At 44.2% G+C, this 57,671-nt stretch carries 51 protein-coding genes (1 of these 51 running past the window's edge); 23 read left to right on the forward strand and 28 right to left on the reverse strand.

The genetic code is table 11. The annotated features are described in order from the left end of the window. The first annotated feature begins 161 nt into the window (after positions 1-161). Positions 162-1,781, forward strand: coding sequence for an ABC-F family ATP-binding cassette domain-containing protein (locus DWW23_RS13780; protein ID WP_122353863.1), 1,620 nt, complete (start codon positions 162-164; stop codon positions 1,779-1,781). After that, positions 1,778-3,619 (forward strand): LTA synthase family protein, encoded by a 1,842-nt coding sequence (locus DWW23_RS13785; RefSeq protein WP_122353864.1) that lies wholly within the window; start codon positions 1,778-1,780, stop codon positions 3,617-3,619. The genes DWW23_RS13780 and DWW23_RS13785 overlap by 4 nt, the downstream gene beginning before the upstream one ends. Before the next feature lie 79 nt (positions 3,620-3,698). Here DWW23_RS13785 and DWW23_RS13790 read toward each other — a convergent pair whose 3' ends face one another. The 13 genes from DWW23_RS13790 to DWW23_RS13850 form a co-directional block, all read right to left on the reverse strand. Next, positions 3,699-4,247, reverse strand: coding sequence for a DUF1097 domain-containing protein (locus tag DWW23_RS13790; RefSeq protein ID WP_122353865.1), 549 nt, complete (start codon positions 4,245-4,247; stop codon positions 3,699-3,701). A gap of 260 nt (positions 4,248-4,507) precedes the next feature. Next, a complete protein-coding gene (gene rny / locus DWW23_RS13795) occupies positions 4,508-6,046 on the reverse strand; it encodes a ribonuclease Y (RefSeq protein ID WP_122353866.1) in 1,539 nt (512 codons plus the stop codon). A 107-nt stretch (positions 6,047-6,153) separates the two neighbouring features. Then, positions 6,154-6,450, reverse strand: a complete 297-nt coding sequence (locus DWW23_RS13800) for a cell division protein ZapA (RefSeq protein WP_122353867.1) — start codon at positions 6,448-6,450, stop codon at positions 6,154-6,156. A gap of 5 nt (positions 6,451-6,455) precedes the next feature. Further along, positions 6,456-6,749: a hypothetical protein gene (locus tag DWW23_RS13805; protein ID WP_122353868.1), complete on the reverse strand. Its 294-nt coding sequence runs from the start codon at positions 6,747-6,749 to the stop codon at positions 6,456-6,458. 148 nt (positions 6,750-6,897) lie between these two features. After that, on the reverse strand, positions 6,898-7,098 hold the full coding sequence (locus tag DWW23_RS13810) for a winged helix-turn-helix domain-containing protein (protein WP_007659033.1): 201 nt from the start codon (positions 7,096-7,098) through the stop codon (positions 6,898-6,900). A gap of 129 nt (positions 7,099-7,227) precedes the next feature. Then, positions 7,228-7,917, reverse strand: coding sequence for a B3/4 domain-containing protein (locus DWW23_RS13815; protein WP_122353869.1), 690 nt, complete (start codon positions 7,915-7,917; stop codon positions 7,228-7,230). Between the two features lie 6 nt (positions 7,918-7,923). Next, positions 7,924-8,775: a peptidoglycan editing factor PgeF gene (gene pgeF, locus DWW23_RS13820; RefSeq protein ID WP_122353870.1), complete on the reverse strand. Its 852-nt coding sequence runs from the start codon at positions 8,773-8,775 to the stop codon at positions 7,924-7,926. Then, positions 8,720-9,877: a GTPase ObgE gene (gene obgE / locus DWW23_RS13825; RefSeq protein ID WP_122353871.1), complete on the reverse strand. Its 1,158-nt coding sequence runs from the start codon at positions 9,875-9,877 to the stop codon at positions 8,720-8,722. Before obgE ends, pgeF begins: the two co-directional genes overlap by 56 nt. 15 nt (positions 9,878-9,892) lie before the next feature. Beyond that, positions 9,893-10,465 carry an adenylate kinase gene (locus DWW23_RS13830; protein ID WP_122353872.1) on the reverse strand — a complete coding sequence of 191 codons (573 nt, stop codon included), beginning with the start codon at positions 10,463-10,465 and terminating at the stop codon, positions 9,893-9,895. Positions 10,466-10,593: 128 nt separating this feature from the next. Beyond that, positions 10,594-11,136 carry a hypoxanthine phosphoribosyltransferase gene (hpt, locus tag DWW23_RS13835; RefSeq protein WP_122353873.1) on the reverse strand — a complete coding sequence of 181 codons (543 nt, stop codon included), beginning with the start codon at positions 11,134-11,136 and terminating at the stop codon, positions 10,594-10,596. Positions 11,137-11,224: 88 nt separating this feature from the next. Then, positions 11,225-11,899 carry an ABC transporter ATP-binding protein gene (locus DWW23_RS13840; RefSeq protein ID WP_122353874.1) on the reverse strand — a complete coding sequence of 225 codons (675 nt, stop codon included), beginning with the start codon at positions 11,897-11,899 and terminating at the stop codon, positions 11,225-11,227. Between the two features lie 27 nt (positions 11,900-11,926). Beyond that, positions 11,927-14,335, reverse strand: a complete 2,409-nt coding sequence (locus DWW23_RS13845; RefSeq protein WP_122353875.1) for an FtsX-like permease family protein — start codon at positions 14,333-14,335, stop codon at positions 11,927-11,929. Positions 14,336-14,358: 23 nt separating this feature from the next. Beyond that, positions 14,359-16,746 (reverse strand): ABC transporter permease, encoded by a 2,388-nt coding sequence (locus tag DWW23_RS13850; RefSeq protein WP_122353876.1) that lies wholly within the window; start codon positions 16,744-16,746, stop codon positions 14,359-14,361. Between the two features lie 351 nt (positions 16,747-17,097). Here DWW23_RS13850 and DWW23_RS13855 point away from each other — a divergent pair, with 351 nt between their 5' ends. The 14 genes from DWW23_RS13855 to bioD all read left to right on the forward strand — a co-directional run bounded on the left by DWW23_RS13855 (position 17,098) and on the right by bioD (position 33,556). Continuing rightward, positions 17,098-18,465: a sigma-54 dependent transcriptional regulator gene (locus DWW23_RS13855; RefSeq protein ID WP_122353877.1), complete on the forward strand. Its 1,368-nt coding sequence runs from the start codon at positions 17,098-17,100 to the stop codon at positions 18,463-18,465. Further along, on the forward strand, positions 18,462-19,784 hold the full coding sequence (locus DWW23_RS13860) for a PAS domain-containing sensor histidine kinase (protein ID WP_122353878.1): 1,323 nt from the start codon (positions 18,462-18,464) through the stop codon (positions 19,782-19,784). Before DWW23_RS13855 ends, DWW23_RS13860 begins: the two co-directional genes overlap by 4 nt. Positions 19,785-20,676: 892 nt before the next feature. After that, entirely contained in the window at positions 20,677-22,188 is a 1,512-nt protein-coding gene (locus tag DWW23_RS13865; protein WP_122353879.1) for an NAD(P)H-hydrate dehydratase, read from the forward strand. A 195-nt stretch (positions 22,189-22,383) separates the two neighbouring features. After that, the gene (locus DWW23_RS13870) at positions 22,384-24,102 is read left to right on the forward strand and encodes a tetratricopeptide repeat protein (protein ID WP_122353880.1); all 1,719 of its coding nucleotides are present in this window, start codon (positions 22,384-22,386) and stop codon (positions 24,100-24,102) included. A 115-nt stretch (positions 24,103-24,217) separates the two neighbouring features. Then, the gene (locus tag DWW23_RS13875) at positions 24,218-24,577 is read left to right on the forward strand and encodes a DUF3244 domain-containing protein (protein ID WP_122353881.1); all 360 of its coding nucleotides are present in this window, start codon (positions 24,218-24,220) and stop codon (positions 24,575-24,577) included. Positions 24,578-24,842: 265 nt separating this feature from the next. Further along, positions 24,843-25,910 (forward strand): DUF4831 family protein, encoded by a 1,068-nt coding sequence (locus DWW23_RS13885; protein ID WP_122353883.1) that lies wholly within the window; start codon positions 24,843-24,845, stop codon positions 25,908-25,910. A 19-nt stretch (positions 25,911-25,929) separates the two neighbouring features. After that, the gene (locus DWW23_RS13890) at positions 25,930-27,591 is read left to right on the forward strand and encodes a peptide MFS transporter (RefSeq protein WP_122353884.1); all 1,662 of its coding nucleotides are present in this window, start codon (positions 25,930-25,932) and stop codon (positions 27,589-27,591) included. 14 nt (positions 27,592-27,605) lie between these two features. Then, on the forward strand, positions 27,606-27,989 hold the full coding sequence (locus DWW23_RS13895) for a hypothetical protein (RefSeq protein ID WP_122373990.1): 384 nt from the start codon (positions 27,606-27,608) through the stop codon (positions 27,987-27,989). Positions 27,990-28,027: 38 nt separating this feature from the next. Beyond that, complete coding sequence (gene bioB, locus DWW23_RS13900; RefSeq protein ID WP_122353885.1) at positions 28,028-29,008, forward strand: biotin synthase BioB; 981 nt, start codon at positions 28,028-28,030, stop codon at positions 29,006-29,008. Positions 29,009-29,021: 13 nt separating this feature from the next. Next, complete coding sequence (bioA, locus tag DWW23_RS13905; protein ID WP_122353886.1) at positions 29,022-30,308, forward strand: adenosylmethionine--8-amino-7-oxononanoate transaminase; 1,287 nt, start codon at positions 29,022-29,024, stop codon at positions 30,306-30,308. Next, positions 30,305-31,444, forward strand: a complete 1,140-nt coding sequence (locus DWW23_RS13910) for an 8-amino-7-oxononanoate synthase (protein WP_122353887.1) — start codon at positions 30,305-30,307, stop codon at positions 31,442-31,444. The genes bioA and DWW23_RS13910 overlap by 4 nt, the downstream gene beginning before the upstream one ends. A 31-nt stretch (positions 31,445-31,475) precedes the next feature. Further along, positions 31,476-32,138, forward strand: coding sequence for a DUF452 family protein (locus DWW23_RS13915; protein ID WP_122353888.1), 663 nt, complete (start codon positions 31,476-31,478; stop codon positions 32,136-32,138). After that, positions 32,114-32,872: a malonyl-ACP O-methyltransferase BioC gene (bioC, locus tag DWW23_RS13920; RefSeq protein ID WP_122353889.1), complete on the forward strand. Its 759-nt coding sequence runs from the start codon at positions 32,114-32,116 to the stop codon at positions 32,870-32,872. Before DWW23_RS13915 ends, bioC begins: the two co-directional genes overlap by 25 nt. A 6-nt stretch (positions 32,873-32,878) precedes the next feature. Then, a complete protein-coding gene (bioD, locus tag DWW23_RS13925) occupies positions 32,879-33,556 on the forward strand; it encodes a dethiobiotin synthase (protein WP_122353890.1) in 678 nt (225 codons plus the stop codon). 89 nt (positions 33,557-33,645) lie between these two features. Here bioD and DWW23_RS13930 read toward each other — a convergent pair whose 3' ends face one another. From DWW23_RS13930 to DWW23_RS13955, 6 genes are all read right to left on the reverse strand, one after another. Beyond that, positions 33,646-34,041 carry a YkvA family protein gene (locus tag DWW23_RS13930; protein ID WP_122354009.1) on the reverse strand — a complete coding sequence of 132 codons (396 nt, stop codon included), beginning with the start codon at positions 34,039-34,041 and terminating at the stop codon, positions 33,646-33,648. A 63-nt stretch (positions 34,042-34,104) separates the two neighbouring features. Beyond that, the gene (gene araJ / locus DWW23_RS13935) at positions 34,105-35,280 is read right to left on the reverse strand and encodes an MFS transporter AraJ (protein WP_122353891.1); all 1,176 of its coding nucleotides are present in this window, start codon (positions 35,278-35,280) and stop codon (positions 34,105-34,107) included. Between the two features lie 66 nt (positions 35,281-35,346). Next, positions 35,347-36,234 (reverse strand): outer membrane beta-barrel protein, encoded by an 888-nt coding sequence (locus DWW23_RS13940; protein WP_122353892.1) that lies wholly within the window; start codon positions 36,232-36,234, stop codon positions 35,347-35,349. 20 nt (positions 36,235-36,254) lie between these two features. Next, the gene (locus DWW23_RS13945; RefSeq protein ID WP_122353893.1) at positions 36,255-36,728 is read right to left on the reverse strand and encodes a hypothetical protein; all 474 of its coding nucleotides are present in this window, start codon (positions 36,726-36,728) and stop codon (positions 36,255-36,257) included. 12 nt (positions 36,729-36,740) lie between these two features. Then, the gene (locus DWW23_RS13950; RefSeq protein ID WP_122353894.1) at positions 36,741-37,268 is read right to left on the reverse strand and encodes a hypothetical protein; all 528 of its coding nucleotides are present in this window, start codon (positions 37,266-37,268) and stop codon (positions 36,741-36,743) included. Then, complete coding sequence (locus tag DWW23_RS13955) at positions 37,265-37,774, reverse strand: RNA polymerase sigma factor (protein WP_122354010.1); 510 nt, start codon at positions 37,772-37,774, stop codon at positions 37,265-37,267. Before DWW23_RS13955 ends, DWW23_RS13950 begins: the two co-directional genes overlap by 4 nt. Before the next feature lie 97 nt (positions 37,775-37,871). Between DWW23_RS13955 and DWW23_RS13960 the strand changes: the two genes are divergently transcribed. From DWW23_RS13960 to DWW23_RS13980, 5 genes are all read left to right on the forward strand, one after another. After that, entirely contained in the window at positions 37,872-38,552 is a 681-nt protein-coding gene (locus tag DWW23_RS13960; protein WP_122353895.1) for a response regulator transcription factor, read from the forward strand. A 4-nt stretch (positions 38,553-38,556) separates the two neighbouring features. Beyond that, a complete protein-coding gene (locus DWW23_RS13965) occupies positions 38,557-39,825 on the forward strand; it encodes a HAMP domain-containing sensor histidine kinase (protein ID WP_122353896.1) in 1,269 nt (422 codons plus the stop codon). A gap of 67 nt (positions 39,826-39,892) precedes the next feature. After that, positions 39,893-40,333 (forward strand): PepSY-like domain-containing protein, encoded by a 441-nt coding sequence (locus tag DWW23_RS13970; RefSeq protein ID WP_122353897.1) that lies wholly within the window; start codon positions 39,893-39,895, stop codon positions 40,331-40,333. 23 nt (positions 40,334-40,356) lie between these two features. After that, complete coding sequence (locus tag DWW23_RS13975) at positions 40,357-41,205, forward strand: PepSY-like domain-containing protein (RefSeq protein WP_122353898.1); 849 nt, start codon at positions 40,357-40,359, stop codon at positions 41,203-41,205. A gap of 122 nt (positions 41,206-41,327) precedes the next feature. Beyond that, the gene (locus DWW23_RS13980; protein WP_122353899.1) at positions 41,328-41,777 is read left to right on the forward strand and encodes a PepSY-like domain-containing protein; all 450 of its coding nucleotides are present in this window, start codon (positions 41,328-41,330) and stop codon (positions 41,775-41,777) included. Between the two features lie 42 nt (positions 41,778-41,819). Here the strand turns inward: DWW23_RS13980 and DWW23_RS13985 are convergent, their stop codons facing one another. The 9 genes from DWW23_RS13985 to truA form a co-directional block, all read right to left on the reverse strand. After that, a complete protein-coding gene (locus DWW23_RS13985) occupies positions 41,820-42,362 on the reverse strand; it encodes a hypothetical protein (protein ID WP_122353900.1) in 543 nt (180 codons plus the stop codon). An 11-nt stretch (positions 42,363-42,373) separates the two neighbouring features. Beyond that, positions 42,374-44,494, reverse strand: a complete 2,121-nt coding sequence (locus DWW23_RS13990) for a glycoside hydrolase family 172 protein (protein ID WP_122353901.1) — start codon at positions 44,492-44,494, stop codon at positions 42,374-42,376. A 110-nt stretch (positions 44,495-44,604) separates the two neighbouring features. Beyond that, positions 44,605-46,305: a RagB/SusD family nutrient uptake outer membrane protein gene (locus DWW23_RS13995; protein WP_122353902.1), complete on the reverse strand. Its 1,701-nt coding sequence runs from the start codon at positions 46,303-46,305 to the stop codon at positions 44,605-44,607. 14 nt (positions 46,306-46,319) lie between these two features. Next, on the reverse strand, positions 46,320-49,745 hold the full coding sequence (locus tag DWW23_RS14000; RefSeq protein ID WP_158583189.1) for a TonB-dependent receptor: 3,426 nt from the start codon (positions 49,743-49,745) through the stop codon (positions 46,320-46,322). 232 nt (positions 49,746-49,977) lie between these two features. Further along, complete coding sequence (locus DWW23_RS14005) at positions 49,978-50,955, reverse strand: FecR family protein (RefSeq protein WP_122353904.1); 978 nt, start codon at positions 50,953-50,955, stop codon at positions 49,978-49,980. A 141-nt stretch (positions 50,956-51,096) separates the two neighbouring features. Beyond that, entirely contained in the window at positions 51,097-51,639 is a 543-nt protein-coding gene (locus DWW23_RS14010; protein WP_122353905.1) for an RNA polymerase sigma-70 factor, read from the reverse strand. Positions 51,640-51,771: 132 nt separating this feature from the next. After that, entirely contained in the window at positions 51,772-52,404 is a 633-nt protein-coding gene (locus tag DWW23_RS14015; protein WP_122353906.1) for a DUF3256 family protein, read from the reverse strand. A gap of 10 nt (positions 52,405-52,414) precedes the next feature. Beyond that, a complete protein-coding gene (locus tag DWW23_RS14020) occupies positions 52,415-53,311 on the reverse strand; it encodes a DMT family transporter (protein WP_122353907.1) in 897 nt (298 codons plus the stop codon). 3 nt (positions 53,312-53,314) lie between these two features. Next, complete coding sequence (gene truA / locus DWW23_RS14025; protein ID WP_122353908.1) at positions 53,315-54,067, reverse strand: tRNA pseudouridine(38-40) synthase TruA; 753 nt, start codon at positions 54,065-54,067, stop codon at positions 53,315-53,317. 124 nt (positions 54,068-54,191) lie between these two features. Here truA and DWW23_RS14030 point away from each other — a divergent pair, with 124 nt between their 5' ends. Beyond that, the gene (locus tag DWW23_RS14030) at positions 54,192-55,790 is read left to right on the forward strand and encodes an aspartate:alanine exchanger family transporter (protein ID WP_122353909.1); all 1,599 of its coding nucleotides are present in this window, start codon (positions 54,192-54,194) and stop codon (positions 55,788-55,790) included. 114 nt (positions 55,791-55,904) lie between these two features. After that, a protein-coding gene (locus DWW23_RS14035; RefSeq protein ID WP_187576721.1) for an HRDC domain-containing protein crosses the window boundary here: on the forward strand, positions 55,905-57,671 show its 5' portion. Its footprint extends 354 nt past the window's final position; 1,767 of the gene's 2,121 nt are visible here — the first part of the coding sequence; the start codon lies at positions 55,905-55,907; its stop codon lies off the right edge, out of view.

A 57,671-nucleotide genomic window follows, 5' to 3' on the forward strand; every position in this document is an offset into this window, starting at 1 on the left:
GTTTACACATTTTCTTTTTGTGATTGTGTAAACTTTTTTCAGTACAAGTCATATACAATATTTTAATACGGTAACTCCGATTAAAACGATTCCGATTGGCACAGAACGTCCGTTTTTAGTATCTTTGCACACTCATTCGAAATTTAATAGATATTCAAAATATGATAACAGTAAACAATCTGGACGTACAGTTCGGCAAGCGCATCCTTTTTCAGGATGTAAATATGAAGTTTACACCGGGCAACTGCTACGGTATTATCGGTGCCAACGGTGCCGGAAAATCAACATTCCTTCGTGTAATCAGCAAACAACTCGACCCGACTCGCGGTTCAGTGAGCTTAGGTCCGGGAGAACGTCTTTCGGTTTTGAGCCAGGACCACTTTGCTTTTGACGAATATACGGTAATGGATACTGTATTGATGGGGCATACCACTTTATGGGATGTGATGAGCGAAAAGAATGCGCTTTACGAAAAACCTGATTTTAGCGATGCCGACGGTATCCGCGTATCGGAACTGGAAGAAAAGTTCGCAGAGATGGAGGGATGGAACGCAGAAAGTGATGCTGCCAGCCTGTTGAGTGGCCTGGGTATCAGCGAAGAATATCACTACAGCATGATGAAAGACCTGAGCGGTAAGCAAAAGGTACGTATTCTACTTGCCCGCGCCTTGTTCGGCCAGCCGGATAACCTGCTGCTGGATGAGCCGACTAACGACCTCGACCTGGAAACGGTCAGCTGGCTGGAAAACTACCTGTCCAACTCGGAACACACCATCCTGGTAGTAAGTCACGACCGTCACTTCCTGGATTCCGTTTGTACACATACGGTAGATATCGACTTCGGTAAACTGCAGATGTTTGCCGGTAACTATAGTTTCTGGTACGAATCAAGCCAGTTGGCACTCCGCCAGCAACAGAACCAGAACAAGAAGGCTGAAGAAAAGAAAAAGGAGCTGGAAGAATTCATCCGTCGTTTCAGTGCCAACGTGGCTAAGTCTAAGCAGACTACCAGCCGCAAGAAGATGTTGGAGAAACTGAATATTGAAGAGATCAAGCCGTCTTCACGCCGTTATCCGGGTATCATCTTCACCCCGAACCGTGAACCGGGCAACCAGATACTGGAAGTGAAGGGACTGACCAAGAGGATCGAAGGAAAAGTGTTATTCAAAGATCTGAACTTCAATGTCGAGAAAGAAGATAAAGTGGTATTCATCAGCCGCGACCCGCGTGCCATGACAGCCCTGTTCCAGATCATCAACGGAGAAGAGAAAGCGGACGAAGGTACTTATCAGTGGGGACAAACCATTACGACAAGTTATCTTCCGCTGGATAATGCCAAATATTTCGCATCCGATTATAATCTGATCGACTGGTTAAGCCAGTTCTCACCGGACACGAACGATGTGTTCCTGAAAGGTTTCCTGGGTCGTATGTTGTTCTCAGGTGAAGAACTGCTGAAGAAAGTGAGTGTATTGTCCGGAGGTGAAAAGATGCGTTGCATGATCTCCCGCATGATGCTTACGGATGCCAACTGCCTGATCCTGGATACACCGACCAACCATCTCGACCTGGAATCGATCCAGGCTTTCAATAATACGTTGCAGCAATTCAGAGGAAACATCATTTTCTCCAGCCATGACCACGAGTTCATCCAGACTGTAGCAAACCGTATTATTGAACTGACTCCGAACGGCATCATCGACAGGATGATGGATTATGATGATTATATCACTGATCCTGTTGTTGCCGAACTGCGCGAAAAGTTATATACCGCTTCATGAAAAAACGGTTATTATTTCTTCTGACAGTATTTTTCTGCTGGCTTCCGATCCTTGCGATTCAGAAGCCAGTCTTTATGTTATATCACCATGCCTTAGCGAACGAATGTTCGCTAATCGATTACCTTAAGGTAATTACCCATGGTTTATTGCTTGACTGTACAGTTTCAGGATATCTGACTGTAATTCCTTTACTCTGTATATTGGTTTCCGTCTGGTTACCAGGCACATTCTATCAGAAGTTCATCAAAGGATACTTCCTGGCTACAGGGCTTCTGGTCGCTGCAATCTTTGCTGTCGATGTGGCACTTTACGGATATTGGGGATTCCGGCTGGATGCTACCCTGTTCTTTTACCTGCAATCGCCGACAGATGCGATGGCAAGCGTTCCTATCGGAACTTTTTTTCTGCAGTTCCTGCTATTTCTTATCTATGCTTATGGTATATACTGGGTGTTCAAACGGTTTGTCGTGCCTTTATTCCCCACTACTCCTACCCATAACAGGTTAGGCGGAACGATCGTCATTCTTTTGTTGGGCGGTATACTGTTCATTCCTATCCGGGGAGGCGTAACGACTTCCACAGCCAATGTCGGGATGGTTTATTTCAGTAAGAACCAATTTCTGAATCATTCGGCTATCAATCCGGCCTTCAGCTTGCTTGCGTCGTTAAGCAAGCAACAGGACTTCGCCGCCCAGTTCGATTTTTTCCCTGAAGAAGAAAGAAAGGAACGTTATGCAGCGCTGACCGCCCATAACAACCTTCCGATGAACGATGTCGATACGGAAAAGCTGCTGACAACAGACCGCCCCAACATTCTGATCATCCTGATGGAAAGTTTTACGGCAAATGTAATCGAAGCTGTAGGCGGAGAGGTCGGCATCACCCCTAACCTGAACAGACTGAGCCGGGAAGGGGTCACATTTACGAATATGTATGCCAACTCTTTCCGCACCGACCGGGGAATAGTGGCCGTGCTGAACGGTTATCTGGCACAGCCGACAACATCTATTATGAAGTATCCGGCCAAAAGTCAGACACTCCCTTCCATCGCCAAAAGTCTGGGTGAACAAGGATATACGGCTGATATGCTTTATGGCGGAGATATCAACTTCACGAATATGCAAAGTTATTTCTTCAGTTCCGGATATAGCCAAATAACAGCCGACCGGGATTTTCCGCTCTCCAGCCGTTTAAGTAAATGGGGGGCAAACGACGATATAACCTTTACCCACCTATACGAATCGATCAAGGATCGGGATGAAAAAGCACCCTGGCTCAGTACTTTCCTGACATTAAGCAGCCATGAGCCTTTCGAAGTGCCCTACCATCACCTGGAGGATCCGTATCTCAACTCCGTAGCTTTCACGGATAGCTGTATCGGTAGTTTCGTCGACAAACTGAAAGAATTGCCTGTCTGGAAAAATACATTGATCGTATTGGTATCCGACCACGGCTACCGCTATCCTTCCTCGTTAACAGACTATGAACCCCGTCGTTTCCATATCCCGATGATCTGGCTGGGCGGTGCCGTCAAAGAGCCGACTGTCATCGAAACGTATGCCAATCAGACAGACCTGGCGGCTACCTTACTTAGCCAGCTGGGCCTACCGCACGACCAATTCATATTCAGCCGTGACATACTGGCTCCCGGGTATCCGGAATATTCTTTCTATACATTCACGAACGGATTCGGATTCATCGACAGCACAGGCGTTTCTGTATATGACAACGAAAGCAACAAACCGCTGATCGAAAATCCGGCAGCTGGCAGTGAAGAACGCCTGAATAGAGGAAAGGTGTTGTTACAAACATTATACGACGATTTGGGTAACCGGTAATAACTGAAAGACTACTTTGAAACAGCTGTTCCTTATATCCGGTACAGTCGCTTCAAAGCAGTCTTTTTATATCATTCCGTTATTCCTTATTTTTTTCTTCCTTCGAATTATCTTCCACCACTTTCTTTTCATAAGCACTACGCAGACAGATCGTGACATAACCGAAGATCAGACCAATCGTACAATAGATCATCTCCGTCAAAGCAGCCGTACAGAAGGTTGCATTCGGCACATAATTCATAAAAGCAAAGAAGGCGCCTGCCCCGATAAACAACGCCGGAACCAGAGACAACCATTCGTTACGTTCGCAGAAAATAGCACAGAAAGCGATCACCCCAACCGCAACAGGAACAGCAAAGAACCCTAAGGCCGGAGTCATCGCACCACCGAGAAGCATAATAACGATAGAAGCCGCAATACCGATCGCATACGCAATAAAGGCTTTTATCCCTCCCCTCACCGTACAACCGGCCAGGAAGTAAACAGCCCATGACTGAAAGGATATCCAGCTAAATCCTACATTTCCTTCAGGAGGTACCGAGGTATACAATAACTGATCTAACGCCTGGATCAGGCATGCAAGAACTCCGATAATCACCGGGATCAAAACAAACTTTTTTAGTGTCATGTGGTAAAAGATTTAAATGAGTAATTAGATATAGAATATAAGTGATTTTGTACCTCTCGCGGTAAATATATTAATTAAACAAATAGAATACAAGACCGGACACGAAGATAACTCCCTGTTATTGTGCAAAATATAATAATACTATCAACCCACTTCTCCTACCTCAAAGTCTAAGAATTAACAGTTGCACAAAATAGAAATGGCCGATCTGAATAGACCGGCCACCTTAAATATTTGTTCTAAATATTTCCTAAAAGACTTTATTTCGCATAACTTACGGCACGTGTTTCGCGGATAACCGTGATTTTCACCTGTCCCGGATAAGTCATTTCGTCCTGGATCTTCTTAGCAATTTCGTTTGACAGATTTTCTGTATCCTTGTCGTCGATCTTATCTGCTCCAACAATTACGCGAAGCTCACGACCAGCCTGGATAGCATAAGTCTTCACAACGCCCGGATAAGACAAAGCCAATTGTTCGAGATCATTCAATCGTTTGATATAAGCCTCGACGATCTCACGACGGGCACCCGGACGGGCACCTGAGATAGCATCACAAACCTGAACGATCGGAGCCAGCAGGGTCTGCATCTCGATCTCATCGTGGTGAGCACCTACCGCATTACAAATATCCGGTTTTTCCTTATATTTCTCGCAAAGCTTCATACCCAGAATTGCGTGCGGCAATTCCGGTTCATCATCAGGCACTTTACCAATATCATGCAGTAAGCCGGCACGTTTTGCTTTCTTCGGGTTCAGTCCCAGCTCGGAAGCCATCACAGCACAAAGATTGGCTGTTTCACGGGCATGCTGCAACAGGTTCTGACCATAAGAAGAACGATATTTCATCTTACCGATCATACGGATCAGCTCAGGATGCAATCCATGAACCCCCAGGTCGATCACGGTACGTTTACCGGTTTCAACCACCTCGTCTTCCACCTGCTTTTTCACCTTAGTTACCACCTCTTCGATACGGGCCGGGTGGATACGTCCGTCCTGTACCAATTGGTGCAATGCCAGACGGGCTATTTCACGGCGAACCGGATCAAATCCGGAAAGTACGATTGCTTCAGGAGTATCGTCCACAACGATCTCGATACCGGTAGCAGCTTCCAGAGCTCGGATATTACGACCCTCACGACCGATGATACGACCTTTGATCTCATCCGATTCGATATGGAACACAGTGATAGAGTTTTCAATCGCCGTTTCAGTTGCTACACGCTGGATAGACTGGATAACGATCTTCTTTGCTTCCTTATTAGCTGTCATCTTCGCTTCTTCCATGATCTCATTGATATAAGAAGTAGCTTCCGATTTGGCTTCGTCTTTCAACGATTCGATCAGGCGTTCTTTTGCTTCATCGGCAGAAAGACCGGAAAGAGCTTCCAACTGCTCGATCTCTCTCTGGTGAAGTTTTTCCAGATCCTGTTTTTTACGATCTACCAGTTCCAGTTGGTTAGCCAGATTTTCCTTTACAGCATCTATTTCACAGTTTTTACGCTGCAAATCTTCCTGACGCTGATTCAGGGTCAGTTCACGTTGTTTCAGTTTACCTTCGGCCGACTGGATCTTTGCGTTCCTTGCCGATACTTGTTTTTCCAGATCCGCTTTCAGATGAAGGAATTTTTCCTTTACTTCCAGCAATTTATTCTTCTTGATCACTTCCGCTTCCTTCTCCGCTTCCCTCAGTACGGAATCGTACCTCGATTTCAGAAGAAAACGCATGCTCAACCACGTCAACAGCCCCCCTATCAGGAGAGCCACAATTGATGATATGATTATATACACAGCCATTTTACTTATAGTTTAAATTCATTTATATATAAAAACAAAAAAAGCACTACAATACACGATTCACCGTGCAGAGCAGTGCGGAAACTCTTCTTACAATTATTATATAATTACTTATCCTTCAAATACTTCTCCAACTCACCCGTGAGTTCTTGTATCTTATCTGTAATAGGACTTGTATCGTTTTTATCTTCCAATTGCAAATTACTCATAGACAATTGAAAAGCAACCATGGCTAACAAATCTTTTACATCCACATCGGATTTAGCAAAATATTGCCGATACTGGTTGATCTTATTACGTATTTGCTTGGCGGCATCCCGCGCAAGCTGTTCTTCACCCCGATCAATCCAGAGGCCGTAACTCTTTTCGGCTATTTCTAAATGTATAAGAAATTTATCGTCCATCGCTTCTATTCGTTTAATAGTGCAATGCACTTGTCTACTTCCCGCACTAACTTCGATAAGCGCATCCTTGCACTTTTCATTTCCCCTTCATTTACAGAAACTACTCTTGCTGTCAACAGCTTATCGCATTTGGTATTCAACTCTTCAATCATTTTTATTGCCTGCTTCAATTCTGTTTCCTTATGGTTCAAAACAGTTGTGAGCTCGTTGATCTTATGGTTTTGCTTATTACATAATTCCATTAAATCACGAACCCTTACCTCAAATACAGCCAACAGTCTCTTTTGATCTTCGGTCATTTCACACCAAATTCTATACAAAAGTAAAATTTAGAATTGAATTAAGCAACAGTCCGTCCGTTTTTTTAAACCGAAAACGTATAGACACACAAAAGGCCGTCCAAATACTATCCGAACAGCCCTCCTTTACCTAGTATCGGTTACGTGATTAAATCAGCGCAACAAATAATTCACCTTCAATCTCTTCGAAAGACAACTTTCCTTCTTTTGCTAACCAACCAAACGCAGCATACATGTCTTTTTCTGCTTTGATCTTAGTTGCTTTCTTTACTGCCTTTACACTCATTTTTCCGCCTTCGTTCAATACTGTCCAAACGAGGCCGGCGTTTGTTCCAATCAATTCGATCATTTTCTTTTTCGTTTTGTTAATTCGTTAACGGGGGCAAATTTAGAGATTAATCGATTAAAACAAAAGGAAATAGATGTTTTTTAGCATAAAACCGGGTGTTTTTGAGGTTTATAAACATAATTAACACGTTTATAACAATATTTTCACTCTACTTTCAGGCGTAATTTCCTCTATTTCGAAGTTTGTTGCTGAAACATATCGGCTTAAAAGATCGACGCCATAGGAGACGGCCTCCCGTAAACCATTCTCTCCCGAGTATCCGTTTATAATCATTAACAGCTTTCCCGTGTGTATGTCGATCTTGGTCCGCTCCTCATCGCTGGTCGGAGTTCCAACGCCTCCCTGGTTATCGCGATATACCGGAAGACCGGCTATATTTAATTCGCCACGACCTATTCCATGATAAAGTTCTCCTTCCTGGCCGACTCCCAGCACGAGGTTAGCATCTATTTTACCGGCATCGAACCCACCGATGGAATAACCGCTCCGGATGGATAAAAGATTAATTATATCGACTAACGTATCTATTTTATACAAGGGCAATTCACGAAGGATACGTCTGCGAAGCGCTTCCGCTGAAGGACGGTACCGATTCGGGTCTTTTCCCAGGCGTTTATAAGCCTGCCGGGTTGCCCGGATAGGAGGGAATTTATTTATCTCTTCCAGTTTACAGGAACAACGGACAAGGGTTTCCACTTCCGTGATCTCTTTCCACAACTGTTCGTCTGATGCTGTATTTACCACGTCGCATTGCACAACAGCAATATGCAGCTCCGGACACGCCTTCGCTATTTCTTCCGAGATAGAAACATGTATCATATAGTATTACTCTTTAATTAGTATACCGGACAGGATGCGTCCGCTTTTAATACCCAACCGACGGGCTGAGAAAAAATCGTTATCATGCAGATAAGTACAGATGCCGGAAACCTCGATACGATCCTCCGGTAATCCGGATTGAAGCAGTTGGATACGGTTCGCTTCCCAAAGGTCGATATGAGCTTTGCCGGTCAGTGAGTTTCGCGTCATTATACGATTCATATCCACCCCGGTTGCCCGAAAGGCATCGACAACTTCCTCTCCCACCTCAAAAGCCTCCCAGCCGATCGACGGTGCAATACCGGCCATCATCTGCAAAGGATCGCAGGCATACCGATCCACCATACAACCGATTGTTTTAGCAACGATCTGCTTTACCGTTCCCCGCCATCCGGCATGGATAGCGGCCACCACCTTTTTATCCGGTGCATAAACCAGGACAGGGACACAATCTGCTGTAGAAACAGCCACACAAATTCCCGGAATATCGGTTACCAAGGCATCTTTACCGTTCATCTCATCCTTCTGCCCTGTCTCCGTAAGAGAGAGAAAATCAGTATCGATACACCCTATTTCCGCCTCATGCACCTGGAAAGGGGCAAAAATCTTTTCGGGAGAAATCCCAACCGCATCCGCAAGAAGCCGACGATTCATCCGGACAGCAACCGGATCATCTCCGCTATACTCTCCCGGATTCAGTGCTGCATAATCCCCTTTGCTCACACCGCCGTGACGGGTCGTTATAAAATGAGAAATGTTGCATTCCCCACTTAATCCGGAGAATTGCAACATTTCGACTGTATTACTTTTCAGTTTCTTCATCTTCGTCGTCCCACTCGTATTCTTCATACTCTTCATCCGGATCATCCTCATCCACAGGAAAGACGAAATCATCGTCGTCGTCATCCAGCGGAATAGAATTTACGTCGATATTCTGATGAACGATATTCTCGACCTGGTGGAAGGTTTCCTTATTCAACTCCTTCCATAGCAAGTCTTTCAATTCTGTAATGCCTTGCTGGGTGATAGAGGAGATAAACACATGCGGAACACCTTCCGGTAGTTCCTCCGACAACGCTTCGATCAGTTCGTCGTCCAGCATATCGCTCTTGGTGATAGCCAGTACACGGCTCTTACCAAGCAGTTCCGGATTATATTTTACCAATTCGTTATGAAGGATCTCATATTCTTTCTTTATATCGTCGGAATCTGCCGGGATCATAAAGAGAAGCAGGGAATTTCGTTCGATATGACGAAGGAAACGAAGTCCGAGGCCTTTGCCTTCACTCGCCCCTTCGATAATACCGGGAATATCCGCCATGACGAACGAACGGTGATCGCGATAGCTCACAATACCCAGATTCGGTTCGAGGGTAGTAAACGGATAATTGGCGATCTTCGGTTTAGCAGCCGATACGACAGAGAGTAACGTTGACTTTCCTGCATTCGGAAAACCTACCAGACCAACGTCGGCAAGTAACTTCAACTGCAGAATCACCTTGCGCTCCTGAGCCGGTTCGCCCGGTTGAGCATAACGGGGAGCCTGGTTGGTAGACGTTTTGAAATGCCAGTTACCTTGTCCGCCGCGTCCGCCTTTCAGCAACATGACTTCCTGTCCGTCTTCGGTAACGTCGCAGATATATTCGCCGGTTTCGGCATCATATACCACGGTTCCGCAAGGCACTTCGATCACCCGGTCTTCACCGTCTTTTCCGAAGCTACGTTTAGCACTTCCGCCTTCGCCGTTCGTCGCCATGATATGACGTTCGAACTTCAGGTGCAGGAGTGTCCAGTAATTCCGGTTACCACGAAGATATACATGGCCTCCTCTCCCCCCGTCGCCTCCGTCGGGACCTCCTTTCGGAATATATTTCTCACGACGAAAGTGAGAAGACCCTCTTCCGCCCTTTCCCGAGCGGCAATAGATCTTTACGTAATCTACAAAGTTTGATTCAGCCATTTTCTTATTTCTTTCTTATTTTACTTTATTTACTGCTTCTTTGATACGGCCGAAGATTTCTTCTACTGTACCCATACCGTGAATACCAACATGTTTGCCTTCGCCAACATAATAGTCTGCCAATGGAGCCGTCTGGTTGTGGTAAACTTCCAGTCTCGATTTGATCGTTTCCAGGTTATCGTCAGAGCGTCCTGATACTTTGCCGCGTTCCAGCAGACGATTGATCAGTTCTTCTTCTTCCACCTGCAGGTTCAACATAACAGATACATCCGTACCCCGTTTGTTCAACATCTCTTTCAGTGCCTTTGCCTGCGGAATAGTACGAGGGAAACCATCGAAGATAACACCCTTAGAACCAGCCTTGCTATCCAATACCTTTGCCAGCATATCGACAATCAGTTCATCCGGTACAAGCTGACCTTTTTCAATATAATCTTTTGCGATCTTACCAAGTTCTGTTTCACCTTTCATTTCAGCACGCAACACATCACCTGTTGAAATGTGATCCAAACCATACTCTTTAATGATCAACTCGCTCTGTGTTCCCTTTCCAGATCCGGGAGCACCAAAAATAACAACGTTCAACATAATATTGTTTCTTAGTTTTATATAAATATACTTTTCAGTTGACAGTTGACAGTTGACAAGTGACAGTTGACAATTATTTCGGTCTTCGACCGATTGATTACTAGCAACCATCTGTCAACTGTCAACTGTCACTTGTCAACTATTACCTTATATATATCCCGGTAGGCACGTCCCATCTCGTCATAGTCAAGTCCGTAGCCTACAATAAAATCGCTGGGGATCCGGATGCCCACATAGTCTGGCTCCAAATCGCATTTCAGAGAATCCGGTTTGAATAACATGGTTGCCAGCCTGACATCGGCTGCACCGTCATTCCTTAACTTATCCATCACGAACTGCATGGTGTAGCCGGTATCGATAATATCTTCCAGCAGGATCAGGGTGCGTCCCTTCACATCGGCCTGCACCGGCATGATCTCACGAACAACTCCGGTGGTATTAAGACCCCGGTAGGATGAATAACGGGCAAATGTAATTTCATAGTGCGTATCCATCTGCCTCATCAGTTCGGCAGTAAACATAAACGCACCGTTCAATACCCCTACGAACAGGGGATTGCTGTCTCCTACATCCGCCTTGATCTGTTCAGCCATCTTCGCAATGGCCTCCTTGATCTCCTTCTCCGGGATAAACAGTTCAAATTCTTTGTCTTTTAATCGGATCTTATCCATATACCGTTTATTTTTCGAGGGAGCAAAGGTACAACATTTTCATCGAAGCACAAACAGGTAGGAATGAATACAGAAGCAATATTATGTGTTATTTATAGCTTTCCGTCAGGATATTTCCATCCATCATGCGGATCAGCCGTCCCGCCATCCGGGCATTTTCTTCCGAGTGAGTTACCATGACAACGGTCGAACCTTCCTTGTTTAATTCGAGAAGCAGGTTCATCACCTCGCTGCCGTTCACGGAATCCAGGTTTCCGGTCGGTTCATCCGCGAGGATTATCTGGGGATTCGTAACAATGGCACGGGCAATAGCCACACGTTGCTGCTGGCCACCGGATAATTGTTGTGGATAATGTTCCGTACGATGGGCAATCTGCATCCGGTCGAGCGCAGCGTTTACCCTCGTCATCCGTTCTTTTGCCGGAACCCCGGCATACAATAAGGGAAGCTCCACATTCTCAAACACAGTCAGTTCATCTATCAGGTTGAAACTCTGAAAGACAAACCCCAGATTACCATTCCGCAAGTCGGTACGGTTGTTCTCCGTATAGCGGGAAACTTCCTGGTCCATAAACCATAACTCGCCGGAAGTCGGGTTATCCAATAACCCCAACAGATTCAGCAAGGTAGATTTGCCACAGCCGGAAGGTCCCATGATTGCCAGGAACTCACCTTTGTTTATTTCCAGATTGATGCCATTAAGGGCTGTCGTCTCAACACTCTCCGTACGAAACACTTTCGTTAAATTTACTGCTTTTATCATGATCTTTCTATTATTATTCTTATTGTTTTATTCATATCGTAACGATTCCACCGGGTTCCGGGAAGCGGCACGCCAGGTTTGCACGACTACTGTCAAGACAGTAATCAACAAAATGATCAACCCCGATACAGGGAAGAGCCACCAGCTGATCGTCGTCTGATAAGCGAAGTTACTCAGCCAGCGAACCATCAGGAGATAACCGAGCGGACAGGCTACCAGAAAGGCAACTCCTACCCAAAGTATATACTCCCGGCAAAACATCCGTACGATCCGGTCGGAATGTGCCCCGTTCACTTTACGGACCCCGATCTCTTTCGTCCGTTGCGCAGTGGCAAGGGCAACCAACCCTAACACGCCCATCATAGCAACAACGATAGCCAGTACCGTAAACACCAGGAACATTTCCCCCAGTTGTTGTTCATGGGCATAGTTCCGGTTGAGGGCATCCGAGAAGAAACGGTAAGAGAAAACATTGTCCGGACGCATCTCTTCATATTTTTCTTTCAGGAACTTCAAAGTCTCCATCCTATTCTCCGGAGCTATCTTGATGTACAACGTATTCAATAATTGGCGGGAATAATACAGGTAAGCAGGCTTCACCTTCTCTCGCAGCGGCTGGAAATGAAAATCTTTTACCACGCCGACAATCCGCGAAGTCTCTCCGAACCATCCGTTATTCTGAACGACCATGCCGATCGGATCTTTCACATTCATCATCTTCCAGGCCGTTTCATTGATCACGACAGGCGATTCCTTACTATATGTTCCGTCCATATAAGCATTCTTATCGGCACCGAACACCTCGCCTTTGAGCAATGTCAGTCCCAAAGTCTCCATAAAGTTACCGTCACCCACTACGCCGACCAGCTTCAACGAATCCACCTGTCCGTTGTCATGCTGCCAGCTGAAGACTGTTTCTTCCGTTTTATGTCCGCGGAGATAATTCGAGAGTTCCACACCGCCTGCCACATGCTTGACATTCGGGTTCTTCATGACTTCCTGCCGGTAATCGTCTATGCCCAGACCGCCGAAGTAAGACATCAGCTCGAACTCTCCGCTATTGACGACTATCATCTCTTCCCTATCGAATCCCAAATCCGCATTTTGCAGGTAAGAAAGTTGTTTAAATACAACCGAAGTGGAGAAAAGCATCGTTATGGCTATAATAAACTGTACGCAAACAAGTCCTTTGATCAGCATCCCTTTCTTACCGGTAGCCTTTCCACCTTTGAAAGCGAGCAACGGATTAAACGACGACATATAAAAGGCAGGGAAAGCCCCCGACAGGCAACCGATCCCTATGATCCCGAACAGGATAAACAACAAAGTCTGCCAGTTGAACTGCAAAACAATATCCTTCGCGACAAACACATTGAAGAAAGGCAACAGCAACTCCGTCAGTGCCAGCGCCAGGACCAGCGAAAGAAAAGCCTGCACCAGACTTTCCGACAGGAACTGCACGATCAGCATTTTACGTTTCGCCCCTGTCACTTTCCGGACACCGATCTCTTTATAACGCAGGGATGCACGTGCCGTCGACAAAGTGGTAAAGTTGAATGCCCCCATAAATATGATCAGCAATGCCAGGGCAGTGAACAACCAGATCTGTGACATACTTCCATAGTTGCTGACTTCCGGGTCTTTAAACCAGGTATGCAGGTGAATATCATTTAGCGGCTGGAACTCCAGCGACAACCCGCCTTCCTGTCTGTCCTGCCAGGCACGGCTCATCGCTTGCCGGTCGGCATCCGAAAGAACAGTACCTTTCTTCAACTGGACATATACATTTGTCCCTTCCACATAATCCCAGCTCATCGGCTCAAAATAAGCCTGCTCACTCAGTAACACTTCAAACTGAATATGGCTTTTACGAGGTACATCCAACACGGCAGCCACCTTATAGCGGTTGAGCTGTCCCAGGAATTGGCAAGTTACTTCTCTCCCGACAGCCGTCGACTGTCCGAACAGCTTTTGTGCAGCCGACTTAGCCAGCACGATTTGCTGCGGGTCTTTCTTTATCAGATTCGGATCACCGGCAAGGACCGGAAAACTGAATACATCAAAGAAAGTAGTATCCACATACGTATATTTTGCTTCGATCAGGTCAGCTCCCGAATGGAGGTTCAGCGTACCGAAATTAAGCATAAAGGTCGCGTTCTCCACCTGTGGGAAATCCTCCCGGAAGGTTTTACTTAACGGAGCCACCGTATAGACAGATTCTTTTACTTGTCCGCCTTCATCCCGGTTCACGGCAATCACACGGTAGACAGAGTCGCCGTTTTTATGGAAATCCTCGAATGTCAGTTCATCCACAATCCAAAGGTAAATCAGGAAAGCAGCCGTCATCCCCAATACAAAGCCCAGCATATTGATGGATGAGAACAGAAAACTTCTCTTTATCAACCGAAAGGCCACTTTTACATAATGTTTCAACATATCGTTATCGTTTGTTTGTTCTTTTATTCATATCGTAAAGATTCTACCGGATTCCGGGAAGCGGCACGCCAGGTCTGGGCCATGACGGTCAACAAGGTTATCAGGAGTATAATACCGCCTGCCAATGGGAAAAGCCACCAGCTGATCGTGGTCTGGTAAGCAAAGTTGCTCAACCATTTCAGCATGAAGAGGTAACCAAGCGGACAGGAGACCACAAAAGCAACACCCACCCAAATCAGGTATTCACGGCAGAACATCTTCACGATCCGGTCGGAATGTGCCCCATTCACCTTGCGGACACCTATTTCTTTTGTCCGCTGCACCGTAGAAAGAGCCACCAGTCCGAATACTCCCATCATGGCAACGATAATCGCCAGTACGGTAAAGATCAGGAACATCTGGCTTTGTTGCTGCTCGCGGGCATAATTCTCATTTAATACATCTGTCAGGAAACGGTAATTGAAAAGCATATCCGGACGTGCTTCTTCATATTCCTTTTTCAGGAACTCCAACGTCTCGGTCTGGTTCTCTGCCGAGATCCGGATATACATATAATTAAACAACTGAACCGTATAATAGAAGAATGCCGGTTTTATCTTTTCCCGTAGCGGCTGGAAGTTAAAGTCTTTCACAACACCTACGACCCTGGAATTACGGATACCGATCCCGCCGCCCGTCAGCAACATACCGACCGGGTTCTCGACCTTCAGCATCTTCCAGGCCGTTTCATTGATAACGATCGGCGATTCCTTTGCATAGGAACCATCCCAGTAATGGTCGGGATTCGCTCCGAAAGTTTCCCCTTTCAGCAAGGTCAGCCCCAAAGCTGGAATAAAGTCGCTGTCTCCGACCATTCCGACCATCTTTACCGAGTCTGTTTTTCCATTCTCGTCTTCCCAGCTGAACATACTTTGTTCAAAGCCATATCCCTGCAGGTAATTTGTGATCTCCACCCCCAACGCAACGCTCTTGACATACGGATTTTTAAGTATCTCTTGTTTAAATCCGTCCGCTCCCCGGCGCCAGTCTACAACATCCACCTCGATCAGATACTCTTTGTTCAACCCCAGATCGGCGTTCTTCAGATAATGGAGTTGCTTGAATATGACAGTCGTACAAATAATCATGGTTATTGCGATCACGAACTGTACACAAACCAGTCCCTTGATCAATGTACCCTTCTTACCGGTCACCTGCCCTCCTTTGAAAGCCAGCAACGGACTGAACGACGACATATAGAAAGCGGGGAAAGCCCCGGCCAGACAACCTACGCCGACGATACCGAACAACACAAACAAGAAAGTCTGCCAATTGAGCTGCAAAGTAATATCCTTTCCGACAAATAGATTGAAAAATGGTAATAGCAATTCCGTCAGTGCCAATGCCAGCAGCAACGAGATAAAAGCCTGCACCAGACTTTCCGACAGGAACTGCATGATCAGCTTTTTCTTTTTTGCCCCGGTCACCTTCCGGACACCGATTTCTTTTGAACGCAGGGAAGCGCGAGCCGTCGACAACGTCATAAAGTTAAACGCCCCCATAAAGACAATCAGGATAGCCAACACCGCAAAGAGGTAAATCTGTTGAATATTTCCGTGGTTGAACACATCGTTGGGTTCTTTGAAAGGTGTATGCAGATGAATATCTTTCAACGGCTGGAACGCCAGGGGTTTCCCCCATTGCGAATGTTTCATCCAGAGATCACGCATGGCCAACCGGTCTGCATCCGTCAATGCATTTCCTTTCCTCAGTTGGATAAAGACGTGCATTCTTTCTGAAAAGCCCCAGACTTCATCTTCTATTCCCGCCCATTTATAAGCATCCCAGCTGCCCAGCACCTCAAACTGAATATGGCTTTTGCGCGGAACTTTCAGGACGGCTGCCACCTTATAATATTTTTTACTGTTTTTACACTCGACTTCTTTTCCTATAGCCGATGTCTTACCGAACAGTTTCCCGGCTATCGCTTCCGACAGCACGATCTGTTGCGGATCTTTCTTCAGCAGGGACGGGTCGCCTGCCACAACAGGGAAAGTGAATACATCAAAGAAGGTCGTATCGACAAATGCATAGTTAACATCGATAGCCACCTCTTTTGTACGAATGTCATATTTCCCGCCGTACTTTATAAAGGTCGCATTCTCCACCTTCGGAAATTCTTTCCGGAATGTTTCACTAAGCGGAGTGACGGTAGAAGGCACCTGACCGTTTGCGGTTTGCTCTTCCCGGATCACCCGGTAGATAGATTCGCCGTTCTTATTAAAATCCTCAAATGTCAGTTCATCCACGATCCATAAGTAAATAAGGAAAGCGGCAGTCATCCCCAACACAAAACCGAATATGTTGATGGAGGAAAACAGAAAACTCCGTTTAACCTGGCGGATAGCTACTTTGATGTAATGTTTAAACATGGTTATTTCTTTTATGATAGTCAATGTTATACCGTTCTGTCTGTCGATACCTGGCTAACTATATCCAATATCTATGCCATTTTCATAACGTATTAAAAATTAAATATATAAATATAGCAGAGAATATAACAACCGTACGATATCGTACACTTTCCATACGATTCCGAACGGTTCATCACCAACAACGAATCCCAAACGCAGGGACTTTCAATTCTTTTCTAAGAAAGAACTAACAGGATAGTTGCCATAATTGGCACATTGGCATATTAACAAATTGGCAAATTATTAATCGTCTATCCGGAAATTTTACCTAAGTTTGGGGCACTCTATAACACACGAAGAACAAATATCATGGCAGTACGACAAGGCAAAATATTAGTGATCGATGATAACGAAGACATTCTCTTTACATTGAAAATGTTACTTCGTCCTTTGGCTGAAAGCGTTACGACCAGTACTAATCCGAAGGAGATCAACCGGCTCGTGTCGACCACCAAATACAATGTGATCCTGCTCGATATGAACTTCACGGCCGATGCCGTCAGCGGGAAAGAAGGCTTTTACTGGCTGGAACGCATCCGCGAAATATCACCCGAGACCGTCGTTATCCTGATTACCGCCTATTCGGATACGGAAAAGGCTGTCCGTGCCATCAAAGCAGGCGCCACCGACTTTATCCCGAAACCCTGGCAGAATGAAAAGATGCTGGCAACTATCTCGTCCGCCCTTGAACTCAGCCTGCGCCGCGGTGAGGTACAAACCCTGAAAGAGCAAAAATCGGTGCTCACCACTGCAGAGCCTAAAGTTGAGGTGATCGGCGAATCTCCCGTGATGGAGCAGATATTCAGGACACTGGATAAACTGAAACATGCCGATGCCAATATCCTGCTTCAGGGCGAGAACGGGACGGGGAAAGACCTGATCGCCTACACGCTCCACCAGCAATCGCCACGTAACCAGGAGGCATTCGTACCTATCGACCTGGGAAGCATCCCACACAACCTGTTTGAAAGCGAACTGTTCGGATATGAAAAAGGGGCCTTTACCGATGCAGGTAAAAGCAAATCGGGACGTTTTGAGATCGCATCCGGCGGCACGCTTTTCCTGAATGAGATCGGAAACCTGCCGCTTATGCTTCAATCGAAGCTGCTCACGGTGATCGAACAACAGAAGATAAACCGCCTGGGATCGACCAAAGAGACGCCTATCGACGTCCGGCTGATCTGCGCGACCAATACCGACCTGCATGCGGCAGTACGCGACGGCAATTTCCGTCAGGACCTGCTTTACCGGATCAATACGATCGAGCTGTTCATCCCTCCTCTGCGCGAAAGGGGAAACGATGTCTCCCTCCTCGCCGATCATTTCCTGAAACGCTACAGCCTGAAATACAAGAAAGAGATCGACGGCTTCTCACGGGAAGCACGCCAGCTCCTCAAGCAATACCACTGGCCGGGCAACGTCCGCGAACTACAGCATGTCATCGAACGGGCGGTTATCCTTTCCGACCAGAAGAAACTGCAATACGATGACTTCATGCTCCGCACCCCTGTTGCCAGCTACCGGGAGAAAGAGGAGAAATTCAATCTGGAAGAACTGGAGAAGAATACGATACAAGAGGCGTTGCTACATTGCTCGGGGAACCTGACACAGGCCGCCGACCTGTTGGGTATTACGCGTACATCTTTGTATAGGCGACTGGAAAAATACGGATTATGAAACAGTACTCAAAAAAGGCCATCGCTTCGATCCTGCTAGTGCTGCTCACCAGTCTGGTTTGCGCATTTCTGGTGGCGGGGAAGTTCTACATCTCTGCGGGGATCGCCGGGATCGCTCTTCTGATCGAAGCCTGGTATCTGCTCCGGCAGATGGAACGGAGCGACCGACTGTTCCGCCAGTTTGTCTGGTCGGTACGTTATTCCGACTTTCTGGCTTCCGGGAAAACACCCAGAGAGAACTCGGAAGCTCTTCCCCATGAGTTGACCGAAGCGATGGAGGATGCCTTACTTTATTATAAAAAACATCTGCAACAGAAAGAAAGCCAACTGCAATACTTCCAGGCATTGGCCAACCATATCGACCTTTCCGTCTTCGTCTATTCTTCCGAAACGGCACAGATCGAATGGATGAACCAGGCTGCCAAGATACAAACCGGATTGAATTTTGCCGAAACGATCGACGATCTGGCAGCTTATCACCCGGAACTTCCTGCCCGGTTGCGTATTTTGCATCCCGGCGAACTCTCCATCCTGCAAGTCCGCCGACAGGAGGATTATTCGCAACTGATACTCTCTTCCATGTCATTCGTGGTATTGAACAAGCCGCTTACAGTCGTCAGCATGAAGAATATCCGTTCCGTACTGGAAAACAAAGAGACCGAAGCCTGGCAGAAACTGATCCGGGTACTGACACACGAGATCATGAATTCGATGACTCCTATCGTCTCCCTCTCCGAACTGCTGAAAAACAAGCAGGCTTCGGAGGAGATCAGCGAAGAGGACCGGGAGGAGATGAACCAGGCGATCAATACTATTTTCCGGAGAAGCAGCGGCCTGGTCCGTTTTGTAGAGAATTACCGGAAGGTGACGGGCATCCCTACTCCGGTTCCCGAAATCATTCCGGTAGACAGCCTGCTTAACAGCGTCGTCCTCTTGTTCAGGGAAGAAACAGATACGATAAGGATACTTCCTTCCTCATCGCATTTACAGGTCATTGCAGACAAGACGCTGATCGAGCAGATACTTATCAACCTGATAAAAAATGCGCTGGACGCAACAATAGATTGCCCGGACCCGTTGATAGAGTTGTCGGCAGGGATCAATGCAGAGGGGAAAACCTTTATCCAGGTCAAAGATAACGGGACAGGCATTCCGGCAGATGTCCAGGAGCGCATCTTCATCCCATTTTTTACCACCAAACCTGTCGGCTCCGGCATCGGACTGAGTGTTTCCAGGCAAATCATGTATATGCACAAAGGGAGCCTGACCGTTATTTCGGAAGCGGGAAAAGGCAGCCGTTTTCTGCTGACTTTCGCCTGAAAAACAGGAACAGTTTCATTGTTAGAAAGATGAACTATTCAGCTATAAACCATCAGTCATCAATAGGGCTGGTATAGTTACAGGTCCATTTGCCGTCGGTTTTAACCGACGGATAAGTAAATGCTCTATCTCTTTGGACTTTAGTCCCATTTAAAGAGTCTCTCTATGTAAAGAGAAATGTGGCTGAAGCCAATAAAGAGAAGCAACTTGTAAACCGTCAGTTAAAACTGACGGCAAATAAACCTGTAATGGCTAAGTCACTTTGATTAAGGGATAGCTCATTATTGATAATTTCTGAATCAAAATTTTCGGAACTCCGACCAGGCATAATCAGATTGTAGGACCAAGTATTTTGATGCTAGTTCTATATCGTACAATTAAAGAAATTAAGTTATACGCTGAGTTATACGCTTCTTATACGCCGTATCTTTTGAATTTCAATCGCCTAAAATAAGTTACAAAACACACCTTATACACACGGACCGGTCTCTCTTTAAATATAGATAGAAGTATCTTTAATATAGAATTTATAATAGGGCATTTTTTCAATTTTTTTCAGTAGAGGTCAAACCGTTCTCTAACGCTCCATTACAAAATAAATCATTTTCCCAAACATATATGTTTCGTTTGCAAATCATATATGTTTTGTCGTTAAAACACCTATGTTTCGACAGCGGTTGTCAGCGCTTTTTCCAATAAAGATTAACTGTCTTTATCCAGCACTAACCATCCCTATCTGCTCCTATCCGGTAGTCACTTTTCAGTTGTACTTACTTTTGTGAGGTTATCGATAATCTGATAATAACTGAATAAATTATTTTAGCGTAGTTAGCCTGTTTACAAAGTTTGTTATACATTTGTATGCAGAATAAATATTAGAGATCCTACAATCATGATAAAGATATTTCCAACCGATAAGGTTAAAGAACTCGATCAATACACGATCCAAAACGAGCCGATTAGCTCTATCGACCTGGTAGAACGTGCCTCAACGGTTTTTGTGCAGGAGTTCTGCCGCCGTTTTTCGAAGCAAACCCGCATCATCGTATTCGCCGGACAGGGTAACAACGGTGCCGATGCACTTGCCATCGCACGTCTGCTGAAAGATGAGTGCTACAAAGTTGAGACTTATTTATTCAATCCGACCGAACATCTTTCTTTTGATTGTGAGATGAATAAGCAACGGATACTCGGCCTGGAAAAGGTAGAGTTTACCGAAGTAGTAGCCGACTTCGTTCCTCCGGTACTGACCGAGCGTGATGTCGTGATCGACGGTCTGTTCGGTTCCGGCCTGAATCGTCCGCTGACAGGCGGGTTCGCTGCTATGGTACATTATATCAATCAATCGGATGCGACGATCGTATCTATAGATATTCCTTCCGGACTGTTCGGCGAAAACAACCAGACCAATGATCCGGACTCTATCATCCGGGCCAACCTGACACTGACGTTCGGTTTCCCGAAACTGGCGTTCTTCTTCCCAGAGAATGCCGAATATGTCGGTGAATGGAAAGTGCTGGATATCGGTATTCATCCGGATATTGTCGATAATACTCCCACTCCCTATATGATGGTGACGGAAGAAGATATGGCGGAAGTATTCCAGCCACGCGACAAATTCTCTCATAAAGGGACTTTCGGCCACGCATTGCTTATTGCCGGAAGCAAAGGCAAAATGGGAGCTGCCCTGCTTGCCGCCCGTTCATGCCTGAGAAGCGGGGCCGGACTGCTGACGGTTCACATTCCGCAACGCGGTGAAGTAATCCTGCAGGCCGCTTTCCCGGAAGCGATGGTCAGCTTCGATCCGCATCCCGACTATTTCACGACCGTTCCCGAAATATCCGCTTACTCCGCCATCGGTGTAGGACCCGGATTAGGCCAGCATCTCGAATCGGCTGCCGCTTTGGAACGTCTGCTTCAAACAACGGAAAAGCCGGTCGTACTGGATGCCGATGCACTCAACCTGATCGCTTCCAATAAAGATCTTCTGAACCGCATCCCTCCGCACAGCATCCTGACACCGCACCCGAAAGAGTTCGACCGCATTGCCGGAGAAAGCAACAGCATGTTCGAACGTTTACGGAAAGCACAGTCATTCGCTGTCGATCATAAACTTTGCATTGTCCTGAAAGGTACCTATACGGCAACCTGTACTCCCGGAGGTAACATTTATTTTAATAGTTGCGGAAATCCGGGCATGGCAACTGCCGGTAGCGGTGATGTCCTGACCGGCATTATCCTGGGATTGCTGGCACAAGAGGCTGAACCTGAAACTGCTGCTGTATCGGGAGTTTTCCTTCATGGTACGGCTGGCGACCTGGCTGCCGTTTACCGCTCGGAAGAAAGTATGATCGCCGGTGATATCACCGACATGCTCGGAAAAGCGTTCAAGCAAATCAAATAACAACCGGAATGCATTCTGATTTATATTACCAGCCAGGTCCCCGAAAGGATCTGGCCGTACTTTTTTTATAAGTTGTGTACCTTTTAATATTCAGCGTTTTTCGCAAGTCATACCTAATAATCAGCCAAATATAACATTCTATAAGAGCTTATGTTTCAAAAAAAAGAGATATATTCGACCACCAAAAGTAGGCAAATGACAAATAAATCCATACATATTATATCCTATTTATTACTGATCTGTGTGCTGTGTTTCCCCTCTTGCTCAAACAGCAACTCAATCTCTCCGGAATTACATCAGGCAGAGACGTTGATGGAAACAGCCCCCGACAGCGCATTGACCATCCTCAATAATATACAATCCCCCGAAAAACTGTCGAGCAAAGAATATGCAGCATATTCCTTGCTGTTCACACAGGCTCTGGATAAGAATTACATCATGATAACCTCCGACTCCCTGATAAAAAAGGCAGTCGCTTATTATGAAAACCAGAATGATATTCCGGCACTGGCATTGTCATATTATTATATGGGCAGGGCCTATTCGGATATGCAGGATGCACTGCAGGCACAACAATCCTACCTCAAAGCACGCGAACTGGGAGAAAGTTTACATGCTACCGACCTGCTTATCAAAGCGAACAATAGCCTGGGGACGCTTTATTCGTATCAGGACATCTACGAAATGGCACTTCCTCTCTATAAAAGGACATTGCAGCTTTTAGAAAACAGTAATGATTCTACCAGAATATCTTTCGCCCTACGTAACACCGCCCGTGTTTTTACCGAAACTCAGGAACCGGACAGCGCTATATATTACTACCGGCAAGCAATAAAAACAGCAACCCCGCAAAGTATCTCGTCGTTATATAACGATCTCGGAAGTTTATATCTGAAAACAAAACAATATCAAGATGCTTACGATTGTATACAGAAATCGATGCAAACATGCTTACCATCCAAGCCCCGCTATCATTTATACCTGACGTACGGAGAATATTTATTGAAAACAGCACAATATGACTCTGCCCGGTATTACCTGAACCGTAGCCTGGAAAGCCCGAGTATTTATACACAGGCCGGAAGTTTATATTTCCTGGCCCGGATAGAAAGACAGAAATCCAACCTGACAAACTATTTCAAATATTGGGACCGCTATGAACAGCTAAGGGATTCTATAGACGAAGACTCCCATTATGAAAATATACGTGTGGTACAAAGTATGTTCAACTACCAGCGCATAGCGGATGAAAAGAGCAAATATGAAAAGGAAGCATCCCAACGAATGATCATCATATACCAGATACTGATAATCACTGCCGCCTTGTTCCTTGCCGGCTTTTTCATCTTCAAAAAGGAACAAAAGAAAAAGAAGAAGCTGCTCGACCTGAAAGAACAGCTATACAAACAGAGCCAACAGTACATAGAGGATAACAAGAAACAGATCCGGCTACTCGAAAGAAATCTGTCGGAAGGCGAAGAATCTTTGAGCGAAGTAAAGAAACAGCTATTTGAAACCCAAAAGTTGATACTGGAAATGGAGAACAGGCAAGTCTCATTAAAGCAAAATACGGTCGAATTACTGGAACAGGATTTCAAGAGATCCTCTTTATACTCTAAAATCCACAAAGCCGACTCGGGACTGACCGATAGCGAATGGTCCGAACTGGTTTTGCTGATCGATGCCACATATTCGAACTTCACAAGCCGCATTCTTGAACTATCTCCGCGGCTCTCCCCGGAGGAATTACGCATATGTTATTTGGTCAAAATCGGTGTTCCAGTAAAAAAGATAGCGATATTAACCAACATAACCAGCTCCGGAGTCTCACAATGTCGTAGAAGACTGTATAAAAAATTGACACAAGAGTCTGAAAATGCAGAGAAATTCGACTCGTTTATATCTGACTTCTAGTCAATTAAACATTGTCACCATTTTGTCACCAAAAATATAATCCATATTAAAATATCAATTATATTTTTGTAAGGCATTTTCATTTTTATCAACCTACAATTAAACATTTAAGATCATGAGACAGTTAATTGCTACTCTATTTTTAGTTATTTGCGGAGTGTTTTGCGCTCAAAATATCTATGCTGATCGTATCCCAACTAAGGGCAAATGGGGACCAGAAGATATTAAATCTATTTTTCCGGCACCTCCTACAGCTTCAATAGAAGGAAATAACCTGACAATCGAATTTACCAGTCCGCTGGCAAATCTGACTATTCAGGTAATAGATAATACAGGAACGGTAGTCTATGAAGAAAGTGTATCTGTTACAAGTCCGCAGGCATATACAATTCCATTAAATACAGAAAATGGAGAATACACCCTGTGCCTGGTACATCGATATGGATACCTGACCGGCTCATTTGTTATTGAATAGCATTAAATGCACTAAATTTATGTTTTCTGCAACTCGCGGAGGATGATTTAACCAACCCCTCTATATCTCGATCTCCTTTTCCATTCGCGAGTTGCTCTCCCATAACCAAAACATTAACTATGATTTTATTCCTTCCTACCCAATATACCATAATCCGACTTAACATCTGCATTACAAAAGACTAAAAGACGGTTCTATGGTTGGTTACTAACAAAATATTTCCTAGTTTTGTACAATCATTATTGAGATAATAAATTGTTTGGATATGAAGAATCTGATCACAATAGCATGTCTTTTGTTTAGTCTACCACTAATGGCACAAACCAAAGTGGTAAAGAAAAATGCTGTCAAAGCGAATAATTTCGGTATTACTTATTCATTGCCAAAAACACAACTGATCATCGATGCAGAAGTGACAAAGGTAACCTGTAAAGCAGGACCTTACTACAAGTATGCAGAGAAATATCTGGGAGTTAAAGATGCGGTAACGGAAGATAAAGTATACTATGAACTGGGTAAACTATCTCTGGTTAATAAGGGAATACCCGATCCGGATAACACGTATATTGTTGAATTTAAAAGCGGTACGGTTGCTCCTTACGCTTATCTGACGGAAGACGGCCTCCTATGTTCCATCAACGCCGAATATACTCCGGAAGAATCGGAACTCGAATCTATAAAGAAAAACGGACAGGGACCGGCAAAAGTAACGGATGCCTCTGTTTTTTCAGAAGAGCTGCTGATGGCAGGCTCTACAGCCCGGCAAGCGGAAGTTGCCGCAAAACAAATCTACCGTATCCGTGAAAGCCGTTTGAATATCTTAACCGGTGACGCAGACAACCTTCCTCCCGACGGTGAAGCGATGAAGTTGGTTATCCAGCAACTGGAAGAACAGGAAAAAGCACTATCTAACCTGTTCACCGGCATCCTGACCAAAGAAACATCTCATTATGAAGTAAGCATTACGCCTTATGACAATCTGGATAAAGAAGTTTTATTCCGTTTCTCTAACCTGATGGGGATCGTCGATGCAGACGATCTGGGAGGTGTTCCGGTCTATATGAATCTGAAAGCAACCGAGCGTGCTCCGGTTCTCGACCCGAAAGAAGCAGAAAAGAAGGAAAAATCAATGAAAGGCATTATTTATAACGTACCGGGAAAAGCCAGTATCGAGATCAGCATGAACAAAAAAACACTCTATAAGGGAGAAGCACAAATTACCCAGTTCGGTTCACGTGAAGGACTTGCCCCTGTTATGTTCGAAGATAAAAAAGCTCCGGTAAAAGTCTATTTCTATCCGGAGACCGGCGCCATAAAACAAATAATTCAATAATAATCTAATCTAAATTCTTATGTTTGAAGGACAACCTAAAGGTTTATACGCGTTAGCCTTAGCGAATACCGGCGAGCGTTTCGGGTATTACACGATGCTCGCAATTTTTACTCTATTTTTACAAGCTAAATTCGGCTTCACAGCTGCCGAGACATCGACCATCTTCGGGTCTTTCTTAGCAGCAGTGTATTTCATGCCGCTTATCGGAGGTATCCTTGCCGATAAATTCGGTTACGGTAAAATGGTAACGACAGGTATCGTTGTCATGTTTATCGGATATGTATTGTTATCTATTCCTACACCCTCTTCTACCGGAAAAATATTAATGTTCGGTGCATTGGCCCTGATCGCTTGTGGTACAGGTCTGTTCAAAGGGAATTTGCAGGTAATGGTCGGTAATCTGTACGATGCTCCCGAATACAAAGCAAAACGTGATACCGCATTCAGTATATTCTATATGGCTATCAATATCGGTGCGATGTATGCTCCGACTGCAGCTACAATGATAACAAACAAGATGTTGGGTAAAGCCGGATTTACCTATGTGCCGCAGATCCCTTCACTGGCTCATCAATTCCTGAACGGAACAATTACAGAAGAAGGAGCTACCACCTTGAGCGGTTTACAGGCAGCTCAGAATTTCGTCGGTGATACAGCCACATTCTGTACGACGTATATCGATAAATTATCGGAGGCTTACAACTATGGTTTCGCTATTGCCTGTATTTCCCTGGTCGTATCCATGCTGATCTATGTGGTGTTTCGCCCGACATTCAAACATGCCGATTACAACTCTAAACAGGCAAAACCTGCTAATGTACAGGAAGAAGAACTGACGCCTGAACAGACAAAAGCACGTATCCAGGCATTGTTGCTGGTATTTGCCGTAGTTATTTTCTTCTGGATGGCATTCCACCAGAATGGCTTGACACTGACATTCTTTGCACGTGACTATACGGCTCAATCCATTACCGGACTGGATCGCTTAGGCTTCAATATCGTGAACCTGACCTTCCTGTTAGTCATCGTTTACGCTGCCTTCTCTTTATTCCAGTCAAAAACAGGTAAAGCAAAAGGAATATCGGCTGCAATCCTTCTCGTTATGCTTGGCTTGCTCGGATGGAATTATGCCTCTATGGATCCGACAGTAGGTATCCTGCCGCAGATATTCCAGCAGTTCAACCCATTCTTCGTAATCGTGTTGACACCGGTATCACTGGCAGTATTCGGCTATCTGGCAAAGAAAAAGAAAGAACCGTCTGCACCGCGTAAGATCGGTATCGGTATGGTGATTGCAGCCTGCGGTTTCCTTATCATGGCTGTAGGATCATTAGGTTTGCCGACACCGGCAGCAGTTGAAGCAAACGGTATTTCTGCCGATGTACTGGTTTCACCGAACTGGCTGATTTCGACTTATCTGGTATTGACTTTTGCAGAGTTGCTTCTTTCACCGATGGGTATCTCATTTGTATCGAAAGTGGCACCTCCTAAATATAAAGGTATGATGATGGGAGGATGGTTCGTAGCTACGGCTATCGGTAACTATCTGGTGGCTATCATCGGTTACCTGTGGGGCGGAATGCAGTTGTGGATGGTATGGAGCGTATTGATCGTATGCTGTCTGTTGTCTGCTCTGTTCATCTTCTCTATCATGAAACGTTTGGAAAAAGTAGCTAAATAAGAAAAAGCTGAAAGATGAAGTTGCAGCAACAAAGATATTTCAGGCAAAGTTCTTTCCGGTTCAAAAGATGGAGCCGGAAAGGGTATGCTGCATTCTTCAGTTTGAAGCGGGCCGTTACGATCGGACAACTTTCCTCTAATGTATCGGAAAGATTCCAGGTTAAGAACGGCTCCAACCACTCGTCTGTATTATTTGCCGGACGTATAAATACGGAAGAGACCGAAGTCGTAACGGATATCTCACAAGAGCGATCGGGCACGGAAGCCATCACATGGCTTTCTCAAATGTTACTTCTTTTATTCTCTTTGCCGACGGTAAAACAGACATCGGTAGCGGCTTCGTACGTACATTATATTATATTTATATATCCTAAAGCGGGAAGTTTCAGTATATGCTGAGACTTCCCGCTTTTTATTTCTTAAAAGACAAGAGCGATATGATTGAAACACTTAAACAGTTTATTATTGAAGGGGGAAAAATAAGTGAAGAACAAGCGATTACTTTATCCCGGTGTACCGATAAAGAGGCTTTATATAAAGCCGCCCACCAAATAACACGGCATTTTATGGGAGATAAGTTCGATACCTGTTCCATTATCAATGCAAAAAGCGGGAATTGCAGCGAGAACTGTAAATGGTGCGCACAGTCCGGTCATTACAATACGGTCGTTGCTTTGTATCCTTTACTTCCGGCAGAGGAATGCGTTCATCAGGCATTGCATAACCGTCAGCAGGGAATCGAACGTTTCGGACTGGTGACCAGTGGAAAACGGCTATCCGACGGGGAAATAAAAAAGCTGACTGAAACAGTCAGGTATATTAAGCAGGCAAGCGATATCAAATGCTGTGCTTCCCTGGGACTTCTGAACAAAGAACAGTTAAAGGAATTACGTGAAAGCGGCGTTGAGAACTATCATTGCAATATAGAAACAGCTCCCTCCTACTTCCGTACCTTATGTACGACACATACAATCGAACAAAAACTGGAAACGATCCATATGGCCAGGGAAGAAGGTTTCCGTATCTGTTCCGGTGGTATAATAGGTATGGGAGAAACGATGGAACAACGGATAGAAATGGCCTTACTGCTACAAAAAGAGCAGGTTCATTCTATCCCCCTGAACTTATTGCAACCGATACCCGGAACACCGCTAGCCGGTACTCCGCAACTATCCGAAGAGGAGTTTCTGACTACGATCGCCCTATTCCGCTTTATCAATCCGAATGCTTATCTCCGTTTCTCCGGCGGACGTTCCTTGCTGAGTAAGGAAGCACAACAAAAAGCATTATATATAGGCATAAACGCAGCTATCATCGGCGACCTGTTAACGACTATCGGAAGCTGCGTGGATGAAGATAAAGAACTTTTCACCGAAGCAGGTTATTCATTAACGAGAGAAACCGACTGGGTCGGATAAAACAGACAGACAAATGACTACAGAAGAATTATTACAATACGACAGGGAGCATGTATGGCATCCCTATACATCGACGATCGATCCGCTCCCCGTTTATCCGGTAGCGGGTGCAGAAGGTGTGGAAATTATCCTGGCAGACGGAAGACACCTGATCGACGGTATGTCTTCCTGGTGGGCAGCGGTTCACGGATACAATCATCCGGTACTCAACGCGGCAGCCAATGAACAATTAAAGAAGATGAGCCATATCATGTTTGGTGGTATTACCCATGAACCGGCTGTCGAGTTGGCACAAAAGCTATTGGATATACTTCCCCCTGAAATGGAAAAGATATTCTTTGCCGACAGTGGTTCGGTTGCCGTTGAAGTGGCGATGAAAATGGCTATCCAATACTGGCAATCAGAAGGAAAAACAAATAAACATGCTTTTGCGACTATCCGTAGCGGATATCACGGAGATACCTGGCATGCAATGTCTGTCTGTGATCCGGTAACAGGTATGCACGGAATATTTGCCGGTAGCCTTCCGGTACAGTATTTTATACCTCAACCTTCCGTGAAATACGGGGAAGAATGGAATGAAGATGCCATGAAACCATTGGCAGACTTGCTGCAACAGCATGCCGGTGATATTGCCGCCCTGATACTGGAACCTATCGTGCAGGGAGCCGGAGGAATGTATTTCTACTCACCTGCTTTTCTGGTACGTGCCAAAGAGTTATGCGAACAATATGAGGTATTACTGATCTTTGACGAGATCGCTACCGGGTTTGGGCGCACAGGCAAACTCTTTGCCTGGGAACATGCGGGGGTTGTTCCGGATATCATGTGCATAGGAAAAGCACTGACAGGAGGCTACCTGACATTATCGGCTACGCTGACTACCACACGGGTAGCAACGACGATCTGTTCCGGTGAAGCCGGTTGTTTCATGCATGGTCCGACCTTTATGGGAAATCCGTTAGCCTGCTCCATTGCTTCCGCCTCCGTTTCATTGCTTCTGGAAAGTGGCTGGAAAGAAAAGGTAAATGCTATCGAAAGGCAACTCCGCCGTGAACTGGCACCAGCCCAATCATTCGGGAATGTAAAGGAAGTACGAGTATTGGGAGCCATCGGTGTAATTGAAATGAAAGAACCTGTCCATATGGCCATCCTGCAACGTCGCTTTGTGGAGGCAGGCATCTGGGTCCGTCCGTTCGGCAAGCTGGTTTACCTGATGCCTCCGTTTATTATCAAGCCGGAAGAGCTGAGTATATTGACCTCCGGTGTATTAAACTGTATTGAAGAAACAGGACAATGAAAGATTATAATTCCATATTAAACCAACTCAAGGCTACAGGTAGCTATCGCCAGTTACCAGCCGTCACACATCACGGTTACCGGATCGAGAAAGAAGGTCAGACCATGCTTAACCTGTCTTCCAACGATTATCTGGGGCTGGCATCCCGCTCCGACCTTCAAAATGCATTTCTGGAGGAATGGAAAGAACAGGAATACCCTTTTACCTCCTCTTCCTCCCGCCTGTTGACCGGAAACTTTACAGTTTACACGGAACTGGAACAACTGCTGGCCGAACGCTTCAACCGCGAAGCTGCCCTGCTCTTCAACAGCGGCTACCATGCCAATACCGGAATACTCCCGGCACTGGCCGACAAACAGACAGTCATCCTTGCTGATAAATTGGTACATGCCAGTATCATCGACGGTATTTTACTCAGCGGCGTTCCTTTCCAGCGTTACCGTCATAATGATTACAATCACCTGGAAACTTTATTGAAAAGATTTGCCGGAGAATGTGAGCAACTGTTTATCGTTACAGAAAGTATCTTCAGCATGGATGGGGATATCGCAGATCTCCGCCGCCTGGTCGAACTAAAGAAAACTTATCCGAATGTCGTTTTATATGTCGATGAAGCACATGCCATCGGTGTCCGTGGTAAAAACGGGTTAGGGATTGCGGAAGAACAAGGCTGTATCGCAGACATAGACCTGTTGGTCGGTACGTTCGGGAAAGCATTGGCCTCGATGGGGGCTTATGTCATATGTGACCGTACCATCCGGGAATACCTGGTCAATTACATGCGTCCGTTGATATTCAGCACCGCCTTACCGCCTTTCCAGATAGCCTGGACACGGTTTATCTTTGAACGGCTACCGGATTTTACACCTCTTCGCGAAAGGCTTGCACAGACCAGTCATCTGCTGGCTGAAGCACTCGAAGGGAAAGGTGGAGAGATCAGTGAAAGTCATATCATCCCTTATATCATCGGAGAGAATACCGATTGCATTCTCAAAACTGAAGAGTTACAGCGCAAGGGCTTCTACTGTCTGCCCGTTCGTCCCCCGACGGTTCCGAAAGGGACATCACGGATACGCTTCTCATTGACGGCAGATGTAACGGTGACCGATATACAACAACTGATACAATCGCTGTAGGCGAAGGTTCGATATAAATAATTATACAATAATGAAGATACAAAAACAAACAGACATCCGAAATCGTCGCCTCCTTCTGTTTTTTACCGGATGGTCCGCTACACCGGAATTATTCGTCCGACTGAAAGCGGAAGAAGGTACGGACATTATGATCTGCTATGATTACAGGGTGTTGACATTTGAAGAAGATCTCACCCGTTATGAAGAAATAGACCTCATCGCGTGGTCTATGGGAATTCGGATGGCAGAACTGACTCTGGCTGGTAAATACACATTCACCTCTGCCACTGCCGTTAACGGTACCTCCTGCCCGATACATGACACATACGGTATCCCTGAGAAGATTTTCCAGGGAACACTCGACAACCTGACAACCGAAGGTCTGAAACGTTTCAACCGCCGGATGTGCGGTACTCGTGACATACTGGCACAATACGAAGCATTCCCTCCCCGGCTATTAGAAGAAATAAAGGAAGAATTACAATTCATCTACAACTCCTGTAAGGAACATTCTGAGATAAATTCACAATCCACTCCTTCCTCTATTCCCTGGACACGGGCAGTCATCAGCTCGGATGATCATATTTTCCCGGCAGCCAATCAACATAACTATTGGGATGAACGCTGCCCGGTAATAGAAATAACAGCCCCTCACTATCCCTTTTACTTATGGAAACAGTGGAACGAATTATAACCCGCTTCAGCCGTGCGCTTGACAGCTACGACCAACATGCCGATGCCCAGCAGCAAATCTGCCGGAAGTTAACAGGGCTGTTATCACGCTACACCAGCATGCACTTCCGGCGTGCATTGGAAATAGGTTGTGGCACAGGAGGTTTCACCCGCAACCTGAAAGATAGTTGTGTGATCGACGAATGGTATCTGAACGATCTTTGCGAAGGTTGCCATGATAAGATAGCCGAACTCTTTCCGGGACAATCGACCGATTTTATTCCTGGTAATGCAGAAGAGATCGATTTTCCCGGTCGTTTCGATCTGATTGCCTCTGCCTCTGCCTTTCAATGGATGAAAGAGCCGAGACTACTCCTGCATAAGCTGGCAGAAAGACTTACCCCAAATGGCATTTTAGCATTCAATACCTTCGCCCCCGGTAATCTGGCAGAGATCAAACAACTGACCGGAACAGGCTTAAACTATCCACCGACCGATCGGTTGACGGAATGGCTGGAAGAAGATTTCCATCTGCTCCATCTTCGGGAAGAAGATATTATCCTCACATTCGATACTCCCCTCGACGTGCTTCGCCATCTGAAAAATACAGGGGTAACAGCAACCGGCGATGGACAGTGGACACGCGGCAAACAAACTCGTTTCTGCCGCGATTATCAGCAGTTGTTCCACACAAACAATAATAAAGTAACACTCACTTACCGCCCGCTTTATGTGTTGGCGGTAAAAAAACAATAGACTAAAATGAAAGGAAAAGTATTCTTTATCTCAGGTATCGATACCAATGTCGGCAAAACCTACGCTACAGGTATCCTTGCCCGTACTCTGGCTGCAAAAGGCCATACAGTAATCACGCAGAAGATGATCCAGACCGGTTGTACGGAAGTATCTGAAGACATCGAAATGCATCGCCACCTGATGGGTATCCCGTTTACAAATGAAGACAAATCAGGTGCCACGTGCCCTTATATCTTCACGTATCCCTGTTCACCACATATGGCAGCCGAACGTGATAAACGCGAGATTAATCTGTCTAATATTACAGTTAAAACTCAATACCTGCAAGAATTATATGAGTATGTATTGCTTGAAGGGGCGGGCGGATTGATGGTACCGAATGATTTTAAATCCCTGGCAATCGATTATGTGAAACGTGAACATTATCCTCTGATCCTTGTCACTTCCGGTAAACTGGGAAGTATAAATCACACGCTCCTGAGCCTTTTTGCCTGTCGTGAGTATGGTATTAAGGTAGAAGCTGTCATCTATAACCTTTATCCCCGGACTGATAAATTGATCGAAGAAAATACACTTGAATATCTCAGCCGGTACATCTCCCGTGAATGGCCCGGTACACAACTGGTCGTTATGCCCGAACAAACCGAAGGTAAAACTCCACTTCCTCTCAATATCAGCTTATAACGGAAAACACGATAAAGACACGATAAAAAAGAAGGCTTACACTCTGAATCCCAGAAAGTGTAAGCCTCCTTGTCAATATAACAAGCTCTTTATACCTGATCCGTCCCCATGATCTCCGCTACACGTCCATTGGCCCGCGCTTTGATCTCCGGGGTAATACTGTCTTTTATCAGATTAATGACCAGAGTCATTACAGCAATATCGTCAGTAAAACCGATCACCGGAAGAATTCCGTCAGGGATCAGGTCGACCGGCAGGATAAAGTAACCAAGTGCACCGATAATATAAGCTTTATGCTTGACCGGTACCTTCTCATCCTGCAATGTGTAATAAAGAGTGAAGACAGGCAACAAAACCGTGGCACCGACTTTCTTCGCTACACGTTCCACCTTTTTCCAAAAACGGTTATCCGAGTAATACGTACCGTACTTTTGTACCTCGTGTACTTCCTCGAAAGGGACATCTTCTATTCTTTTTGTACTCATATCCATACTGTTTTATATGTAAAAAGCGTATTCGCCACTCTTACATACACAAAGATAAATAATTTATGCCGGAATACAAGCAGTCCGGAAATGACGACGTTCAAACCGTCGGCTAAAATAACTTAATAACAGGAATCCGGCAAAAGCAGATGCAGCTCCAGGAAGCGCAGCATATTCATAGCTATACCCTGCCTCTATAGGCAGGCCACCACAATAAGCACCGAGCGCATTCCCCAGATTAAAGGCGATCTGTACACTGGCTGCCCCAAGCATCTCTCCTCCTTTCGCATTTTGTATAAGCAAAAGTTGCTGTGGTGCCGATACGGCAAACAAACAGGTTGTCCCCACACACATAAGTAACACGGAAATCCAGGGATTTGCGGCACAAAAGAAGATCAATACCAAAGTCAGGCACATCACACCTTGTGTTACGGCAGCTACCCGTCCCGGAGTATAAATATCGGAAAGACGTCCGCCCAATATATTACCGACACACATACCGAGTCCTGCCAACACCATGATAACGGTCATCTCGCCTGCCGGAAAGCCGGATACCTGCGTCAACAACGGTGTGATATAACTATATAAACAGAAGAAACCGCCGTTCCCGAACATCGTCGCAAAGATCAGCAGCCAAGGGGCCAGATTCTTCAGAAAACGAAACTGTCCTTTAAAACCATTATCCGGTAATGCCGCCACATACGGTACCCACCGCCAGATAAACCAGAACACAATCAGTCCCCAGCAGGCAGCACTGAAAAACGTAGCCCTCCACGAAAGAACATGGCTGATATAAGTTCCCAGCGGTACAGCCAACAGGTTCGCCACCGTCATTCCGGAGATCATAATAGCCACAGCCTCCGATTTCTTTCCTTCTGCAGCCAATCGTTCAGCCACGATCGAACCCACTCCGAAGAATGCTCCGTGAGGCAAACCGGATATAAACCGCATTGCCATCATTGTCCAATAATTAGGAGATAGTGAAACAAACAGATTCCCTACGATAAAAATAGAGACAAGCACAAGCAGGATTTGCTTCAATGGTCTTGTGCGGGCCAGCAATACCAATAAAGGCGCCCCTGCACAAACTCCCAATGCATAAGCAGAAATAAGATGTCCGGCCTCAGGAATAGTAATACCCAGATCGTGAGCTACATCGGGCAGTATCCCCATCATTACAAACTCGGACAGACCAAGCCCCAACGTTCCGAACGCCAGGGCGATAAGACTTTTCTTCATAACCGATAACCTAAATTTTCGGTCGCAAAGTTAGCACATCAAACAAATATATTGGTTAAAATTATGTTATAAGTGTAGTTGCAACCCGAAAGAAATAGGATGAAGTGCCGGACCTTTATTATTCTCAAACATTTCAATGGGTGAGTATTTAAAGTAAGCACCTATACAACCGACACCGGCCTGGAAAAGAAGGTCCATAGTCACAGGCCGCAGGTTCATACCGCCATCCATCTTCTGCTTTTTAGTCTTTCCCCGTTCGTCGTCGTAAACGACTTTGGAAGAAGAGGTTGTCTTGATGACACCTACAACACCACCGGAGACGAAGAAACGAGGTTTATGCCTTTTCTTCGGTGTCTGCCATTCGAGTAATACCGGAATGGTAAGACTGGTCGTATTCAGTTTGCTCTTTTTATAAACAATACCTTCGGCAGCAGGAACTAATCGGGTGACACCATCCACTTCCTGAAAATGGGCATTTTCATCTATACGGTATCGGTTCCAGCGCAAACCGGCTCCTGTTACCAACGCCCAGTTATAACGGGAGAAAGGGAAACTGAATTCTATAAAATTCAGGTTATATTCCAGCGATTTTCCTTTTCGCAGAGAGATATCATCGCCGGTAAAGCTATTAAAGCCCATACCGAAACCAGCCCAATGAGCAGAGAAATCTCTGTCCCAGGTAGGAACAGGAATGTTCAACGTCTTGATATGTTTACGGCGTTCGTACACACGACCGTCACGATATTGCCCTTCAAAAACCATCTCATCGTCTATGGCCTCTCCCTCTTCAGACAGTTCATACACACGGACTTTCAATCGGTCTCCGTTATCCTTTACTTCTATACGTTTCTTTTCCAATGTAATGACCGTATCGGTCGGCATCGGTTCAACTTCTGCTGCCAGCAAACCCATTACAGGAAAACAGGCTGCTATGATCAGTAATAATCTTTTCATCTTTGTATTGTTTTATTCGTTTATAAATCTTTTTTAGTGAACAGAATCGTGATCAGGTCGTCACTATCCAGATCTCCTTCGATATAGACCAGAGTGATTACTCCTTTCGCATTGACCTTGAAGAGGACAAAACGATTTATGTCGGCTTCTTTACCCGGTAACTGATAATAAGCGGAGATAACGCCGCCATCATCGGTTACCTCCTTGATCTTGCGGGCCCCTTTCTGATCGGCTTCCAGGCATTGCCGGGTAAAGTTCAGAGCTTCCGGATCATTCTTGATCGTGATACTTTTATAACGGGTCATCCCATAAGTTTCAAGCATTTCGTTCGACAGTTCCACCATCGTCACATTCTTCTTCCGTCCGTAACGTTGGAAAACGTCCTGTATCTTCAGGTCTTTCTGCATTACGGCTGTCTTCGTTGCTCCGGCACCGGCAGGAAACAGGATCAGGGCTGCCAGCCATACTAATAATGTGTATTTTATCTGTTTCATCTCAACATATTTTTATTCGTCATCACTAAAAATGGAACCTAGTTCCTTTAACTGGTTATCTATAAGCCGACGGTCTGCCGCATCGCTATCCTCTTCGGGGAAATATTCATCCGCAGGAGTGGCCACCTCATGCAATGCCTCGAAAGCGGAAAAGCGTACTTTATGTATATCGGTATAGCACCGTCCGTTTATCACTACGTAATTATCAGAACAAAAGCACGGGTCTGCAGGATATAATAACTGGCTGATTCCCAGGAATGCCAGCACACAAGCGGCTACCGTCGAAAAAATATAGACTACCGACCTGCGACTTAACCGGAAATGCCGTTCCTGAATTACCCCGGGAGCGATCTCCGACCATATCTCCTCCGCCTTGTCTTTCCCTTCCGCAATCTCCTCATCGAAATAAGCGAACATAGGCCTGTAAGCGGATAAATGATCCGGAACATGGTCCGAAGCAAAGAAACGGCGAAGTTCCCGCTCCTCGTCGGCCGAGGTCTCTCCTTCAAAATACCGATCCAATAATTCTTCTATATTCATAATTGCTCCTGTTTGTTTAACTGTAAAAATTGTTCCCGTATCTTCTTTCTGGCTCTCGAAAGGTTTACCCTGACCGCTTCGATCTGTGTGCCTGTTATTTCGGCGATCTCCGCCAGTTCATAGCCTTCTACGTCTTTCATCCGGATAATAGTCTGCTGAAGTGTCGGCAATTGGCTGATCAGTTGCCGGATCCGGGCTGCGGCATCCTGTTGTTCCAGCTGCTCGTCCGGCGGCCTGTATCCGGAGTCCAACGCGAGACTGGTTATATCGGGACCTTCCGGACGACGGGCACGCAGTTTATCTAAAGCCAGATTTTTGGTCACCTGCATCGCCAGTGCTTCCACACTATGATAACCGTCCAGCTTCTCACGGATATACCACAGCTTCAAAAAAGCCTCCTGCACGATATCCTCGGCATCGGCCTTTTCCTGTATCAGTTTCAGGGAAAAGTTGATCAGCTTATCCCTGAGTGGTATGACGGTTATTTTAAACGTTTCGAGTTCCATTCTGTTTATATGACGGCAAAGGAAAGAAAACATAACATGAATATTCCAGTTTTTTGCCAGAATTATTGCATAACTTTGTAAACAAACAAGATAGCTCATGAAAATCCTGATTGTAGAAGATGAAGATTCTTTACGTGAAGTAATGATCCGTTCGCTGGAAAAGGAACGTTATGTCGTGGAAAGTGCAGCCAACTATCATGAAGCATTGCTGAAGATCAATGATTATGATTACGACTGTATCGTGCTGGATATCATGCTACCGGGCGGTAGCGGCCTCGACCTGCTGGAAGAACTGAAGAAGATGCGGAAGAAAGATAGCGTGATCATCGTCTCCGCCAAAGATTCTATCGAAGATAAAGTGACCGGTCTCGACCTCGGTGCCGACGACTATCTGACGAAGCCTTTCCATCTGGCAGAACTGAATGCGCGTATCAAATGTATCATCCGCCGGAAACAACAAGACGGCGAACTGCATATCAATCTGGCTAACATTACTGTCTATCCGGACCGTCATGCCGTATATATTAATGATGAAGAGTTGGTCCTGAACCGGAAAGAGTTCGACCTGCTGTATTATTTCGTTACGAATCCCGACCGCCTGATCAGCAAAGGCGCCCTCGCCGAATCTATCTGGGGAGATTATATCGACCAGGCAGATAGCTTCGACTTTATCTACAGCCAGGTCAAGAACCTGCGTAAGAAACTGAAATCGGCCGGGGCTACTGCAGAAATAAAAGCTGTATACGGTTATGGCTACAAAATGATAAACGAAGAATAGCTCCATGAAACTGATCCATTATACATTCCGTAACCTGTCTATCCCGTTACTACTTATTCTGACGGCCTGGGCATGCTGTTTCTATTTTGCCATCATGCATGAAATAGACGACGAGACCAACGACAGCCTGGAGAATTATAAGGAAATCATCATCAAGACAGTACTTGCGGACAGTACACTTTTACGTGACCATGTGGACATCATGACCAAATACTATATCCGTGAAGTCCCTGAACAGGAGGCGGATCTGGGTAAAGATGAATTTTTCGACTCGACAACTTATATAGAAATAGAGATGGAATATGAACCTGTACGGGTACTGCGTACCTGGTTCATGACAGCCGACCGGAAGTATTATGAACTGACGATCGAAACGTCCACATTAGAGAAGGAGGATATGGCAGAAGCTATTTTCTGGAGTATTATAATCCTTTATGCCAGCTTATTGTGCTGCATTTTACTGGTATCCCATTTCGTATTCAGAACCAGTTTCCGCCCTCTTTATACATTGATCAAATGGCTGAAAGAGTACAGACTGGGAAAACAACCGACTCCTTTGGTGAATGAAACCAAAGTAGAGGAATTTAAAATTCTGAATCAGGCAATCCAGACAACCATGAACCGGAGTACGGAAATGTACAATCAGCAAAAACAGTTCGTTGAAAATGCCTCCCACGAGCTACAGACACCGTTGGCTATCTGTATGAATAAACTGGAACTTCTTAGTGAAAATCCGGATTGTACAGAAGAACAACTGATTGAAATAGCCGGGATCAATCATACCCTTCGGGGTATTATTAAGATGAACAGATCGCTACTGCTTCTTTCCCGTATCGACAATAAACAGTTTCCTGATACATCCGAAATAGAGATCAACCAGTTGATCAACAAATATCTGCCGGATTTCAAGGAGATGTATGAGCATAAAAATATACATGTCACTTATACGGAAACCGGCGCCTTGATGTGCACGATGAATGAATCGCTGGCTTCAACCCTGATCAGCAATCTGTTAAAGAACGCATTCGTACACAATAAAGAAAGTGGATCGATCATCCTGACCGTAACTAACCGGACACTGACAATTGCAAACAGCAGCGACAGTCCCGGACTAAATGAGGAAACCTTATTCAACCGTTTCGAGAAACAAACGCATAAGAAAGAATCGACAGGACTGGGACTGGCTATCGTTAAATCGATTGCATCCATTTACGGAATAAAAATAAAATATGAGTATAATGGCTTGCACCAATTCATTTTAACATTCAAATGATCTATTTTTCCCAAATCTTTCCCAAATGTTCCTTTTTCTTTGCAGTATAAATTAAAAGAAAAATGTTATGAAGAAGTTAGGATTAATTATGGTCAGCCTGTTACTATCGACAATGGCTATTTTCGCAGACAACGAAAAAATAACAAGGGACAAGTCTGTATTGCCCTCTGTATGTCGCAATTTCATCTCTGCCAACTTCGGACAGACAGAGATCTCGCATATTAAGATAGAGAGCAATTTGTTAGGTACCAAAGGATACGATGTGATCCTGACAAACGGAGTAAACGTAGAGTTCGACAAATCCGGTGAATGGAAAGAGATTGAAGCGCGCCATTCTTCCATCCCATTAGGAGTCCTGCCGGAAAAGATAGCCGATTATATCAGGAAGAATTTTCCCGATAACACGGTTATTTCTGTAGATAAAGATACACGCGAATATGAAGTTAAACTAAATAATGATCTGGAACTCAAGTTCGACCGTAACGGAAATTTCAAAAAGTTCGATTAATAACACAACAAAAAGAAATAAATATGAAAACAAAATTATCAGTATTAGCACTAGCGATGTGCAGCTTGTTAACTTTCACGAGCTGCGATGACGATGACAACAATTATCTGCCAGACCAAACCGTTACAAAAGCATTCGAAACCAAATATCCGGATGCCGGGAAAGTGGAATGGGAAACAAAGAACGGCTACGAGGTAGCAGATTTCCATCTGGGCGGAAATGAGACAGAAGCCTGGTTCGATAATAAAGGAAACTGGCTGATGACCAAAACTGAGATTAATTTCGGTCTGCTACCTGAAGATATACGCAAGGCTCTGAAAGGAGGAGAATATGCAAAGTGGAAATATACAGAATATGACAAACTCGAACGTTCCAATGCCGCTACGGTATATGTGATCGAAGCAGAGCAGGGTGAAAAGGAGGTTGACCTGTATTACACGGAAGACGGTACGCTTATAAAAGTCGTTGACGATTCTATTAATGATAACAATAACTTCCAGCCCGTAACTATTCCGCAAGCTATCACTGACGCTATCAACGAAATGTATGCAGGCGCGACCATAGTTGAGTTCGACCAGGAAAAGACCGGCTTTGAAGTCGACATTCTACACAACGGCATTTATAAAGATGTCTATTTTAACTCAAACAATGAATGGGTTTCTACGGAATGGGACATCACGGAAGATAAAGTACCGGCAATCGTCATGGATGCACTCAAAACTTCCGAATATAAAAATTACCGGATCGACGATATAGACCAGATCGAAAAACCGGCAGGTACTTTCTACTTGTTTGAACTGGAACAAGGAGATAATGATGTCGAAGTAACGATCAGTGCCGAAGGTAAGATCGAAAACGTCCGTAAAGATTAACAATGTAAAAAGAACTTTGTATAGAGTGAATTTGTTTCTTACGAGAATAAACTGCACGAATATAATGGCTGAACCTCCATTGTATTCGTGTTTTCTTTTATAAACAATTAAAATTAAACGTCATGAAAGAAAAACTATCTGTTTTAGCTATTCTCGTATGTTGTATCTCAGTATTTATCAGTTGCAATGACCACCAGAAAAAAGTAAATAAAACCGTCGAAATCCCGCAGGCTCTCCAAAACTTTATCTCTACAAAATATCCGCAGGCAACAATCCTGAAATTTGATAAAGAAAAGAATGGTACAGAAGTCGATATAAAAGATAAGGATCTTGACAAAGAGGTTTTATTCAATGATAAGAACGAATGGATCAGTACTAAATGGGATACCCGTCCGGAAGATGTACCTGTTGCCGTCATGGATGAACTGGCCAGCTCCGCTTATAATCAATATAAAGTTTTGGAAGTGGATGCGATAGAAAAGCCGGCAGGTATGTTCTACACTTTCGAACTGAAAATGGATAATAATGAGGTAAAACTCACCTTCGATTCGGAAGGACAACTGATAGAATAAAAAAAAATCCTCCGGATCCATTCCGGAGGACTCTTCACAACCTTATTGAATGCGCTTCTCCAATTCCTTCTGCCGGATATTATCCCAATACCGGCAATCCAACTCAAAAAAAGTGGATGTATAAGGTATTGTCAAATTACTTTTCAATATGATCACATTAAAAATACGGCTTACACTATCCAAACGGGAAATTAACTGTTCATGAGGTATATATTGCAACCGATCACCCAATAAATCCCCTGCACGCAACCGGAGTTCCGTCACACCGGGCGCATCCGGTTCTTCCATAAACATCAATTCCCGATCCTGATATATAGTAGCCTTGATATGCGGTGCCTGATTTATTTCAGACATAACATACGACAATATATCCTGATAATCTTCTCCTGTATAAAATGTTTTAATACCTTCCTGGCTTTGCAACGGATAAGCCATATCAGTTACAACAATCCAGTTACGATGTCCCAATAAAGAAATATCCTTATGCAACTCATCTTTCCAGGAAAGCGGTTTGGAAATACATCCCTCCAGAAAAAGAAACAACAGACCAATCAATATATAACTCCGGTAATTCCTATATTTCATATCCGATAAGTTTAATTGTCTTTAAACAAAATGCAGTCCAATCCGAAATGATAAGCGGAAGCCTTTTCATTTTTACCGGCCACTTCTACTTTTAGTTCAAATGTATTGTTCACCGGCTGCTGTACTCCCAAGTCAAGTTCTTTATTCAAGATATCCGGACTGTAAGCATCCCAACCCTCTATGACCAATTTATTATTCATATAAATATTCAGTTTGGCAGAGACAGGGGTAGTAGTCAGATAAAGAATGACTTTTTTAGGATGATATTGTTCTCCAAAACGGAAAGAGAGATAATCGCCCACATTTTTTGCTTCTGCTAAAAGTTGTTTTGCCATACTCCATTTCGCATCACCCTTATCATTATCCATCGCCTGAACTTTACAGATCAATCCGTCAGAAAAAGAGTCCGGTTGTATATCTTCCAACTCAACAGCATCTTTTATACGGAATTTATTTGTCTGAGTTATCTTTTCCAAATCTTCTATCTGAGGAACCGGACTTGCTGCTGCCTCGATCATCGGAACCCTGTTATGAGTTGCCCCTTCTTTTCCGTACCAAAAAGAAGTAAGTGCATATTGCAGGATCGCATCCGGACCTGTAGAGAAATTAAAAGCCTCCATATCCAACCTGAACCGACTATTAAAAGGTATCGCATCCAGACTACGACTTCTCGTACAAATGTTATACCCACGTGTATGAGGATTTTCTCCGGTAAAACCCCGAGTCTCTCCTCCTACCCGGATATTCGCCAGGAAAGGAGTTGAAAATTCATCTTCACGACTCGGATGAACACCACCCGCCCAGCCATAATAATCTTCTGTCCCGGTTCCGAAATGAGATGGGAAACGACGGTCAAAATCCTCATCTATATAAATTTTTTCATCACCTTCCCCCCACCACCAGGGCAATGGATTCAAAACGGCAAAATTATCTCCAACATGGATACCTTCACCTTTTACTTCGACAAAGGTCATGTCACGGACCGGATTTGCCAAATAAGGTTCATCTGTCCACCAGTTCGCATGGAAATAATAGGTATCGTTCGTCCATTTCCAGGGAGAAACTACCAGATCAGATTCCAACGTTACAGGAAACGAAGAATAGTTATGGATACGGATCTCACCTTTTTTCTTGTACGGCATAATCCAACGGCAAACCATCCTTCCATCCTGGCGAACTTCCCGTTCCCAGGTCCGGTAAGGATCAACCGCATTGACATTTCCGAAAAAATCACCTAACGGACACCAGACTGCCGGTATATCATCGAACACTATCTCAAGAACAGTCGAACGCAAAGCCTGAGGTAAATTTTCTGCTGATAATTTAAACTCCATATTACGGATCGCGGACGTTCCTTCCGGTAATAAGATAGTCTCTGTCCGTTTACTACCTACAGAACCGGAAAAACAGACTTTTTCCCCTTTAGTAAAAGGGGTCGGATTTCTCAATTCTTTCCCAACCTGCTCTACTGTAGCATGGTAACGGTCCATAAAATCCGGCTGAAATGTCTGAACTTCCACATTGGGGGAATAGGCCCTATAATTTATAATGTAGAAAAAAGAATCCCCTTCGACAGTCACTTTACAGCTTTTTCCAAACGGAATCGGTAAATACAGATCGCCGGCCCGGCAAGTATAAACAGCGAAAGGCTCTGGAGCAAAAGATTTACCGGTCAACAGACGGATCATATTGGTCCGTATCGTTGGTTCTTTAGCGCCATCCAGGTAAATCAAAATATCCGGCCCTTGACGATCATTGAAATCTTTATAAAAAAAGGGAGTCCATATTCTGGTCAATACCCCGGGACCATGACATTCCATTAAGACAGACTCCTCCTTACCGTTATTCATTTCTTTACGCAGATCAAATCCCTGGTCTCCATTCGCAAACCAGCCTGCCGGATCGTCCGGTGTCACAGAAGCACGGTTATAACTACTATTCTGCAATGATTTGTACGGAAACTCCGGCTTCTTTGTGACAACTGTACGATCAGTCATTTCGTTCAACAGCGATTCAAAAGTCACATCATATTGCTGAGCTTCGATATATGGCTGAAAACCAAACAAACAGGCAGTTATTCCCAAAAAGAATTTTATTCTTGCCGCTTTCACATATAATAATAATTGACCCATAAAAATACAACTATTTTGAATTTGAAAGCCCGGTCCCTGTTCCTGCTGGTTTTACTTATATACTCAGGATACCGGGCTTTTCTTATTCTATTGATTATTATTCTAATATACTATGACCAGCCCGGATTTTGCTCCAGGTTCGGATTCAGAAGTATCTGTCTGGTAGGAAGAGGGAACAAATAATGTTTCTCTTCAAATTTACGTTTACCGGTCGGCTCTACAATAATGTAACCATCTCCATTCTGAGGAAAATCAATATCTCCCCATCTTGAATCCGTGTCATACTGGGTACCCCTCCATAAAACACCTTCCAATGCCATCGGCATCTCTGTTTCCGCATTTTTCCAGCGACGCAGATCATCGAAACGGAACCCTTCAAGGAAAAGTTCGATTGTTCTTTCCCTGCGAATTTCAGTACGCATATCCAAACCATTCGTAGAAACGAAAGAGTTTGTCAAAGCAGGAAGTCCCGCACGATCTCTCAGTTTATTAATGGTCAAGTCCAGTTGCTGATCCGTTATACTACCATTCTTCTCAAATAAGGCCTCCGCATGTATCAATAGTACTTCAGCCAAACGGATAACAGGCCAGTCTACCCCGAACGGAGAAGGCACTTCCACCCTGAACTTAACAGCATAATACCCCGTTCGTGTCGTGTTTCCGAAATTGATATCATAAACATTTCCCCCATTAAAAGGATTATTCCAGTCACGGTTATATTCGGGAGGATTATTCGCCCAAAAACGAGTAAACGGTTTCTGCAATATATTTGTCATACGAAGATCCCTGTTTTCATATTCGCTTTCCACCGTTTTTCGTCCCTGGAATAAAGGAGATTTATTTATAGGCAAACCATCTGTACACAAAAACATATCCACAAATTTACGGGTGGCACTCGGGTATTTATGCGCGCTGCTGGTACCCGCCGCCCTGATATCCGCGTCAAAGCGATTCACTAAAATATATTCTTTCTGATCCAACTTCGTTAACCCGGCAACATTTGTTTTCCCTTTATCCAGCAAAAAGAAATACCGGTAACTTTCATCACCCAAAACATCCCTACGGTCAAAAAGAGCATACTGGTTACCGTTGATCACTTCACCCGTAGCAGAAATTGCCAGTTCCAACAAATCGTCCCCACTCTGTCCGCGATACTTACGCCAGGTACCTTCAAACAGAGCCACACGACCTTTAAAAGAAAGCGCGGCCTCCCGGCTTACCCGTCCTTTCTTTCCTTCAGCAATTTCATTTTCTTTTGGTAGCAAAGAAATTGCCTGATCCAAATCTTTCAAAATATGAGCAACAACTTCTTCCCGGCTGTTTCTCGGCCCGTAAAGCAATTCCGTATCATTCAAATCAAGTACTTTATCGATAATAGGAACCCCTCCGTAATATCTCAGTAATTCAAAATAGGCAAATGCTCTAAAGAAATGTGCTTCACCGACATATTCATTGATCTGATCCGCTAACTCGGGAACTAATACAGCTTTTTCCAGCAAGTACGTCGTATTCCTTATATTGACATAAGGAGCTTTCCACAAATCACTATTCGGTTCAGGAGAATAACTACCGTTACTCACCGTATTTTCACTCCAGTCAACCAAAATATCGGAACGGACATCCTGACCGACTCCCGAACTGGGTAAAGTAAAATAAAACTGATTGGCAAACAGTTCAAATTGGCCTGCACTCTGAAAAAATGTCGACTCCGAATATTTGTCCTGCGGATATAGGCTCAAATCCTTTTCACAAGAACAAAATAAAATCACGGCCAACAGGAAACACATCGAATATACTATATTATTTTTCATAATCTTTCATGTATTTAAAGTGTAACATTGATCCCGAATGAATAACCTCTGGGGAATGGAGTAATACGGGGATTAAAAGGTTTTTCCGGATCATAGATACCTGGAATAGAATATGTTTCCCATATATCCGTACCACTGAAATAAACCCGGAGCTTCTCAATCTTAGCCTTTTCTATCAGACTCTTCGGAAAGGTGTACCCTAGTTGTAAATTCTTCAAACGGATATACTTATTATTATAGAATTTATAGGGGGCATTGGACGAGGCATAATCATGGTTTTTAACTGCATCATTCTGTGACAAGCGCGGATAGAACGCATTTGTATTATCATTTGTCCAGTATTTACCATAGAAATATTCCTGCGGAGGCCATGAATCATATTCTATCGGCTTATTTGATTCCAGAACCTGCCATTTCAGTACCCCCTGGAAGAACATACTCAAATCAATATTTTTCCAGTTTACACCTAAATTGATACCAAACAAATAATGTTGTCCGTTATCTCCCAAATGTATCATATCACCTGAACCCGATGCCGGTTTTCCATCTTCTCCCAACTTATAAACCTGGGGTAGTAATTTCCCGTCACCATCCAAATCTTTATAACGGGCGTCACCCAAAGATAGATTATTCGGAATACCGGATGTCATTTTCTCATTATAGGCAGCTAATTCCTGTTCCGTCCGGATGAAACCGTCAAAGTCATATCCAAAATAAGAACCTACCGGATAACCCTCCACGAAAGAATTATATCCCGAATTCGGAATTGTCGAATCAGCCAGTTTCAATACTTTACTGGTGTTGTTGCTGATATTGACATTCGCAGAATATCCCCAGTCTCCTACCTGGTCACGCCAACCGACTGATAATTCCCAGCCTTTCGAGCGGACATAAGCCCCGTTAATACTAGGCGCTGTTACTCCTAAAACCTGCGGAAATTCCTGAGTAAAGAACATATTCGGATTGTTCTTGATATAGAGGTCGAGGGAAGCATTCAAACGCGAATCCAACAAAGCGATATCCAATCCCAAGTTCTTGGTATCGATCTTTTCCCACGAACGTGTCTTACTAGCCATACCGGATAAGGTTGCTTGTTGGGTCAGTGAAGGGGATAAGCTATTACCCATCGGGTATTGTCCGTTTATATTGATCTGGGCTATATAATCGTATAAACCGATACTGGCCTCATTACCCATCTGTCCCCATGATGCCCGTAATTTCAGGAAGTTCACGATATGATTGACTGGTTGCATGAACGATTCATTCGAAATAGTCCAGGCCCCTGATACCCCAAAGAAAGGCGACCATCTATGCCCTTTGGCAAAACGAGAAGAACCGTCATAACGGAATGTACCTTCCAATAAATATTTATTGTCGAACGAATAACCCAACCGGGCAAAAAATGAATTCAAAGCACGATCCGACTTACTTTCATTATTATATTGTTCATCGCTGCTTCCTACACCAAAAGTAGGTAATTCCGGACTGATCAATCCCAGCCGTCTATAGGCCTCAAATTTACGATAGTCTTCCTCTTCATGGGAATATCCCGCCATCAGGTCAAACCGGTTTTTTTCCAATAACGTATATTGATAGTTAGCATAAATATTAGCTACCGTATAGCGTGAACGGCCATATAAAGACCCGGCAGAATTCCTGCCATTTGTCGAATTATAGGAATACTTATTGTTTTCGTCATACATATCGAATCCAAGTTCAGCCCATTCATTCTCATTAATATCGAAACTGGCTGAATATTCACCCGTTATCGACAAATTCTTAATCGGTGTCAGGACAAATCCGAGCAGGGCTTTAATCCTGTAATTCAAATCCGTTGAATTACCTCCATCCCGGGCATAACCTATCGGATTCTGATGAGAGCCGAAATTATACAAATGACCTGCTGAATTAAACGGCATGAATACCGGCCATATCAATCCCTGCCAAAACTCTACCTGATCATATCTGTAAGGTTCCGTCACTTTCTGCCGTTCAAAGTCAAATATTGTCTTTACCTTTAAAAAGCTGGTGATATCATAATCATTTTTCAGCTTGACAAAAAAACGTTTATTATAATTATCACCATAATTCAGCATAGCATCCTGGCCTACATATCCAACCGAGTTATAATAGTTCAATCGCTGTGTTTTACCGGAAACCGAGAGATTATAATTTTGCATCGGTGCAGGACTAAACATTATATCCGGCCAGTTATAATCGCCAAATACAAAATTTGCACTGTTATCAAAAGGCCATTGACAAGAATATTGCCCGTTGTTTTGTTTGATAACATCCATTGTCAGACTGTTATCTGCAATATACTTTACAATATGGCTATACATATTGGTCTTCTGCCCGTCATTCACAAACCCTTCATTCATCATCTCTACCAACTGAAGTACATTCGTACTTTTTTTCATCAACGAAGGTTGTTGGATCGTAAATGTTCCTGTAAAATTAATGGTAGGCTTATCGGTCTGCCCTTTTTTTGTGGTGACCAGAATAACTCCACCTGCAGCACGGGCTCCGTAAATAGCGGCCTGGGCATCTTTCAATACACTGATACTTTCAATGTCATCCGGATTAATATTATCCAAAGCATAAGTATTATTGTCTTTCTGAGCTATCCCGTCAATAACGACCAATACACCAGGATCACTTTTAGAGGTGGTTCCACGAATGGAAATACTACTATTGGTTCCACGGATTTTTCCCTGATTCGAACGGGTTATTTGTACACCGGGAGCTATCCCCTGTAGTAAATCAGTCGTTCTGGCAACCGGTCTGTCCTCCAGTACTTCTTTATCTATCATCGAAACAGAACCGGTCAACGTTGACTTTTTCCTTGTTCCATAACCGATCACCACCAGTTCATCCAGAGCCAAGGTCTCTTCCTTCATCTGTATATTCAGGACATTTTTACTACCTACTGCCATTTCAACCGGTACATAGCCTATATAACTGATCAATAAACGATCTTGATCTGATGCCGTCAGACTGAACTGCCCATCGACATCCGTTACAACTCCGGTCGTAGTACCTTTGATTACGATATTGGCTCCGATAATGGGATCACCATTCTGATCCACGACTTTTCCTGTTATATTTCTCTGGCCTTGCTGAACTGTAGTAAATACAGTACGTTTGGATAATATGATATAATCATTCTCGAATTCATATTTTATCTCATTATTTCCAAAAGCTTCCACCAGATATTCCGAAACTTTCGCATGGTCATTTTTCACCCGTACAATCTGTTCCGTATCTATCTCCGTATCACTGAACACAACCAGATAATTCGTCTGTTGCTCTATGGCACGAATCAGTTCTCCTACGGTCAATTGGGTATCGGGTAATTTCACTATAGCATTTTGCGCTTCACTTTCAACAGCCACCAGCTGGAAGACAAAAGCAAATAAAAAGATCAGGGATATTTTCATAACACGAAGTATATTATTTCTTTTTTTTAAACATACCAGGGGTGTTAACAAAGGATTTCTTTTCATATCTTTGTTTCATTAAAGTAATTACTAGATTTTTAAGTCACACTGGGATTGCTTTATTCAGTCGGTGGATGTTGGTCGCATCCGCCGATTTTTATAGCAGGATTTTTTATTTTTTCATCATAGGCATTCTATTTTAAAGTTAAACATTCATTTTACAGATCAACACTTACTCTCTGTATAAAGTAATAATACTACGTTCTTCATTCTCACTTATTTTGAAATGATGTATCTTTTGAATGATACGTAATATTTCCGCTACTCCATCCCTCTGCCGGAACTTACCGGTATACCGATAGGACAATATTTCCGGGCTTTTAACTATAATCTTTACATCATAATACAATTCCAACTTTTTCAGGATCTCTTCCAGCCGTTCGGATTTGAAATTGTAAATACCCTCTTTCCAAAGCAAATCGTCTTTATTTTGCATCCGAAGCATCTGAAAAGATTTTTGATTATATATCAATTGTTGGTTCGGCTCCAGCACAATTCCATTCACCTCATCTTCCGGACGATACACTTTCACTGCCCCCTCGATCAGACTGGTACTGATCATTTCTACATTCGGATAACAAAAGACATTGAATTGTGTCCCCAACGCTCTTATATTCAACGATCCGGCAGAAACTATAAAAGGAGAATCCTGATTTTTTGCCACATCAAAAAAACCTTCCCCTTGCAAATAGACTTTTCTCTCCTTTCCGAATACAGAAGGATAAGTTAAGGTCGATCCCGCATTCAACCAGACAAAAGTCCCATCCGGCAATTTTAACCGTGCCCGTTGTCCGGCAGGCACAAAAAACTCTTGTTGTTCCGCAATATAATTTTCAGGAATACCTGCATAATTAACAGCAGTTATCCAGACAGTCACAACCAGAGCAGCCACGGCGGCGGCATACCCCATACTTTTTATCAGATATTTTCTCCGGACAGTACGGCGTTGCTTTTCCATAAATAGCTGTAAGCTTTGACGTCCGGCATCTTTATTAGCCCCTTGAGGAGCCATTCCGGAAAGAGTATGTATATTCTGATATTCGATGATCTGTTCTTTCAATTTATCATCATGCACAGCCTCCTGTAGTAGTTTTACCCGTTCCGACTTTGTCAGTTCATCCTGAAAATATTTACTGATACGTTCATCCATATTATCAAAGCTTTCTTATCCTGTTTATAAGGTAGACAAACAAGCGAAAAAAATCCACTATACATTTTTAAAGAAATTGCGATTTAAAAAACAAAAAACGAAGACGTCCATTTTTTATGTTCATCTTCGTTTTCTCTTATTTTAAACTCCGAATAGTAAAATCAATAACGGTACGTAATCTTTCAAATCTTCCCGCAATTTCTTGTAAGCAACAGCCATTTGGTTTTCCACAGTATTCACAGATATATTAAAGTGTTTTGCTATATCCTTCTGTTTCATTCCCTCAAATTTATTCATGATAAAAATCTCCCGGCATCGTTGGGGTAAAGATTGTAAAGCCTTGTCCAAACGGGATTCTATATCATCCTCAGATGCAAATTCCAGATCAAACGCTTCCAGGGAATCAAATTTCATTCGTAAAGTCAAACTATATTCATCCTGCATCCACTGGGCGGTTTCTTTTTCTAGTATTTTACGTTGAATATGATTGATACATCTGTTTTTAGTAGCGGTAAACAAGTAAGCGACCGTATTAACCGGCATTGTCAGAACCTCCCTTTTTTCATACAATTCCGTGAACACATCCTGCACGATATTCTCGGCATCAGCATCCAACAACACATATTCCCGTGCAAAAAATTTCAGACGGGAATACCACGTTATATACAATTGCTCAAAATCCATAAAGAAAAAGTTCTCCCTTTCAAAACAAATCAGTAAGCAAATGTAACATTAAAATTGATATTTCAACTATTATATTACCTGTTACAAAAAAGATATATACATATCTTCAGAAATATCAATTATTTACGGACTTTATTTGAAATGAAATTTCTCCCATGTATAGACCTTCGGAGATTCTTTTATAAAAGGGGTGACATTCTTCCGGTCTTCCTGGCTAAGATACAAAGGGGTTGTATATGTTGCCGTCAATGTCAGACTGTCGGGACTCAGACTATATTGTATCAGATCCATATCCAAACGGGAAGTTGCATCCAGAAAGGCTGTACTGTTTTTATCTGCATCCTCTTTAATAAACCAGTCCGGAGAAACCGGGGTAAACAGATCGGACGCTGCCAACGGTTTCCATTCAGTCGTAAAAAATTCTACCTGACTGTCAGCTACCGGACCATTAACCGTTTTCACCATACAAATTACATTCGTATTGTTCACCAACGGTAATAATTTCATCTCAACAGTACTCCGTTCGGTTACCTGTAGTAATAAATAATCGGAAGTCAGATTTTTCAGTGTGGAAAAACCGTTCATCGTATTCTTCAAACGGGCTTCTTTTCCCGTTTTAAACAGATCGATCAAATCTTTACGCCAGGCATTTTCCAGCTGGGGAATATTATTATCCGGCATGGAAACGAATAAAGCATCCATTTCCTGAGCTTCCACTCCAAATGCAAAAACACAAATCAATATAGAAAAAATAAGTCGTTTCATATTCTATTGTCTATTTCGTCCCCAAATATAGGAATATCATTCCTAACAACACAAGGAATAAGTCCACAGCCTTGCTCTTTAAGTTTTTTTCATGGAAGAAAAGTGCTCCGGCTATGAAAGTGACGAGCACATTGCTACGACGTATCATAGACACGATCGAGATCATGGAATCCGGGAAACTCAAGGCATAAAAGTAAATCCAGTCGGCGATGATCAGAAAGACGGAGATAAATACGATATTCCAGTGCCATACGAACGGAGTGCTCTTTTTCCTCTGCGGATACCATAACAACAACAAAATCGGCAACATGATCAGACATTGATAAACATTGAACCATACCTGTACCGTCATTACATCCATACTCCCCATCAGATGCTTGTCATACAAGCCGCTCATCGCACCGGTCAATATAGAGATCACCGTGAAAAATATCCACTTATTATGAGTAAAGTTGATCCCCTCTTTCTTTCCTGAAGATGAAAGCATATAAAAGGAAGCGACCGACAGCAACACACCGATCCACTGATACAGATTCAACCGTTCGCCGAAAATAACCATAGCACCGACCAGTGTCAGCACCGGCTGTGTAGCCTTGATCGGTCCGGTTATGGTAAGCGGTAAATGTTTCAGTGCAAAATAACCGGATATCCAGGAGGATAATACGATCACCGCCTTGATAAGCACCGCCACATGTGCTTCAAACGAAACACGCGGAACATAAAACATCGTACCGTCCAATACATTTGTGTAGAACGATAAAAGTATAAAAGGAACGAAGATAAGACTACTTATCAACGTATTCAGAAATAACACCGGAATTACGGCATTCCCGTTCAGGGAAATCTTCTTATTCACCTCATAACATCCCAACAGGAATGCAGAGGCAAATGCTAATGCTACCCACATATCTTAACTATTAAACAATTCTTCGGGATAAGTTACATCCACCAGAAAAAGCGCATGACCGGGAACAGACCCTCCGGCTTTGCATCTGTCTTTTGCCTCTATTACTTTACGAAAACCATCGATCGTCAGTTTACCCCGCCCCACTTCCAGCAAAGTACCGACTATTGCCCGTACCATATTACGCAGAAAGCGATCTGCCTGCACGGTAAATACCCAAACATCTCCTTCCTGCTCCCATCCGGCCTGGTAAATACGGCAGTTGTTCGTTTTGACATCCGTATGCAATTTACTAAAACTGGTGAAATCAATATAATCGAACAAGACCTTGCACGCTTCATTCATCGCCCCGAAATCAAGCTTTCCACTCATCCTGTAAACCAGATCATAATTAAACGGGTCCTTCCGGGTCGTAACATAATATTTATATGTACGTGAAGTGGCGTCGAAACGGGCATGTGCCTCCGGTCTGACCGGTACAATACGATAAACGGCAATATCTTTCGAAAGCAAACGGTTCAGTTTTTCTGCCAGGAAAGCCAGATCGTCGATCGGTTCTTCCCAATCGAAATGAGCGACCATCGACCGGGCATGTACTCCCGCATCCGTCCGTCCTGCTCCGACGACCGGAACCGGCCGACGCAATAGCGTAGCCAATGCCTCTTCCAGGCATTGCTGCACGGTTACACCATTGGGCTGTACCTGCCAACCACTGAAATTCTTGCCATTATAACCTAAATAAATAAAATACCGATTCACGCGCAGGATATTTACTTCTTAATATTTCGCTGCAAAGGTAACAGAATTATCGCCAGGAGATTGCTCATACGTCCAAAAAAGTGTACTTTTGCGCTCTCAAATCTACACAATAAAACTATTTGACATGTTTGCAACATTGCTTCAATCGTCTTATTTTGCCTTGTTTCTGATCGTTGCATTAGGATTTATTCTGGGCAGGATACAGATCAAAGGTCTTTCCCTGGACGTTTCCGCTGTTATTTTCATCGCCCTTTTGTTCGGACACTTTGGAGTGATCATTCCAAAAGAATTAGGAAATTTCGGTTTGGTACTATTTATCTTTACCATCGGCATCCAGGCCGGTCCCGGGTTCTTCGACTCTTTCCGGTCAAAAGGGAAAACGCTGATTTTCCTGACTCTGCTCATCATCGGATCAGCCTGTCTGACCGGATTGATTTTCAAATATGCCCTGGGGATCGATACACCCAGCATCGTCGGACTGATCGCCGGAGCGCTGACCAGTACACCGGGTCTGGCCGTTGCTATCGATACCACCCAATCGTCTTCTGCTTCTATCGCTTACGGTATCGCTTATCCGTTCGGTGTGATCGGTGTGATTCTATTTGTCAAATTATTACCCAAGATACTCCGCATAGATCTGAATGCTGAAGCCCAGGCTTTGGAGGCCAAAAGAAAAGGCAAATATCCTCCGTTGCATACAGGAGCATTCCGTATTATCAATAGTAATATCTGCGGTAAAACATTGGCCCAACTTCAACTGCGCAGCATGACGGGAGCTGTCATTTCCCGTATCAAGCACAAAGACAAAACGTCCATTCCAACAGCACAAACAGTATTGAAGGAAGGAGATTTGATCAAAGCTGTCGGTAATGACAAATCGCTGGAACAACTGGAGATACTGGTAGGCGAACGCATTAAAGAAGACCTCCCATTCAACAGCACGCAGGAACTTCAGTCCATGCTTGTTACCAACAAGAACGTAATCAATAAAACACTGGGATATTTAAACCTGCAGAGTACTTTCAGCTGTACCGTGACACGGGTCCGCCGAAGCGGTATCGACCTCCCTCCCGAACCGGATCTGACGCTGAAGTTCGGTGACAAACTGATGATAGCCGGAGAAAAAGAAGACCTGAAAGAACTGGGACAAGTACTTGGTAACGATGAGAAAAAACTTTCCGACACAGACTTCTTCCCGATTGCAGCCGGTATTGTATTAGGAGTATTATTCGGGAAACTGAACCTGTCGTTTTCCGACTCATTCTCTTTCTCCCCGGGATTGACCGGAGGTATCCTGATGGTGGCACTTGTGTTGAGTGCGATCGGAAAAACCGGACCGATCGTCTGGTCTATGTCAGGTTCCGCCAATCAGTTGCTACGCCAATTAGGATTATTATTATTCCTGGCAGAGGTCGGGACATCGGCGGGAGTCAATCTGGTATCCACATTCCAGGAAAGCGGCTGGACGTTATTCGGTGTCGGTATGGCTATCACGATGGTACCGATGCTTATCGCCCTCTGCTTCGGATACTGGGTATTTAAAATCAACATTCTCGACCTGATCGGAACAATAGCAGGCGGAATGACCAGTACACCGGGACTCGCTGCTGCCGACTCCATGACAGACAGTTCGGCTCCAAGTATAGCCTATGCGACGGTCTATCCGATTGCAATGGTCTTCCTTATTTTATTCATTCAGCTGATCGCAAATCTGATCGCCTGATAAAAGTATCTAATAAAAAAACGGGCTTCCCGGCTTGATTTTTAGCCAATAAGCTCGTTTTTCACGTTTTTTTATTTTACATTTGCAGATACCATAAACAATAAATCTATGATAATGCAAATGAACCAACAATTTGACCTGGCCTTCAACTTTCTACAGAATACGGGAACACACCTCTTTCTGACGGGGAAAGCCGGAACCGGAAAAACTACGTTTCTGAAAAAGCTAAAAGAGGTTTCTCCCAAACGTATGATCGTTGTCGCTCCAACCGGTGTAGCAGCCATAAACGCAGGAGGTGTTACTATTCATTCCTTCTTCCAGCTACCTTTTGGCCCTTACATTCCTTCGGCAAACAAAGAAGGAAATCAAAGTAACAATTATACCAATAAATTCAGCCGGGATAAGATCAATATCATCCGGAGCATGGATTTACTCGTGATAGACGAAGTCAGTATGGTACGAGCAGACCTGCTGGACGCTATCAGCGATGTACTATGCCGCTATAAAGACCGGACGAAACCATTCGGCGGAGTGCAGTTACTGTTGATCGGTGACCTGCAACAGCTGGCACCGGTAGCCAAAGACGATGAATGGAATTTATTGAAAGCTCATTATCCTTCCACCTTTTTCTTTGACAGCAAAGCGCTTTCTGAAAGCAATTACTACTGTATCGAATTGACACAGGTATACCGCCAGAACGACAGCTCATTTATCAACCTATTGAATAACATCAGAGAAAACAGATTCGACGACGATACATTGCATTGCCTCAACCAGCGATACATACCGGACTTCAAGCCGGACGATCGACAGGGATACATCACCCTGACAACACACAACTACCAGGCACAGCAACTCAACAACCGGAAACTGGCGGAGTTGCCCGGCAAGTCATATACATTTCAGGCAGAAATAAACAACGACTTCCCTGAGTATTCCTACCCGACCGATCAACATCTGGAACTGAAAAGCGGTGCCCAGGTCATGTTCGTGAAAAACGATTCTTCTGGTGAACACAGGTACTATAATGGCAAAATCGGCAAGATCGTTTTTATCAACCCGAACAAAATAACCGTTGTCGGAGAAGACGGAAATGAAATACAGGTTGAAAAAGAGACCTGGAGCAATGTCAAATACACGATCAATCCGGAGACTAAAGAAATAACGGAAACGATTGCCGGAACTTTCAGCCAGTATCCGCTGAAAACGGCTTGGGCGATCACGATCCATAAGAGTCAGGGACTGACTTTCGATCACGCCATCATCGATGCCTCGGCCGCTTTCTCACATGGCCAGGTATATGTTGCTCTCAGCCGATGCAAAACATTGGAAGGTTTAGTATTGAGCAGCCCTATTACCCGTAATGCCATGATCAAAGATTTACGGATACAGGAGTTTTCATCGTCCGTCGCCACGAAGCAACCGCAAAAAGAGCAGTTGGAACTGGCACAACAACAATATTTCCTGGAACTCGCCATTGAGCTTTTCAATTTTGAAAGTATCCAGCAGCGATTGCAATATGCCGCTTACATGGTTTATACTCATTTACAGAAGTTATATCCGGAGCTCAATACACAATATGCCAATACCCGTGATGCCTTCCGTTCCGTGATAACGGAAGTCGGAGGACGCTTCCAACAGCAACTAATCCGTATGGTCACAGGTAATCCGAATTACCGCGAAGATGAAGCGATACAAGAACGCATCCGGAAAGGTGTGGCTTATTTTATAGACCATATCGACAGTCTTTGTACTTCTCTGGAAGAAAATTCGGCCGTCGAAATAGATAACAAGGAGAGTCGGAAAGCCGTAAACAATGCAATCAGTAAATTTACGGAAGAATTACACCAGAAACAGGAAATATTAAAAGCATGCCAGAAC

The organism is Parabacteroides sp. AF14-59 (assembly GCF_003479515.1).
In the GTDB taxonomy this organism is placed as follows: domain Bacteria; phylum Bacteroidota; class Bacteroidia; order Bacteroidales; family Tannerellaceae; genus Parabacteroides; species Parabacteroides faecis.

Bases quoted from the DNA above. Each gene is read 5' to 3' on its own strand.
- DWW23_RS13780 (WP_122353863.1), top strand. From the start codon at position 162: ATGATAACAGTAAACAATCTGGACGTACAGTTCGGCAAGCGCATCCTT.
- DWW23_RS13785 (WP_122353864.1), top strand. From the start codon at position 1,778: ATGAAAAAACGGTTATTATTTCTTCTGACAGTATTTTTCTGCTGGCTT.
- DWW23_RS13790 (WP_122353865.1), bottom strand. From the start codon at position 4,247: ATGACACTAAAAAAGTTTGTTTTGATCCCGGTGATTATCGGAGTTCTT.
- rny (WP_122353866.1), bottom strand. From the start codon at position 6,046: ATGGCTGTGTATATAATCATATCATCAATTGTGGCTCTCCTGATAGGG.
- DWW23_RS13800 (WP_122353867.1), bottom strand. From the start codon at position 6,450: ATGGACGATAAATTTCTTATACATTTAGAAATAGCCGAAAAGAGTTAC.
- DWW23_RS13805 (WP_122353868.1), bottom strand. From the start codon at position 6,749: ATGACCGAAGATCAAAAGAGACTGTTGGCTGTATTTGAGGTAAGGGTT.
- DWW23_RS13810 (WP_007659033.1), bottom strand. From the start codon at position 7,098: ATGATCGAATTGATTGGAACAAACGCCGGCCTCGTTTGGACAGTATTG.
- DWW23_RS13815 (WP_122353869.1), bottom strand. From the start codon at position 7,917: ATGATACATGTTTCTATCTCGGAAGAAATAGCGAAGGCGTGTCCGGAG.
- pgeF (WP_122353870.1), bottom strand. From the start codon at position 8,775: ATGAAGAGTATGAAGAATACGAGTGGGACGACGAAGATGAAGAAACTG.
- obgE (WP_122353871.1), bottom strand. From the start codon at position 9,877: ATGGCTGAATCAAACTTTGTAGATTACGTAAAGATCTATTGCCGCTCG.
- DWW23_RS13830 (WP_122353872.1), bottom strand. From the start codon at position 10,465: ATGTTGAACGTTGTTATTTTTGGTGCTCCCGGATCTGGAAAGGGAACA.
- hpt (WP_122353873.1), bottom strand. From the start codon at position 11,136: ATGGATAAGATCCGATTAAAAGACAAAGAATTTGAACTGTTTATCCCG.
- DWW23_RS13840 (WP_122353874.1), bottom strand. From the start codon at position 11,899: ATGATAAAAGCAGTAAATTTAACGAAAGTGTTTCGTACGGAGAGTGTT.
- DWW23_RS13845 (WP_122353875.1), bottom strand. From the start codon at position 14,335: ATGTTGAAACATTATGTAAAAGTGGCCTTTCGGTTGATAAAGAGAAGT.
- DWW23_RS13850 (WP_122353876.1), bottom strand. From the start codon at position 16,746: ATGTTTAAACATTACATCAAAGTAGCTATCCGCCAGGTTAAACGGAGT.
- DWW23_RS13855 (WP_122353877.1), top strand. From the start codon at position 17,098: ATGGCAGTACGACAAGGCAAAATATTAGTGATCGATGATAACGAAGAC.
- DWW23_RS13860 (WP_122353878.1), top strand. From the start codon at position 18,462: ATGAAACAGTACTCAAAAAAGGCCATCGCTTCGATCCTGCTAGTGCTG.
- DWW23_RS13865 (WP_122353879.1), top strand. From the start codon at position 20,677: ATGATAAAGATATTTCCAACCGATAAGGTTAAAGAACTCGATCAATAC.
- DWW23_RS13870 (WP_122353880.1), top strand. From the start codon at position 22,384: ATGACAAATAAATCCATACATATTATATCCTATTTATTACTGATCTGT.
- DWW23_RS13875 (WP_122353881.1), top strand. From the start codon at position 24,218: ATGAGACAGTTAATTGCTACTCTATTTTTAGTTATTTGCGGAGTGTTT.
- DWW23_RS13885 (WP_122353883.1), top strand. From the start codon at position 24,843: ATGAAGAATCTGATCACAATAGCATGTCTTTTGTTTAGTCTACCACTA.
- DWW23_RS13890 (WP_122353884.1), top strand. From the start codon at position 25,930: ATGTTTGAAGGACAACCTAAAGGTTTATACGCGTTAGCCTTAGCGAAT.
- DWW23_RS13895 (WP_122373990.1), top strand. From the start codon at position 27,606: ATGAAGTTGCAGCAACAAAGATATTTCAGGCAAAGTTCTTTCCGGTTC.
- bioB (WP_122353885.1), top strand. From the start codon at position 28,028: ATGATTGAAACACTTAAACAGTTTATTATTGAAGGGGGAAAAATAAGT.
- bioA (WP_122353886.1), top strand. From the start codon at position 29,022: ATGACTACAGAAGAATTATTACAATACGACAGGGAGCATGTATGGCAT.
- DWW23_RS13910 (WP_122353887.1), top strand. From the start codon at position 30,305: ATGAAAGATTATAATTCCATATTAAACCAACTCAAGGCTACAGGTAGC.
- DWW23_RS13915 (WP_122353888.1), top strand. From the start codon at position 31,476: ATGAAGATACAAAAACAAACAGACATCCGAAATCGTCGCCTCCTTCTG.
- bioC (WP_122353889.1), top strand. From the start codon at position 32,114: ATGGAAACAGTGGAACGAATTATAACCCGCTTCAGCCGTGCGCTTGAC.
- bioD (WP_122353890.1), top strand. From the start codon at position 32,879: ATGAAAGGAAAAGTATTCTTTATCTCAGGTATCGATACCAATGTCGGC.
- DWW23_RS13930 (WP_122354009.1), bottom strand. From the start codon at position 34,041: ATGAGTACAAAAAGAATAGAAGATGTCCCTTTCGAGGAAGTACACGAG.
- araJ (WP_122353891.1), bottom strand. From the start codon at position 35,280: ATGAAGAAAAGTCTTATCGCCCTGGCGTTCGGAACGTTGGGGCTTGGT.
- DWW23_RS13940 (WP_122353892.1), bottom strand. From the start codon at position 36,234: ATGAAAAGATTATTACTGATCATAGCAGCCTGTTTTCCTGTAATGGGT.
- DWW23_RS13945 (WP_122353893.1), bottom strand. From the start codon at position 36,728: ATGAAACAGATAAAATACACATTATTAGTATGGCTGGCAGCCCTGATC.
- DWW23_RS13950 (WP_122353894.1), bottom strand. From the start codon at position 37,268: ATGAATATAGAAGAATTATTGGATCGGTATTTTGAAGGAGAGACCTCG.
- DWW23_RS13955 (WP_122354010.1), bottom strand. From the start codon at position 37,774: ATGGAACTCGAAACGTTTAAAATAACCGTCATACCACTCAGGGATAAG.
- DWW23_RS13960 (WP_122353895.1), top strand. From the start codon at position 37,872: ATGAAAATCCTGATTGTAGAAGATGAAGATTCTTTACGTGAAGTAATG.
- DWW23_RS13965 (WP_122353896.1), top strand. From the start codon at position 38,557: ATGAAACTGATCCATTATACATTCCGTAACCTGTCTATCCCGTTACTA.
- DWW23_RS13970 (WP_122353897.1), top strand. From the start codon at position 39,893: ATGAAGAAGTTAGGATTAATTATGGTCAGCCTGTTACTATCGACAATG.
- DWW23_RS13975 (WP_122353898.1), top strand. From the start codon at position 40,357: ATGAAAACAAAATTATCAGTATTAGCACTAGCGATGTGCAGCTTGTTA.
- DWW23_RS13980 (WP_122353899.1), top strand. From the start codon at position 41,328: ATGAAAGAAAAACTATCTGTTTTAGCTATTCTCGTATGTTGTATCTCA.
- DWW23_RS13985 (WP_122353900.1), bottom strand. From the start codon at position 42,362: ATGAAATATAGGAATTACCGGAGTTATATATTGATTGGTCTGTTGTTT.
- DWW23_RS13990 (WP_122353901.1), bottom strand. From the start codon at position 44,494: ATGGGTCAATTATTATTATATGTGAAAGCGGCAAGAATAAAATTCTTT.
- DWW23_RS13995 (WP_122353902.1), bottom strand. From the start codon at position 46,305: ATGAAAAATAATATAGTATATTCGATGTGTTTCCTGTTGGCCGTGATT.
- DWW23_RS14000 (WP_158583189.1), bottom strand. From the start codon at position 49,745: ATGAAAATATCCCTGATCTTTTTATTTGCTTTTGTCTTCCAGCTGGTG.
- DWW23_RS14005 (WP_122353904.1), bottom strand. From the start codon at position 50,955: ATGGATGAACGTATCAGTAAATATTTTCAGGATGAACTGACAAAGTCG.
- DWW23_RS14010 (WP_122353905.1), bottom strand. From the start codon at position 51,639: ATGGATTTTGAGCAATTGTATATAACGTGGTATTCCCGTCTGAAATTT.
- DWW23_RS14015 (WP_122353906.1), bottom strand. From the start codon at position 52,404: ATGAAACGACTTATTTTTTCTATATTGATTTGTGTTTTTGCATTTGGA.
- DWW23_RS14020 (WP_122353907.1), bottom strand. From the start codon at position 53,311: ATGTGGGTAGCATTAGCATTTGCCTCTGCATTCCTGTTGGGATGTTAT.
- DWW23_RS14030 (WP_122353909.1), top strand. From the start codon at position 54,192: ATGTTTGCAACATTGCTTCAATCGTCTTATTTTGCCTTGTTTCTGATC.